Annotated in this window: 51 protein-coding genes and 1 pseudogene (2 of these 52 running past the window's edge); 33 read left to right on the forward strand and 19 right to left on the reverse strand. The window is 25.8% G+C overall.

What is annotated here, in order from left to right; genetic code table 11:
* The 5 genes in view from pheT to yajC are tightly spaced (at most 45 nt apart) and all read left to right on the forward strand, a layout consistent with a single transcriptional unit that may run on beyond the window.
* Positions 1-874, forward strand: the 3' portion of a protein-coding gene (gene pheT, locus HU701_RS00860; protein ID WP_178919004.1) for a phenylalanine--tRNA ligase subunit beta. It extends 1538 nt beyond the left edge of the window; the window shows 874 of its 2412 coding nt (coding positions 1539-2412); its start codon lies off the left edge, out of view; the stop codon is at positions 872-874.
* A gap of 4 nt (positions 875-878) precedes the next feature.
* The gene (locus tag HU701_RS00865) at positions 879-1181 is read left to right on the forward strand and encodes an integration host factor subunit alpha (RefSeq protein WP_158346063.1); all 303 of its coding nucleotides are present in this window, start codon (positions 879-881) and stop codon (positions 1179-1181) included.
* Between the two features lie 30 nt (positions 1182-1211).
* Complete coding sequence (gene queA / locus HU701_RS00870; RefSeq protein WP_178919006.1) at positions 1212-2279, forward strand: tRNA preQ1(34) S-adenosylmethionine ribosyltransferase-isomerase QueA; 1068 nt, start codon at positions 1212-1214, stop codon at positions 2277-2279.
* A gap of 45 nt (positions 2280-2324) precedes the next feature.
* Positions 2325-3443 (forward strand): tRNA guanosine(34) transglycosylase Tgt, encoded by a 1119-nt coding sequence (gene tgt / locus HU701_RS00875; RefSeq protein ID WP_178919008.1) that lies wholly within the window; start codon positions 2325-2327, stop codon positions 3441-3443.
* Positions 3444-3465: 22 nt separating this feature from the next.
* A complete protein-coding gene (gene yajC / locus HU701_RS00880; RefSeq protein WP_158346069.1) occupies positions 3466-3804 on the forward strand; it encodes a preprotein translocase subunit YajC in 339 nt (112 codons plus the stop codon).
* A gap of 27 nt (positions 3805-3831) precedes the next feature.
* Here the strand turns inward: yajC and glyS are convergent, their stop codons facing one another.
* Positions 3832-5898, reverse strand: a complete 2067-nt coding sequence (gene glyS / locus HU701_RS00885; protein WP_178919010.1) for a glycine--tRNA ligase subunit beta — start codon at positions 5896-5898, stop codon at positions 3832-3834.
* Positions 5876-6805, reverse strand: a complete 930-nt coding sequence (glyQ, locus tag HU701_RS00890) for a glycine--tRNA ligase subunit alpha (RefSeq protein WP_158346073.1) — start codon at positions 6803-6805, stop codon at positions 5876-5878. The genes glyS and glyQ overlap by 23 nt, the downstream gene beginning before the upstream one ends.
* Positions 6806-6928: 123 nt before the next feature.
* Here glyQ and folE point away from each other — a divergent pair, with 123 nt between their 5' ends.
* The 3 genes from folE (at position 6929) to rplY (ending at position 8917) form a co-directional block, all read left to right on the forward strand.
* Positions 6929-7591, forward strand: a complete 663-nt coding sequence (folE, locus tag HU701_RS00895; RefSeq protein ID WP_178919012.1) for a GTP cyclohydrolase I FolE — start codon at positions 6929-6931, stop codon at positions 7589-7591.
* 148 nt (positions 7592-7739) lie between these two features.
* Complete coding sequence (nfo, locus tag HU701_RS00900; RefSeq protein WP_178919014.1) at positions 7740-8600, forward strand: deoxyribonuclease IV; 861 nt, start codon at positions 7740-7742, stop codon at positions 8598-8600.
* 32 nt (positions 8601-8632) lie between these two features.
* The gene (gene rplY / locus HU701_RS00905; protein WP_178919024.1) at positions 8633-8917 is read left to right on the forward strand and encodes a 50S ribosomal protein L25; all 285 of its coding nucleotides are present in this window, start codon (positions 8633-8635) and stop codon (positions 8915-8917) included.
* Positions 8918-8943: 26 nt separating this feature from the next.
* Here rplY and HU701_RS00910 read toward each other — a convergent pair whose 3' ends face one another.
* Positions 8944-9702, reverse strand: a complete 759-nt coding sequence (locus tag HU701_RS00910; RefSeq protein ID WP_158346858.1) for a DedA family protein — start codon at positions 9700-9702, stop codon at positions 8944-8946.
* 178 nt (positions 9703-9880) lie between these two features.
* Between HU701_RS00910 and HU701_RS00915 the strand changes: the two genes are divergently transcribed.
* From HU701_RS00915 to apaH, 3 genes are all read left to right on the forward strand, one after another.
* Positions 9881-11173 carry a peptidylprolyl isomerase gene (locus HU701_RS00915; protein WP_178919026.1) on the forward strand — a complete coding sequence of 431 codons (1293 nt, stop codon included), beginning with the start codon at positions 9881-9883 and terminating at the stop codon, positions 11171-11173.
* Between the two features lie 97 nt (positions 11174-11270).
* A complete protein-coding gene (gene rsmA / locus HU701_RS00920) occupies positions 11271-12086 on the forward strand; it encodes a 16S rRNA (adenine(1518)-N(6)/adenine(1519)-N(6))-dimethyltransferase RsmA (RefSeq protein ID WP_178919028.1) in 816 nt (271 codons plus the stop codon).
* A 32-nt stretch (positions 12087-12118) separates the two neighbouring features.
* Entirely contained in the window at positions 12119-12931 is an 813-nt protein-coding gene (apaH, locus tag HU701_RS00925; RefSeq protein WP_158346085.1) for a bis(5'-nucleosyl)-tetraphosphatase (symmetrical) ApaH, read from the forward strand.
* A gap of 58 nt (positions 12932-12989) precedes the next feature.
* Here apaH and folA read toward each other — a convergent pair whose 3' ends face one another.
* From folA to ribF, 8 genes are all read right to left on the reverse strand, one after another.
* The gene (folA, locus tag HU701_RS00930; RefSeq protein ID WP_158346087.1) at positions 12990-13487 is read right to left on the reverse strand and encodes a type 3 dihydrofolate reductase; all 498 of its coding nucleotides are present in this window, start codon (positions 13485-13487) and stop codon (positions 12990-12992) included.
* A gap of 75 nt (positions 13488-13562) precedes the next feature.
* The gene (gene carB / locus HU701_RS00935) at positions 13563-16793 is read right to left on the reverse strand and encodes a carbamoyl-phosphate synthase large subunit (RefSeq protein WP_178919038.1); all 3231 of its coding nucleotides are present in this window, start codon (positions 16791-16793) and stop codon (positions 13563-13565) included.
* 13 nt (positions 16794-16806) lie between these two features.
* On the reverse strand, positions 16807-17946 hold the full coding sequence (carA, locus tag HU701_RS00940; RefSeq protein ID WP_226856603.1) for a glutamine-hydrolyzing carbamoyl-phosphate synthase small subunit: 1140 nt from the start codon (positions 17944-17946) through the stop codon (positions 16807-16809).
* Positions 17947-18123: 177 nt separating this feature from the next.
* Entirely contained in the window at positions 18124-18951 is an 828-nt protein-coding gene (gene dapB / locus HU701_RS00945) for a 4-hydroxy-tetrahydrodipicolinate reductase (protein ID WP_178919040.1), read from the reverse strand.
* Between the two features lie 5 nt (positions 18952-18956).
* Positions 18957-19901, reverse strand: a complete 945-nt coding sequence (gene ispH / locus HU701_RS00950; RefSeq protein WP_158346095.1) for a 4-hydroxy-3-methylbut-2-enyl diphosphate reductase — start codon at positions 19899-19901, stop codon at positions 18957-18959.
* Between the two features lie 76 nt (positions 19902-19977).
* Positions 19978-20442 carry a signal peptidase II gene (gene lspA / locus HU701_RS00955; RefSeq protein ID WP_178919042.1) on the reverse strand — a complete coding sequence of 155 codons (465 nt, stop codon included), beginning with the start codon at positions 20440-20442 and terminating at the stop codon, positions 19978-19980.
* Positions 20439-23249 carry an isoleucine--tRNA ligase gene (gene ileS, locus HU701_RS00960; protein WP_178919044.1) on the reverse strand — a complete coding sequence of 937 codons (2811 nt, stop codon included), beginning with the start codon at positions 23247-23249 and terminating at the stop codon, positions 20439-20441. Before ileS ends, lspA begins: the two co-directional genes overlap by 4 nt.
* A gap of 11 nt (positions 23250-23260) precedes the next feature.
* Positions 23261-24208: a bifunctional riboflavin kinase/FAD synthetase gene (gene ribF / locus HU701_RS00965; protein ID WP_178919046.1), complete on the reverse strand. Its 948-nt coding sequence runs from the start codon at positions 24206-24208 to the stop codon at positions 23261-23263.
* Positions 24209-24397: 189 nt separating this feature from the next.
* Between ribF and rpsT the strand changes: the two genes are divergently transcribed.
* Positions 24398-24667, forward strand: coding sequence for a 30S ribosomal protein S20 (rpsT, locus tag HU701_RS00970; RefSeq protein ID WP_178919048.1), 270 nt, complete (start codon positions 24398-24400; stop codon positions 24665-24667).
* Positions 24668-24723: 56 nt separating this feature from the next.
* Here rpsT and dnaJ read toward each other — a convergent pair whose 3' ends face one another.
* Both dnaJ and dnaK read right to left on the reverse strand, forming a co-directional pair.
* The gene (gene dnaJ / locus HU701_RS00975) at positions 24724-25860 is read right to left on the reverse strand and encodes a molecular chaperone DnaJ (RefSeq protein ID WP_178919051.1); all 1137 of its coding nucleotides are present in this window, start codon (positions 25858-25860) and stop codon (positions 24724-24726) included.
* A 79-nt stretch (positions 25861-25939) separates the two neighbouring features.
* Positions 25940-27856 carry a molecular chaperone DnaK gene (gene dnaK / locus HU701_RS00980; protein ID WP_178919060.1) on the reverse strand — a complete coding sequence of 639 codons (1917 nt, stop codon included), beginning with the start codon at positions 27854-27856 and terminating at the stop codon, positions 25940-25942.
* 298 nt (positions 27857-28154) lie between these two features.
* On the opposite strand from dnaK, the pseudogene ndhC reads away from it, so the two are divergent.
* The 16 genes and pseudogenes from ndhC to HU701_RS03120 form a co-directional block, all read left to right on the forward strand.
* A pseudogene (ndhC, locus tag HU701_RS00985) lies at positions 28155-28502 on the forward strand (NADH-quinone oxidoreductase subunit A); the annotation flags it as partial.
* Positions 28503-28550: 48 nt separating this feature from the next.
* Entirely contained in the window at positions 28551-29237 is a 687-nt protein-coding gene (locus HU701_RS00990) for a NuoB/complex I 20 kDa subunit family protein (protein ID WP_158346111.1), read from the forward strand.
* Between the two features lie 94 nt (positions 29238-29331).
* Positions 29332-31131, forward strand: a complete 1800-nt coding sequence (gene nuoC, locus HU701_RS00995; RefSeq protein ID WP_158346113.1) for an NADH-quinone oxidoreductase subunit C/D — start codon at positions 29332-29334, stop codon at positions 31129-31131.
* Positions 31132-31162: 31 nt separating this feature from the next.
* Positions 31163-31642 (forward strand): NADH-quinone oxidoreductase subunit NuoE, encoded by a 480-nt coding sequence (gene nuoE / locus HU701_RS01000; RefSeq protein WP_158346115.1) that lies wholly within the window; start codon positions 31163-31165, stop codon positions 31640-31642.
* Positions 31639-32988 carry an NADH-quinone oxidoreductase subunit NuoF gene (gene nuoF / locus HU701_RS01005; protein WP_178919062.1) on the forward strand — a complete coding sequence of 450 codons (1350 nt, stop codon included), beginning with the start codon at positions 31639-31641 and terminating at the stop codon, positions 32986-32988. Before nuoE ends, nuoF begins: the two co-directional genes overlap by 4 nt.
* A 47-nt stretch (positions 32989-33035) precedes the next feature.
* Positions 33036-35759, forward strand: a complete 2724-nt coding sequence (nuoG, locus tag HU701_RS01010; protein WP_178919481.1) for an NADH-quinone oxidoreductase subunit NuoG — start codon at positions 33036-33038, stop codon at positions 35757-35759.
* Positions 35756-36724 carry an NADH-quinone oxidoreductase subunit NuoH gene (gene nuoH / locus HU701_RS01015; protein ID WP_158346119.1) on the forward strand — a complete coding sequence of 323 codons (969 nt, stop codon included), beginning with the start codon at positions 35756-35758 and terminating at the stop codon, positions 36722-36724. The genes nuoG and nuoH overlap by 4 nt, the downstream gene beginning before the upstream one ends.
* Before the next feature lie 24 nt (positions 36725-36748).
* On the forward strand, positions 36749-37291 hold the full coding sequence (gene nuoI, locus HU701_RS01020; protein WP_158346121.1) for an NADH-quinone oxidoreductase subunit NuoI: 543 nt from the start codon (positions 36749-36751) through the stop codon (positions 37289-37291).
* 18 nt (positions 37292-37309) lie between these two features.
* Positions 37310-37813 (forward strand): NADH-quinone oxidoreductase subunit J, encoded by a 504-nt coding sequence (gene nuoJ / locus HU701_RS01025; RefSeq protein WP_158346123.1) that lies wholly within the window; start codon positions 37310-37312, stop codon positions 37811-37813.
* 35 nt (positions 37814-37848) lie between these two features.
* Positions 37849-38151 (forward strand): NADH-quinone oxidoreductase subunit NuoK, encoded by a 303-nt coding sequence (gene nuoK / locus HU701_RS01030; RefSeq protein WP_158346125.1) that lies wholly within the window; start codon positions 37849-37851, stop codon positions 38149-38151.
* Positions 38148-39980: an NADH-quinone oxidoreductase subunit L gene (gene nuoL, locus HU701_RS01035; protein WP_178919064.1), complete on the forward strand. Its 1833-nt coding sequence runs from the start codon at positions 38148-38150 to the stop codon at positions 39978-39980. The genes nuoK and nuoL overlap by 4 nt, the downstream gene beginning before the upstream one ends.
* A gap of 52 nt (positions 39981-40032) precedes the next feature.
* Entirely contained in the window at positions 40033-41562 is a 1530-nt protein-coding gene (locus tag HU701_RS01040; RefSeq protein WP_178919066.1) for a complex I subunit 4 family protein, read from the forward strand.
* A gap of 6 nt (positions 41563-41568) precedes the next feature.
* Entirely contained in the window at positions 41569-43026 is a 1458-nt protein-coding gene (locus HU701_RS01045; protein ID WP_178919067.1) for an NADH-quinone oxidoreductase subunit N, read from the forward strand.
* A gap of 95 nt (positions 43027-43121) precedes the next feature.
* Positions 43122-44057, forward strand: a complete 936-nt coding sequence (locus HU701_RS01050) for a TerC family protein (RefSeq protein WP_158346133.1) — start codon at positions 43122-43124, stop codon at positions 44055-44057.
* Between the two features lie 69 nt (positions 44058-44126).
* Positions 44127-45371 carry a bifunctional tetrahydrofolate synthase/dihydrofolate synthase gene (gene folC, locus HU701_RS01055; protein ID WP_178919068.1) on the forward strand — a complete coding sequence of 415 codons (1245 nt, stop codon included), beginning with the start codon at positions 44127-44129 and terminating at the stop codon, positions 45369-45371.
* A 37-nt stretch (positions 45372-45408) separates the two neighbouring features.
* A complete protein-coding gene (locus HU701_RS03120; RefSeq protein ID WP_158346137.1) occupies positions 45409-45855 on the forward strand; it encodes a CvpA family protein in 447 nt (148 codons plus the stop codon).
* 65 nt (positions 45856-45920) lie between these two features.
* Here HU701_RS03120 and HU701_RS01065 read toward each other — a convergent pair whose 3' ends face one another.
* Positions 45921-46868, reverse strand: a complete 948-nt coding sequence (locus tag HU701_RS01065; RefSeq protein ID WP_158346139.1) for a ribose-phosphate pyrophosphokinase — start codon at positions 46866-46868, stop codon at positions 45921-45923.
* Positions 46869-46906: 38 nt separating this feature from the next.
* Positions 46907-47785 carry a 4-(cytidine 5'-diphospho)-2-C-methyl-D-erythritol kinase gene (gene ispE / locus HU701_RS01070; RefSeq protein ID WP_158346141.1) on the reverse strand — a complete coding sequence of 293 codons (879 nt, stop codon included), beginning with the start codon at positions 47783-47785 and terminating at the stop codon, positions 46907-46909.
* A 199-nt stretch (positions 47786-47984) separates the two neighbouring features.
* On the opposite strand from ispE, the gene prfA reads away from it, so the two are divergent.
* From prfA to sirB1, 3 genes are all read left to right on the forward strand, one after another.
* Positions 47985-49070, forward strand: a complete 1086-nt coding sequence (gene prfA / locus HU701_RS01075; protein WP_158346143.1) for a peptide chain release factor 1 — start codon at positions 47985-47987, stop codon at positions 49068-49070.
* Positions 49067-49894 carry a peptide chain release factor N(5)-glutamine methyltransferase gene (gene prmC, locus HU701_RS01080; protein ID WP_178919069.1) on the forward strand — a complete coding sequence of 276 codons (828 nt, stop codon included), beginning with the start codon at positions 49067-49069 and terminating at the stop codon, positions 49892-49894. Before prfA ends, prmC begins: the two co-directional genes overlap by 4 nt.
* 124 nt (positions 49895-50018) lie before the next feature.
* Complete coding sequence (gene sirB1, locus HU701_RS01085; protein ID WP_158346147.1) at positions 50019-50828, forward strand: invasion regulator SirB1; 810 nt, start codon at positions 50019-50021, stop codon at positions 50826-50828.
* Between the two features lie 13 nt (positions 50829-50841).
* On the opposite strand, the gene nadE is transcribed toward sirB1, so the two are convergent.
* The gene (gene nadE / locus HU701_RS01090; RefSeq protein ID WP_158346149.1) at positions 50842-51648 is read right to left on the reverse strand and encodes an ammonia-dependent NAD(+) synthetase; all 807 of its coding nucleotides are present in this window, start codon (positions 51646-51648) and stop codon (positions 50842-50844) included.
* Positions 51649-51826: 178 nt separating this feature from the next.
* On the opposite strand from nadE, the gene HU701_RS01095 reads away from it, so the two are divergent.
* Entirely contained in the window at positions 51827-53032 is a 1206-nt protein-coding gene (locus tag HU701_RS01095; protein WP_372675467.1) for an acetate kinase, read from the forward strand.
* A 40-nt stretch (positions 53033-53072) separates the two neighbouring features.
* A complete protein-coding gene (pta, locus tag HU701_RS01100; protein WP_178919070.1) occupies positions 53073-55202 on the forward strand; it encodes a phosphate acetyltransferase in 2130 nt (709 codons plus the stop codon).
* A gap of 10 nt (positions 55203-55212) precedes the next feature.
* Here pta and yfaE read toward each other — a convergent pair whose 3' ends face one another.
* The 3 genes in view from yfaE to nrdA are tightly spaced (at most 42 nt apart) and all read right to left on the reverse strand, a layout consistent with a single transcriptional unit that may run on beyond the window.
* Positions 55213-55473, reverse strand: coding sequence for a class I ribonucleotide reductase maintenance protein YfaE (yfaE, locus tag HU701_RS01105; RefSeq protein ID WP_158346155.1), 261 nt, complete (start codon positions 55471-55473; stop codon positions 55213-55215).
* A 1-nt stretch (position 55474) separates the two neighbouring features.
* Positions 55475-56605: a class Ia ribonucleoside-diphosphate reductase subunit beta gene (nrdB, locus tag HU701_RS01110; protein ID WP_158346157.1), complete on the reverse strand. Its 1131-nt coding sequence runs from the start codon at positions 56603-56605 to the stop codon at positions 55475-55477.
* A gap of 42 nt (positions 56606-56647) precedes the next feature.
* Positions 56648-57671, reverse strand: the final stretch of a protein-coding gene (gene nrdA / locus HU701_RS01115; RefSeq protein ID WP_178919071.1) for a class 1a ribonucleoside-diphosphate reductase subunit alpha. The gene runs 1265 nt beyond the window's last position; the window shows 1024 of its 2289 coding nt (coding positions 1266-2289); its start codon lies off the right edge, out of view — the gene reads right to left on this strand; its stop codon occupies positions 56648-56650.

A 57671-nucleotide genomic window follows, 5' to 3' on the forward strand; every position in this document is an offset into this window, starting at 1 on the left:
TGAAGTAATTACCTATCCATTCGTTGATCCGATTTTACAAAAAAATATTTTATTAAATAATGAAAAAGAATTATTTATCTCAAATCCTATTTCTCAAGATTTTTCTTGTATGCGTAGATCATTATGGCCAGGCCTTATTAAGACTCTTTGTTATAATAAAAATCGCAAACAAGATAGTCTCCGTTTTTTTGAAAAAGGATTATGCTTTTTAATAGATGATCAAAGAGCTCTTGGAGTGCATCAACAAATTTTTTTAGGAGGGGTGATTAGTGGTTTTAATAAAAAAGAGAATTGGTGTTCTAAGAGAAGAAAAGTAGACTTTTATGATTTAAAAGGTGACTTAGAATCTATATTAGAATTAATATGTGGTTTGAATAATTATAAAATAAAAAAATGTAAAGTATTAGGATTACATCCAAATCAAAGTGCAAAAATTGTATTTAATGATAATTTGATTGGTAATTTTGGGAAAATAGATCCAATTTTAGAGGAAAAATTAGATTTAAATAGTGATACCTTTTTATTTGAGTTATTTATTGATAAAATTTTTGATTTGAAAATTTCTAATAATTTTAAAGTTAAAGATTATTCTAAATTTCCAAGCAGTCGTCGTGATATTTCAATATTAATATCCGATAGTATTTTGTATGCAGATATCATTAAAGTATGTAGAAATTGTTTTTTAGATCAAGAAGTAAAAATTAATTTATTTGATATCTATAAGTGTGAAAATACTCCTAATAAAAAAAGTTTAGGAATTAGTTTTATTTTTCAAAATCAAAGAAAAACTTTAAAAGAAAATGAAATTAATTTAATGCTTGATTATTGTATAAAAACATTAATAAATGAATTTCAAATTATTTTAAGGAAATAAATCTATGGTATTAACAAAAGCTAAAATTTCAGAAAATTTATTTGAAAAATTAAAATTAACTAAACGTGATGCAAAATCATTTGTAGATTTTTTTTTCGAAGAAGTTAGAAAATCTTTAGAAAAAGGAGAAAATGTTAAATTATCTGGTTTTGGAAATTTTGAATTAAAAAATAAAAAAGAACGTCCAGGTCGAAATCCAAAAACAGGAGAAAAAGTAATTATTTCAAAAAGACGAGTTGTTACTTTTAAAGCAGGTCAAAAATTAAAAAATCGTGTTGAATATTGTTTTATGAAATCTAAATATTAATATTGAGTGTGTTTTTAAAAGAAATGAAATATGAATCTTAGTAATTTTTCTTTAGATATACCAAAGTCATTAATAGCTTTTTATCCTTCTCCGATACGAAGTCAATGTCGTTTAATGATTGTCAATGGTAATACGGGTGAAATAACTCATAAATTTTTTTTCAATCTTATTAATGAGATTAATGCCGGTGATTTAGTTGTTTTTAACAATACAGAAGTTATCCCTGCGCGTTTATATGGTTTTAAAGAGAGTGGAGGAAAAATTGAAGTTTTACTTGAAAAAATATTAAGTAACAACAATATACTAGCATATCTTAAATCATCAAATTTAGTTAATATTAATTCTAAACTTTTTTTTGGAACATATAATGATATTGAAGGTTATGTAATTAGTTATAAAAAGCCATTCTATGAAATTAAATTTGATAATAATCAAATTTCATCTTTTGACATTTTTCATAAATATGGGCATATACCTTTACCTCCTTATATTAAAAGAAAGAATTTAAAATTAGATGAAAATTTATACCAAACTATATATAAAAAAAATTTAGGTTCTATTGCCGCACCGACTGCAGGTTTACATTTTGATGCGATTTTATTAGAAGCACTATTTAAAAAAGGGATAAATACAGATTTTGTCACTTTACATATAGGTAGCGGTACATTTCAACCGGTTAGAACCGTGCAAATAGAAAAACATATTATGCACGCGGAACACGCTTATGTTTCCGCTGATTTAATTGATAAAATTAAAGTATGCAAAAAAAATGGAGGACGTATAATAGCTGTTGGTACTACTACATTACGAGCTTTAGAGAGCGCATATAATTCTACTTTTTGGAATAATTCAAAAAACTACTCAAAAAGTACTAATATTTTCATATACCCTGGTTATAAACATCATGTTGTTGATGCGTTAATTACTAATTTTCATTTCCCTGAGTCAACGCTAATTATGTTGGTATCTTCTTTTTTAGGATATCGAAATACTATTCATGCCTATCGTGAAGCAATTAAAAAAAAATATCGTTTTTTTAGTTATGGAGATGCAATGTATATTACATATAATACACTCGCTCCTTATGAAAAAATATAAAATTAAAAAATTTTTGATTTAACATTTTATTTACCTGAGAAAAAAATGAAATTTCAAGTTATAAGTCAAGAAAAACAAGCAAGATATGGGGTTTTCCATTTTAATAAACAACGCATAGAAACTCCTATTTTTATGCCCGTAGGCACATATGGAACAGTAAAAAGTCTTAGTACTGAAGAAATTCAAAATACTGGTAGCAAAATAATTTTAGCTAATGCGCTGCATTTATATTTAAGACCAGGAAAAGATGTCATTAAATTACATGGAAATTTGAGAAATTTTATGAATTGGAATGGACCTATTCTTACAGATTCGGGTGGATTTCAAATTTTTAGTCTTTCAAAGTTTTGCAAAGTTAATGAAAAAGGAGTAATGTTTAAAAACCATATTAATGGTCAAAGTTTATTTTTAACACCTGAGCTTTCAATGGAAATTCAATTGAATTTAGGTTCAAATATCATCATGGTTTTTGATGAATGTATTTCATATACCAAAGATTGGGTAAAAACAAAAAATGCCATGGAAAAATCGTTAAATTGGTCGAAGAAATCTCGTGAATATTTTGATTTACATAAAAAAAATGATAATCTTTTATTTGGAATTATTCATGGAGGAATATATGAAAAGTTAAGAAAAATCTCTTTAAAAGAATTAATTAAAATGAATTTTGATGGATATGCTTTAGGTGGTTTAGCCGTTGGTGAATCTAAAACTGAAATGTATAATATTTTAAATTACATTGTTCCAAAAATGCCACAAAATAAACCAAGATATTTAATGGGGGTAGGAAAACCAGAAGATTTAATAGAAAGTGTATATCGTGGTATAGATATGTTTGATTGTGTTCTTCCAACACGAAACGCTAGGAATGGACATTTATTTGTAACTAATGGTATAATAAAAATTCGAAATAAAAAATATAAAAAAGATTTATCTGTTTTAGATAAAACATGCCTTTGTTACACTTGTAAAAACTATAGTAGATCATATTTACATCATTTAGATTCTTGTAATGAAATTTTAGGTGCTCGTTTAAATACCATACATAATTTACATTATTATCAAACATTAATGTGCAATATAAGAAATGCAATCAAAGAAAAAAGATTCGATAATTTTATAGAAAATTTTTATAACCAAAAAAAAATAAATTCGCATTTATAAACGTACTAAGGAATTTGATACAATGAATATTTTAATTGATAATGCCGTTGCTGCAGCGAAGCAACCAATAGAAGGAAGTTCTTATTCTTTAATTTTTATGTTATTAATTTTTTTGCTAATTTTTTATTTTATGCTTTTTCGTCCTCAACAAAAAAAAGAAAAAGAACGAAAAAATCTTATGAAGTTAATTACTTTAGGTGACGAAGTAATGACAACTAGTGGTTTTTTAGGTCGTGTAAAAAATATCACAGAGAATGGATATATTTTATTAGAACTAAATGATGCAAATGAAGTGTTTGTGAAAAAAGATTTTATAATTTCATTGCTTCCCAAAAATACTTTAGAATCTTTAAAAAAATAAAGAATTAAAAATTTATTAAATTAACTTCTAATATAAATAAGAAAAGTTTGCTATTTTAAAAAAAATAGTTTTTATTTTTTTTAATAAAATTAATCTATTATTTTTAATTTCAATATCGCAATGATTTATTTTTGCTCGATCAAAAAAATTATTTACAGGTTTTTCAAAATTTTTTAATTTTAATAAAATTATTTGATATTTTTTTTCTATCAACAATTGTTTTATATCATTGTTAAAATTATTTATTTCTTTAAACAAATTTTTTTCTTCTTCTATTTTTATTAAATTAATATTAATTTTAATATTATTTATATCTTGTTTATATACATTCAATATATTAGATATTCTTTTTATTATTAATAAAATTGGTTTTAATTGTTTTTCTTTCTCAAAATTTGATATTATTTTAACTCTTTCATTGATATCTAAAATATCTGTTATTTGACATGATAAAACCGATTGAACTACTTTAATATTATATCCTTTTTTTTCATAAAAAGATAACAATCTTAATTTAAAAAAATTTATAATTTTTTTAGATATTGATATATAATCTAGCTCTTTTTTATTATAAATTTTAAGACTATTAAAAATTAAAAATTTTAAATCTAAAGATATATTTTTATTGATAATAATACGTATTATTCCTAAAGCCGCTCTTCTTAAAGCAAATGGATCTTTATTGGATGATGGTACTTGATTAATTAAAAACATACCACATAAAGTGTCTATTTTATCAGCAATGGATAATATTGACCCCATTAAGCTAGATGGAAGTATATCTTCAGAAAAAGCTGGTAAATATTGTTCTTTAATGGAAAGAGCAATTTCATGTTTTTCTTGATTTTGAAGAGCATAATGCATTCCGATAACTCCTTGTAATTCTGGAAATTCAAATACCATTTCTGTAATGAGATCGCATTTAGACAAAACTGCTGATTTTATTAAATCAGTTTTTTTATGATTATTTGACATAAAATCTACTAGTGATTGTAATCGTATAGTTTTATCATATAACGTACCTAAATCTTTATAGAACAGCACTTTTTTTAACAAAGGGAGATAATCTAATAATTTCGTTTTTCTATCTTTTTTTAAAAAAAACATTACATCAGATAATCTAGCTTCCATGACTTTTTCATTGCCTAATATAATCTGATTGTCTTTTTTTGAATGTATATTGGTAATAAAAATAAAATATGGTAAAATTTTTTTTTCATTGTATATTGGAAAACATTTTTGCTGTTTTTCTATAATATAAACAAGAATTTCATTTGGTATGCATTTAATATATTTTTTTTTGAAAGTAGCTAAAACACCCTTAGGTGATTCTACTGTTGAATTTATTTCTTCTAAAAGTTTTAAGTTGATTTCCGTAGATCCATTTACTTTTTTTGCGATGTCTTTAATTTCTTTTTTAATTGTTTCTCTTCTAATATCATAATCAGCTATTATTTTACTATTTTTCAATAAAACAGACGGATATTCTTGAGCGTGTCTAAGATATATTTCTTCTTCTTTAAAGGAAATATGATTATGAATTTTATTTTTAGAATTAATATTAAAAATTTTTTTATTAATTATTTTATCATCTAACATCATCAAAATATTTCGAACAGGACGAAAAAACTTAATATTATTTATTTCCCATCGCATTAAATTTTTAATATTAATGTTTTTTAATGACATTTCTACTATTTTAGGAAGCAATATTTCAATTTTTTCTTGTTTTTGCTGTATATAATATACTAACCATGCACCTTTTTTATTTTTTAATTGATTTGCTTCGTGTATTTTAATTCCAATATGTTTAGCCCAAGAACATGCAGATTTTGTTGGTATTCCATTTTTATCAAAGGAATCTTTTAAAGAAGGTCCTTTTTTCAAAATTTTTTTTATTTTTTGGGAACTATCAATATCTAGAATTTTTAATGCTAATCTTCTAGGGGTAGCAAAATAATTAACTTTTTTATATTCAATATTATTTAAATTCAATGCATCAACGAAATTTTCATAAAATATAGTGATTACATTGTATAATATTCTGGAAGGGAGTTCTTCTGTTCCTATTTCAACTAAAAATGTTTTTTTCATTTTCTTCTCTTTTTATTTCTACATTAAAATTTTTATTTTTTAGTTTGAGATGTTCTTTCGCAATTTTTTTAGTAATACTTCTAATTTTTAAAATATAATTTTGACGTTCGCTAGAAGATATTGCTTTTCTCGCATCTAATAAATTAAATATATGATTTGCTTGTAATATTTTTTCATATGCTACTAAGAGTAATGGTTTTTTTAAACTTATTAAATTATTTGATTCCAACATATATTGTTCAAAATATTCAAATAATAAATCAATGTTTGAATATTCAAAATTATATTGTGATTGTTCTATTTCGTTTTTTTTGAAAATATCACCATAAGTAATCGTTTGAAATCGATTTGAGTTCCAAATTAAATCATATACATTTGATTGATTTTGCATATGCATTGCTATTCTTTCTAAACCATATGTAATTTCTACAGTTACAGGATTACACTCTATTCCACCTACTTGTTGAAAATAGGTGAATTGAGTAATTTCCATTCCATTAAGCCAAACTTCCCATCCGACGCCCCAAGCTCCTAAAGTAGGATTTTCCCAATTGTCTTCTATAAAACGTATATCGTTATTCTTTTCATCTATTTCAAGTAAGTTTAATGATTCTAAATACATACTTTGAATGTTTTTAACCGGAGGTTTAATAATTACTTGAAATTGATAGTAACTTTGCAAGCGATTTGGGTTTTTTCCATATCTCCCATCAGTTGGTCGTCTGCAGTATTGTACATAAGCAGCTTTAATAGGTTCAGGACCAATTGTTCCTAAAAATGTTATATTATGAAATGTTCCTGCACCCATTGGTAAATCTAATGGTTGAAAAATAGTGCATTCTTGTTTTATCCAGTATTTTTTCAAAATTTGAATTAATCTATAAAAAGTATTTTCACGATTTTTCATTGTATACCTTAAAGAACATCAGTATTTATTTTTTATATTATATATAATGATATTTATAATCTATATATTTTATATAGAAAATTATATAAAAAATAGTTTTTAGCTATCAGGAGAATTTTAAATATGATCAAAATTAGTCAAGAAGCTCAATTAGCTCATAATGCTTTGTTATCAAAAGGTTTAGAAAATCCTATTTTAAAAGAATACAATGGTATAGAAGAAAAAGAAAGAGAATTATTAATTGCTAAATATATATATAAAATTATGTATATTTTAAATTTAGATACAAAAAATGATAGTTTAAAAAATACCCCTGACCGTATATCGAAAATGTATAATAAAGAAATTTTTTTGGGTTTAGATTATAAAAATTTTCCGAAGATTACATTTATAGAAAATGTAATTAAGTCAAGTGATATAATTATTGTTCGTGATATTACATTGATGAGCACTTGTGAACATCATTTTATTACTATTTATGGAAAAGCAGATATTGCATATATTCCTAGAAAAAAAATTATTGGGTTATCCAAAATAAACAGAATTGCACAATTTTATTCAAAAAGACCTCAAATTCAAGAACGCTTGACTAAACAGATACGAGTAGTATTACAAACTTTACTTGGTACTAAAGATATCGCAATTGTTCTTAATATGAATCATTTTTGTGTTAAAACACGTGGTATTTGCGATGTCAATAGCACTGTTATTACTTCTTCTTTAAAAGGATTATTTAAAACTAGAAAAAGTATTCGTGATCAATTTCTTTTTAAAAACAATCTATAAAAATAAATATATTTACTTTATTTAATTGATTAAAACATGATTTCTCAGTATGATATCATTCTTAATTTATGAATATTTTTATATTTTAATTAATTTCAATAAAATAAATTAGTTTTATAAATATTTAAAAATTTCTTGGAAAGTTAAAATGAAATATATTGGTGCGCATGTTAGTTCTTCAGGTGGCTTAGAAAAAGCAGTATTTCGAGCGTTTCAGTTAAACGCTACAGCTTTTTCGTTTTTTACTAAAAATCAATTACAATGGTCCGCATCTCCTTTAAATGCAATCAATATAGATAATTTTAAAAAAGCCTGTATTAAATATAATTTCTTTTTTGAAAAAATTTTACCACATAGTAGTTATTTAATTAATTTAGGTCATCCTGATAATGATTTGTTAAAAAAATCTCGTATAGCATTTATTCAAGAAATAAAGCGTTGTGATGATTTAGGTTTGTATTATTTAAATTTTCATCCTGGTAGTCACTTAAATAAAATTTCAGAAACAGATTGTTTATTAAGAATTTCTGAATCAATTAATATAGCCTTAGAAAAAACTAATAATATAACAGCTGTAATTGAAAATACTGCAGGACAAGGAACGAATGTTGGATATTGTTTTGAACATTTATATGAAATTATAAATCAAGTAGATGACAAATCGCGCATTGGTGTTTGTCTAGATACGTGTCATTTGTTTTCTTCAGGATATGATCTACGAACAAAAGAAAATTGCCAAAATACATTTAATAAATTTTTTAATTTGATAGGATTAAAATATTTAAAAGGTTTACATTTAAATGATTCAAAAAGAGATTTTAATAGTCGCGTTGATCGACATGAAAATTTAGGGTTAGGTTATATTGGAACATTAGTTTTTGAATGGATCATTAAAAATAAGTCTTTTTCTAATATACCCATGATATTAGAAACAAGTGACTCATTAATGTGGGCAGAGGAAATATCTTGGTTAAAGTCATTACAAAGCAAAGATAATATTGTATTGTAATATATATATTTCGTTATAAGAGAGAGTTTATTATGTTGACTATAGATGCAAAGATAAGAGAAAAAAAAGGAAAAAGTTTTAGTAGAAAATTACGTATGCAAAATAAATTTCCAGCGATTTTATATGGGTTAAATAAAATTCCTATATCTTTAGTTTTAGATCATAATACTGTTTTTAATTTACAGAAAAAAACAGATTTTTATCAAAAAAAATTATTTTTACTGATTCAAGGAAAAGAATATATAGTCAAAGTTCAATCTGTACAAAGACATCCATTTAAATTGAAATTGTTACATATCGATTTTTTGTATGTTTAAAATTTTTGTTTTTTAAATTAAAAGATTTATAATATGCTCGATAATACTTTTCTAAAAATTATCATAGTTGGATGAAATTGTATTAATATTAATCCAAAAAATCCAAATATTAAAAATATCAGCGCAATAAATCCAATATTTTTTTGTATAATGTTTATATGATCTTTATTTTTTATTTTTTTTATTTTCCACCATTTTGATATTAACCATATTCCTATCCAAATTAAAATAGCAATAATGAATAAAAACCATTTGAAATAATTATTACTGGAATCTGTAGGTATATTAATAGTTATACCTGCAATAATTCCGGGAAAAAAATAAACCGGAGGCCATAATATGCATCCTATAAAACTAGGTAAAATAAATTTTTTTAATGGTAATTTCAACATTCCTGAAACCATAGGTATTAATGGTCTAGTTGGACCTATAAAACGACCTATTAATATTGTTAATATACTATGTTTATGTAGTAATATTTCAGTTTTTTCTAATATCTTATGATGTTTTTTTAAAAAAGATAGATTATGCAACCATTTTTTAAAGTATAATCCAATGCAGTATGATAACCAGTCTCCTAATAAACATCCAATAGTTCCTGCAATCCAAGAAGGATAAAAAAACAATTTTTTATTACCTATAAATGTACCTAATGTTGCCATTAATACTATTCCTGGAAGTAATAAACCAATTAATGCAAGAGATTCTAAAAAAGAAACTATACCTATTATGCATAGTGAATATATTAGAGAATGTGTTATTAAAGATGTTAACCAATATTCCATAGACATCCATTATATGTTTTTATTAATTTTGATATATCATGTAAAATTAAATATATTTTATACTTTATATTTTTTTTAAAAAAATCTCAAGTAAATATTTTATATTAGAATATCATTATAATACAAAAATCGTTATAATAAAAAATTTAAAACAAAGAGAATATCAAGAAGAATAAAAATGAGAGTTTATTTTATTGTAATTTTATATATATTTTCAAGTGTGTTTTCGAGTTGTTTCGCTAAGATTTTTGAAGTTGATAAGATTGTCGCTATTGTAAATAATCAAGTTATATTAGATAGTGATATTAATCAAGTACTTTTTTATTTAAAAAAAGAAAAAAATTCGGTCTTAGTTCCTTTAAAGATGAATTTTTTTAGAGACAAAATATTAGAAAAATTAATTATAGATTCTTTAATTTTAGAAGAAGCAAGTAAATTTAATATCATCGTTTCTGATGCTCAAGTGGATTCGGTACTCCGAAACATTGCTTTTGAAAAACATATCACTTTAAATGAATTAAAAAGTAATATTATATTAAATAATACTGATAATTTTTTTAATTACAATGATTATATCCAAAATATAAAGAATTCATTAAAAATTAAAATGTTACAAGATTATTTTTCAAACAAAAATATTAATATATCTGAAAAAGAAATATATTATTTGTTAAGTCAGAAAATAAAAAAACAAAATGAATTAAAAAAAATTAATTTAAAATTTATTATCTTACCTTTTTCAAAAAAAGAAGATAACAAGATAATTAAAAATAAAAAATTTTTAATTAATCATCTTTTTGAAATGATCAGTAATAACTCTAATTTTGATTATTTTTACAAAAGTTTTAAAAAAAACAAAAATATTTTTTTAGCAGAAAACATATCATTAAAACACTTAAAAGACTTAAAAAAAATTTTTTCTAGAAAACTAAATATTTTTAAAAATCACCAAATATTAGGCCCTGTTTTAGGGAAAAAAGGTTTTTATATTATTAAAGTAAATAATATTGAAAATAATAGCGTTAAAAAAATAATTACTGAATTCCATATTCAGCATTGTTTGATGCGTCCTTCTGTTATTTTAAATGATATACAAGCTAAAAAAGATATCTTTAAAATATATAATAATATAAAAATAAAAAATTATAGCTTTGATTACGCTATAGAAAATTTCTCATGTGATTTTTATTCATCTCATAAAAAAGGCGATTTAGGCTGGGTTTCAAGTAAATCTTTTGATGGTGCTTTTAAAAATGTTTTAAAAAATTTAAATAGTAACGAAATTAGTAAACCAATTAGATCCAAATTTGGATGGCATATAATCAAATTGTTAGAAAAACGTCAAATAGATGAAACATGGAAAATTGAAAAAGAAAAAATTTATCAAATTTTATTAGAATATAAAATTAAACAAGCAAAAAATAATTGGATTGAAAAAATGAAAAAATCATCTTATATAAATGTTTTTTAATATTAAGATAATATTTTAAAAATTTCAATAAGATAAAAATAAAATAATATGTTTTAAAATTAAAATTATGTAATATTATAAGTTGATAAAAAACTAAATGAAAAAGCACATTCCTATAAAAAAATTTAGTCAAAATTTTCTTACAGATTTTAATGTAATTAAAAAAATAGTTAAATTTATTAACCCTCAGTTAAATGATATTTTAGTTGAAATTGGACCGGGATTAGCCGCGATAACTCGACCTGTTTGTGATTTAATAAATAAGTTAATTGTCATTGAAATTGATAAATTTCTGTTAGAGAGGTTAAAAAAGTGTTCATTTTATCCGAAATTAATAATATATCATGAAGATGCTTTAGAATTTGATTATTTAAAATTATTTCATAAAAAAAATAAATTGATTCGAATTTTTGGTAATTTACCATATCATATTTCTACGTCTTTAATATTGCATTTATTTAAAAGAATTAATATTATTAAGGATATGAACTTTATGCTGCAAAAGGAATTTGCTGAGCGTTTAATTGCATCGCCAGGTAGCAAATTATATGGTCGTTTAAGTATTATTTCTCAATATTATTGTAACATCAAAGTTTTATTGCATGTTTCTTCAAAATGTTTCAAACCTGCTCCTAAAGTAGAATCAATATTTCTTAATTTGACACCTCATACTGATTGTTTTCCTTATTTTACTTACAATACAAATGTTCTTAGTTATATTACAAATTTAGCTTTTCAAAAAAGAAGAAAAATATTACGTCATAGTTTGGGTAAAATCTTTTCTGAAAAAGTTTTTATGAAATTAAACATTAACCCAAGATTAAGACCTGAAAATATTTCTATATTACAATATTGTCAATTATCTAATTATATGATAGAAAATAATATTTATCAAAAATATGTTTTTACTTAAATATATATTTTACATTTTAAAGTAGAAAAAAAATGAGCACTTATTTTATTAGTGATATTCATGGTTGTTATAGAGAATTTAAAATACTTTTAAAAAAATCAAATTTTGACGTTAAAAAAGATTATCTATGGATTGCAGGTGATTTAGTTGCCAGAGGGCCTAATTCACTAGAAGTAATTAGATATTTATATTCTATAAAAGATAGAACAAATATAGTACTTGGAAATCATGATTTAAATTTAATTGCAGTATATTCTGGTATCAAAGAAAATAAAAAAGAGAACTATTTTGACGATTTTTTATCTTCTAAAGACAGTGATAAATTAATCAATTGGTTACGTTCTCAATCTATTTTAAAAATTAATGAGCAACAAAAAATTATTATGATACATGCTGGGATTAGTTCGCAATGGGATTTTGAAACTATGAAAGCATGTGCTTTAGAAATTGAAGCATCTTTATTAAGTAATGATTATCCTTTATTTTTAAAGTCTGTTTTTAATAATAAAATAAATTATTGGAATTCTAGTTTAAGGAAAATTGATCGATTAAGATATAGTGTTAATGCTTTTACACGCATGAGATATTGCTATCCTAACGGAAAGTTAAATTTGATATGTAAAAAATCTCCTAATGTTGTTAAATATCCGTTATTACCATGGTTTATTATATCAAATAAATTTAAAGAAAAATATTCTGTTGTTTTTGGGCATTGGTCTACTTTAAAAGATACACGCGTTCCTAGTGCATTTTTCCCATTAGATAAAGGTTGCTGTTGGGGTGGACAATTGCTAATGTTAAGATGGGAAGACAAACAATATTTTTATCAATCTTATTTAGGATAAAATATATTATGTAAAATAAATATGTAAATAAATTTATTTGGAAATTAAAATATAAGTTTTATCTTATTAATATTTCGAAACAAAAATCATAATTATGTTTTCTATCTTTAAAAAAATTTTTTTTAAATATTGTTTTCCAATTTTTAAATAATTTATATTTCGGGAAATAAGTATCTCCAGAAATATCACAATTCACATGGGTGAGATATAGTTTATTAGCATAAAACAACATTTGTTGATATATTTGAGACCCTCCAATCACCATTATTTCTTCATGTCCGCTATGTTTCGAGCATACAGAAGAGATTATGGCACTATTGATTGAATCTGCCCATATAATATTTTTTTTAAAAATTTTCTTTTTACTAACTACTATGTTAGTTCGCATAGGTAAAAATTTTTCTATAGATTCCCATGTTACACGCCCCATAATAATATTTTTATTTATCGTATTTTTTTTAAACCACTTTAAATCTTCTGGAAGATACCAAGGTATTTTATTTTTATCTCCAATAACAAGATTGTTAGAAATAGCCGCAATTAAACTAATTTTCATATATAATTTTTTTAAGAGTTATAAATATTCTTTGTAACATGTTTATAAAAATAAGTTGATTTATTTAAATAAAATTTATTTTTTTGAATTCATTTTTTTATGTATTTCTTGCAAGGATATAATATTCTTTGTTGGATCTTCATTTAATGCCATAACTGTAGCAAATGCTCCATTAATAGTTGTGTCATAATGAACTTTATATTGCAAAGCGCTCCGACAAATTAATTTTGCGTCCTTTAGACCTTGATGACAAGATGTTGTGTTAACAATATATACGTATTCTCCATTTTTTAAACGATCTTGAACATGTGGTCTTCCTTCATATACTTTATTTACTAATCTAGAAATAATTCCAGATTTTTTTAAAGCTATAGATGTTCCTTTAGTAGCATCAATTTCAAAGCCAAATTTTTTTAATTTTACAGCTAAATTTACAATATTTTTTTTGTCATTATCTCTTACCGAGAGTAATACACGTCCTAGTTTTTTCATGTTTGTATGAGCACCGAGCATCGCTTTGGAAAATGCTTCTGAAAAATTTTTTCCAATACCCATCACTTCTCCTGTAGATCTCATTTCTGGTCCTAATATAGGATCTACACCTTGAAATTTATCAAAAGGTAAAACAGCTTCTTTTACTGAAAAAAACGATGGAATAATTTCTTTTATAAACCCTTGTTTTTTTAATGTTTCACCATGCATAACACGTACAGAGATTTTTGCTAGCGCTAATCCTGTTGCTTTAGATACAAATGGAACTGTTCGAGCTGCTCTTGGATTCACTTCAATAATGTATATTTCATTATTTTTAATTGCAAACTGCGCATTCATTAGTCCTCGTACAGATAATTCAAATGCTAGTTTTTTTACTTGTTTTCTAATGCTATCTTGAATTTTTTTAGTTAAAGTATAAGCTGGTAAAGAACATGCTGAGTCTCCAGAATGCACTCCTGCTTGTTCAATATGCTCCATGATTCCTCCAATTAAAACTGTTTTCCCATCACAGATTGCATCAACATCTACCTCTGTTGCATAATTTAAATATTGATCTAATAGAATTGGAGTGGTCTTGTTTGGTTTTAATGTTGTTTTAAAATAGTTATCTAATTCAGATGGTTCGTAAACAATCTCCATTGCTCTTCCACCTAGAACATAAGAAGGTCTAACCATGATAGGATAACCAATTTTTTTTGCGTGCTGATGTGCTTCCTCTAAAGTTAAAACTGTAGCATTTAACGGTTGCTTTAAATTTAATTTTTTTACAATTTTTTGAAAGCGATTCCTATCTTCTGATTTATCAATAGCATCTGGTTTTGTACCAATAATAGGTATCCCTTCTTTTTCAAACTCTTTTGCTAATTTTAGTGGTGTTTGCCCTCCATATTGAATAATAACTCCTTTCGGTTTTTCAATTTTAACTATTTCTAAAACGTTTTCTAATGTGATTGGTTCAAAATAAAGTCGATCAGATATATCGTAATCTGTAGACACTGTTTCTGGGTTACAATTAATCATAATTGCTTCAAAACCATCTTCTCTTAATGCTTGTGCAGCATGTACACAGCAATAATCGAATTCTATCCCTTGCCCTATCCTGTTTGGACCACCTCCTATAATAATAATTTTTTTATTATTTGTAGTAGGATTAGCTTCGCACTCATCTTCCCAGGTGGAATACATATATGCGGTTTCAGTGGAAAACTCAGCTGAGCATGTATCGATTCTTTTATAAACAGGGTGTAAGTTTAATTTATTGCGTAAATGACGTATATCACGTTCTTTTTTGTTTAGCAACATAGCTATACGTAAATCTGAAAAACCTTTTCTTTTAATAAAATATAAAAATTTATAATTTAATCCAATAAATCCATTTTGTTTAATTTTTTCTTCTAATAGAATGATTTCTTGAATTTGCATAAGAAACCAAGGATCAATAGATGTTAATTCAAACACATCGTTTATAGACATTCCTAATCTAAATGCATCACCAATATACCAAAGCCTATCTGAACCTGCTTCTTTTAACTCATGCCTAATTTTTATTAAACATTGAGTGTCTAATTTAGATATTTTAGAATTAAAACCGCACACTCCGATTTCTAATCCTCGAATTGCTTTTTGTATTGATTCTTGAAATGTTCTTCCTATAGCCATAACTTCACCGACAGATTTCATTTGAGTAGTTAATCTGTCGTTACATCCTGGAAACTTTTCAAAATTGAATCTTGGAATTTTAGTTACTATATAATCTATTGATGGTTCAAAAGATGCTGTTGTGTTAGTTCCTGTAATGTCGTTTGCTAGTTCATCTAACGTGTATCCTACTGCTAATTTTGCAGCTATTTTTGCAATTGGAAATCCTGTAGCTTTAGAGGCTAATGCAGAAGAACGAGAAACTCTTGGATTCATTTCAATCACTATCATTCGACCGTTTTTTGGGTTAATAGCAAATTGTACATTAGAACCTCCAGTTTCTACTCCAATCTCTTGTAAGATAGCCATAGATGCATTTCTCATAATCTGATATTCTTTATCAGTTAATGTTTGTGCTGGAGCTACAGTAATGGAGTCTCCTGTATGTATTCCCATAGGATCGAAATTTTCAATTGAACAAACAATGATACAATTATTATTTTTATCTCGTACAACTTCCATCTCGTACTCTTTCCAACCGATTAATGACTCATCGATTAATAACTCAGTAGTAGGAGATAATTTTAACCCCCTCTCACAAATATCTTCAAATTCTTCTTGGTTATAGGCAATTCCACCTCCACTCCCCCCCATAGTAAAAGAAGGTCTAATAATACATGGAAAACCTACGTTTTTTAATACTGATAATGCTTCTTTAATGCTGTGTGCAATACCGCATTTTGCAGTTTGTAAATTAAGTTTTTTCATTGAAAATTCAAATAATTTTCTATCCTCTGCTTTGTTTATCGCATCGATAGTAGCCCCTATGATTTTAACATTAAATTTTTTTAGTATCCCTCTTTTATTAAGTTCTAATGCACAATTTAATGCTGTTTGGCCACCCATAGTCGGAAGTAATGCATCTGGACGCTCTTTAATTATAATCCTTTTTACTACTTTCCAATGAATAGGTTCAACATATGTAGCATCTGCCATGTATGGATCAGTCATGATAGTTGCAGGATTAGAATTAACAAGAATAATTTTGTAACCTTCTTCATGTAATGCTTTGCATGCTTGTGCACCTGAATAATCAAATTCACATGCTTGCCCAATTACAATAGGACCTGCTCCAAGAATTAAAATAGATTTTATATCAGTAGATTTAGGCATTTTTTTTTCCTAATTAATTACTGAATTTTGCTTGATTAAGTAATTTTATAAAATGATCAAATAGATATGAACCATCATGCGGTCCTGGACTAGCTTCTGGATGCCCTTGAAAGCTAAAAGCTAATTTATCAGTCAAACATAAACCTTGTACTGTACCATCAAAAAGAGAAGTATGTGTTATAAAAATATTTTTTGGCATATTTTTTGTATCTACAGTAAAACTATGGTTTTGAGATGTGATAATTACACGATTAGTTTTTATTTCTCTTACTGGATGATTTCCACCATGATGACCAAATTTCATTTTAACGATATTAGCTCCACTAGCTAATGCAAGTAGTTGATGTCCTAAGCATATTCCAAATATTGGAATATTAATTTTTAAGAAATCTTGAATTGATTTGATAGCATAGTGACATGGTCTTGGGTCACCTGGTCCATTAGATAAAAAAATTCCATCAGGAGCTAAATTTAGTACTGTTTTTGAATCTGTTGTAGCAGGTACTATAGTTAAGTAGCATCCTCGATCCGCTAACATACGTAAAATATTTCGTTTCACACCGAAATCATATACAATAATATGAAATAAAAATTTTTTTTCAGAGTAAGACTGGTTTTCATTAATTATATAGCTTTTTTTATTCCAGTTGTAAATAACTTGAGTAGTTACTTTTTTAGCTAAATCTAATCCTTGTAAACTTAAGCAATTTTTTGCTCTTTTATGTGCTATAATATAGTTTTCTTTTTTATCTTCTATAATACATCCATTTTGTGACCCCTTTGTTCTTAAAATACGCGTTAATTTTCTTGTATCAATATCAGATATTGCAATAATATTATTTTCTTTTAGATAAGCAGAAAAACTTTTTGTACTGCGATAGTTACTAGATATTGGAGACATATCACGGATAATTAATCCTCTTGCATGAATTTTAGATGATTCTTCATCATTTTTATTAGTTCCAACATTTCCGATATGGGGATGTGTTAGTGTTACAATTTGGTTTGAATAAGAAGGATCGGTGATTATTTCTTGGTACCCAGTTATTGATGTATTAAAAACAACTTCTCCTACAGTTGTTCCTGTCGCTCCAACAGAACGTCCATGAAATTTAGTGCCATCTTCTAAAACTAATACTGCTGATTGGCCCAAAGCACCCTCCAAAAAATTTTTTAATATAGATTAGATTTTAAAAAAATAAGTAAAATATTGTGAAAAATTAAATATTTATTTTAACTAAAATTAATATTTTTGTCTATTATGATAATAAATATTTTATCTATCTTAATGTCTTAAAAATACTAAGTATATAATATATATATCTAATTTTTATAAATTTTGAAATATATTTTTTAAAAAATCTCTCATGTTAAATAGACCTTGTTTTTCTAAAGCGATCCAAGAAACTGATTGAACAGCGCCTTTAGCAAAAGATTCTCTATTAAAAGCAGTGTGAGTGATATTGATTTCTTCTTCAGAGTTCGTAAAAAAAACTGAGTGTTTTCCAATAATATCTCCTGATCTTACACTAGAAAATCCAATTTTTTTAAACTCTCTAACCTTCTTGAATCCTTTTTTATAATATAATGAATTTTCATTTAAATTCCATCTCATAACTTTTGATATACTCTCCCCAATAGTCAATGCTGTTCCTGAAGGTATATCCATTTTATTGCGATGATGAAATTCTATAATATCAATATCAGAATTATTTCCTAAAACTTGAGTAGTTTTTTCTACTAGATAGTACAGTAAATTTATTCCTATACTAAAATTTGATGCTATTAATATAGCAATTTTTTTGGAATAAGATTTAATAATTTGCATTTCTGAATCTGAAAATCCAGTTGTACCGATAATTATATTTTTTTGAAATTTATTACAATATTTTAAATATTTCAGTGTACTAATAGGATTTGTAAAATCAATTAAAATATCAAAATCATTTTTTTCAATATCTAAAGTATCTTGAATAAGCACTCCTATTTTACCTATACCAATTTCCTTTCCGATATCATGATTTATTAAAGGATGATTTTTTTTTACTATTGCTGCAGTTAAACAAGTTTTTTTGTTTTTTTCTACTTCCCTTACTAACATTTGACCCATTCTACCAAGAGCCCCGGTAATAGCAATGCGAGTTATTTTTTTATTCATAATGTTTAGTTTTTTGAAATTGTTAAGTATTTAGGTATTTTAAAACTTATTTTTTCTTTATTTCCTGAAATTTCTTTTATGTTTTGAGCGCCCATTTTTTTTAAATATTCAATGACTTGTTGTACTAAAAATTCTGGTGCAGACGCACCTGCTGTAATTCCAATATATTTTATATTTTTTATCCATTTTTTTTGGATATCTAAAAACGATTCAATTTGTTTAGTGTATACTCCAATTTCTTCCCCTAATTCAGTAAGACGTTTGGAATTAGAGGAATTTTTAGAGCCTATTACAAGTATTATATCACTGTTTTTTGATAATTTAATCATTGCATTTTGTCGGTTTGTTGTTGCATAACATATGTCTTCTTTTTTAGGTCCGGAGATATATGGAAATTTTTTTTTCAAAAATTTAATAATAGATCGAGTGTTATTAATAGATAATGTTGTTTGTGTGAAAAAATTTAATTTTTTGTGATTTAGATTAATTGGTAGTTTTTTTATATCTTCTATCGATTCAACTAGATGAATTTTACTATTTGTACTATTATATTGACCTATCGTGCCAATGACTTCAGGATGCCCCTTGTGGCCAATGAAAATAGTTTCTATATTTTTTTTGCTTGCTTGTGATACTTCTTTGTGTACTTTTGTGACTAATGGGCAAGTTGCATTTAAAATGATTAATCCTTTTTTTAAAGCTTTTTCTTTTGTTTTTTTTGAAACTCCATGAGCAGAAAAAACAATTATTGAATTATTTGGAATATCTGAGATTTTTTCAACGAACATAACTCCTTTGTTACGTAATTTTTCTATAACATGTTTATTGTGAACTAATTCGTGTTTGACATATATAGTTTTTTTATAAATCTTTAAAGCGTTTTCAACGATTAAAATAGCTCTTTTAACACCCGCGCAAAAACCTCTTGGATTAGCTAACAAAACATCCATTTTTACAAATCTCCAGATATGTATTTATATTAAATCATATATTATGCTATGAAATTTAAGAAGTAATACGTTTGTTTTATTTAAAATTTGTTTTTATGCGTTTTTTTATATAAATAATCATTCCAAGAAAAATACTACAATCAGATATATTAAATGTTGCAAAATGCCAGTTGTTGATATGTATATCAATGAAGTCTATAACAAATCCATAATGTATACGATCTATTAAATTTCCTATTGCTCCTGCTAGGATAAAACAAAAATCTGTTTTTTCTTTTTTTTCTATTTTTACAATTTCTTTAAATATAAATACTATAATAATTATGCTTAATATTGACAAGAAACATCTATTCCATAACGTTTCACTAGAGAATATACTAAAAGCTACGCCATAATTATGTACATGAAACAAATTTAGTACTGATAAAATTTCTGTTGTTTCATATAAATCGAAATATTTTAAAATCCAGAGCTTAGAAAGAATATCTATTATTAGAATAAGTATTATAATTAGAAAATATTTTTTATATATTTTTTTCATATGAAAATTCGTCTTTCACCATTCCCTTGAGTATTATCAATACATCTCATACAAATTTCATTATTATTATTTATAGGTATATCATAATGCCAACATCTTTGACATTTTTTTTCTTTACTTTTTTCTAAGGAAATTTTAAGTTTTGAAAATAAAAAACTTTTTTTTGTTTTAGTTGGAGCTTCTTTGTAATCTTTAACTAAAACCTGAGATGTTAAAAATAAAAATTTTAATTCATTTCCTAAAGTTTTTAATTTTTCTTTTATTTCAGGTGTGACGTATAATGTGATAGAAGCTTCTAATGAATTATTTATTTTTTTGTTTTTTATTGCTTTTTCTATGAATTTATTTATTTCATTTTTAATTTCAATTAATTCGCTCCAAAATTTATGATTAAATATCATATTAATTTTTAGTTCAAATAATTCATTAAACCATTCTTCTATAAATACATATTCTGATTTTTTTCCAGGCAAATAGCTCCATATTTCATGAGCAGTAAACGATAATATAGGTGATATCCATCTTACTAAAGCGTGAATGATATAATATATTGCTGTTTGGCAACTTCTTCTTTCTAAACTATTTTTTTTTAAAGTATATTGTCTATCTTTAATAATATCAAGATAAAAAGAACCCATTTCAACTGAACAAAAATGCATTAATTTCTTTATTACTCCATGAAAATTATATTTATTATAAAGCCGAATAACATCTTCTTGTACTATTTTAGCGCGAGAAACAGCCCATTGATCCAAGTAGATCATTTTTTCTTGAGAAATAATATTTGTATTTGGATCAAAATCGTTTATGTTGGCTAACATAAAACGTGCTGTATTTCTTATTCTTCGATAAATATCTGATGTACGCTTTAAAATTTCATCAGAAATAGAGATGTCATTAGAGTAATTTGAAGAAGCAACCCAAAGCCTTAAAACATCTGCTCCCAATGTTTTGATTATATCATTAGGGCTAATAGTATTTCCTATAGATTTAGACATTTTCTGTCCACTTCCATCAACTACAAATCCATGCGTTAAAACTTCTGAGTAAGGTGCTCTTTTATTGATTAACATCGATATCATTAATGATGACATAAACCAACCCCGATGTTGATCAGAACCCTCTAAAAACATATCTGCATAATTTTTTTTATTTTTTTTATTTTTATATTGTATAGTTGTATGCGTATTTCCTGATTCAAACCAAACATCTAATATATCAAAAATTTGATCATATAAATAATATTCTTCGCCTAATATTTCTTTTAAATCAATATTCCACCACGCTTGAATTCCTGATAGTTCTACTTTTTTAACTATTTCTTTCATTATAATAGAGTTTTGAGGGTGTATCTTACCTGTTTTTTTGTTTATAAAAATAGACATTGGCACGCCCCACTTTCTTTGTCTTGAAATGCACCAATCAGGTCTCTTTTTAATCATTTCTTCAATTCTAGATTTTCCCCATTGAGGAATCCATAAAACTTTTTTAATTTCCTCGACAGTATTAACGCGTAAATTGTTTTTATTAATATTGATAAACCATTGAGGGGTAGCTCGAAATATAATAGGAGTTTTATGTCTCCAGCAGTGCGGGTAGCTATGATTTAAAGACTCATGATGTAATAAACAATCATAGTCAATTAATAATTGTATAATAATATTATTAGATTGAAAAATATTAACACCATCTAATTTTGGGTGTATATTTTTTTTAAAATCACCTTTATAGTTAATTAAATTTACTGTATTTATATTGTATTTTTGACAGATAGAATAATCATCTTGTCCGTGATCTGGTGATGTATGTACTGCTCCTGTTCCTGCTTCAAGGGTAACATGTTTTCCCAATATTACAGGTAATAAGATGTTTTTTAAAAATGGATGTAAAAAATTTATACCTTCTAATTTTTGTCCTTTAATAGAAGTTACATATTTCCAATTTTTTATATTTAAAGTGTCAAGGGTACTTTTTACTAATCCTGCAGCTAAAATTAAATTATATTTTTCTGTTTCAACTACATCGTATTTAAAGTGTGGATGGACTGTAATAGCTTGGCTAGATGGAAGTGTCCATGGAGTAGTAGTCCAAATAGGTAAGCATATTTTTTTGTCTTTTAATATATCAGTGCTAAATATCTTGTTTAAATTTTTATCATTACTTTTCATCGCAACAAAAATTGCATCTGATTTTTTATCAAAGTATTCAATTTCTGCATCAGATAAAGATGATTGACATTTTAAACACCAATGCACAGGTTTAAAATCTCTATATAAGTATTTTTTTTCAATAATTTTAGAAAGTGTTGAAATTATATTTGCTTCGTTTTTATAATCCATTGTAAGATAAGGATTATCCCAGTCCCCAATAACCCCTAATTTAATAAAGTCTTTCTTTTGTTTTTCTACTTGATTATTTGCATATTTTCTACATTTTTTTTGAAATATTGAAGTATTTATTTTCTTGTTATATATTCCTATTTTTTCTTCAACTTTTTGTTCAATAGGTAATCCGTGACAATCCCAAGATGGTGTATATGGTGCATCAAAACCAGACAAATTTTTTGATTTAATAATTATGTCTTTCAAAATTTTGTTGACTGCATGTCCAATATGAATATTTCCATTGGCATATGGAGGTCCATCATGCAAAAGAAAAATTTTTTTGTTTTCTTTATTTTTCCTAATTATTTCATAAAGATTGTTTTCATACCAATTTTTTAAGATTTTAGGTTCTTTTTGAGTTAAATTAGCTCGCATAGAAAATTCTGTTTTAGGTAAGTTCAAAGTTTTTTTATAGTCATGCATAAGTATTTTCTTTATTTTTTCAGTGAATTATCAGAAATATTAAAATATTTTTTAGCAATTTGAACATCTTTGTGAATCTGATTTTTAAGTTTCTGTATAGATATAAAAAAATGCTCATTTCTTATTTTTTTATATATTAAAATTTCTATTTTTTTGTTGTATAAATTAATTTTTGCATTAAATAAATGAACTTCAAGTGTTTTGTTTTTGTGTTTATTAAGGGAACTAGGTTTAACTCCTATATTACATATTCCAAAATATGTTTTTTCATAATTTATTTTAACTGCGTATACTCCGTTATTTAAGGCAATATTTTGATGTAATTTTATATTAGCTGTTGGGTAACCTAATGTTCTTCCTATTTGATTGCCATAAACAACTCGACCAATAATATTAAATGGTCTGCCAAGTAATAATTTAGCTAATTTAATATTATTTTTTAATAAATATCTTCTAATATTAGTGCTACTGATTCTAATATTATTTTTATATAATGGTTTTATTTCAACAATAGTAAACTTATATTTTTCACTCATTTTTTTTAAGAGAAAAATATCTCCATTCCTTTTAGAACCAAACTTAAAATCTGTACCAATTATAATAAATTTTACGTTTAGTTTGTTAATTAATATTTTCGTAATAAATGTTTCAGCGCTAATACTTGAAAAAATACTGTTAAATTTAATACATAAAATAATATCAATTTTATATAATTGAATGTATTTTATTTTTTCTTGAAATGTTGTAATTCTCTTAGGAGATATTCGATTACTAAAAAATTCTAATGGTTGTGGTTCAAATAAAATTATTATTGTTGTTAAATTTTTTTCTTGACCTACTTTGTACACTGTAGAAATTAATTTTTGATGCCCTAAATGTACTCCATCAAAATTTCCAATGCTTATAACTGAGTTAGAATTTACTTTTTTAAGATTATGGATACCTCGTATAATCTTCATTATTAAATTAATCCGATTAAATAAAGTTATATGTGTTAGAATTTATCATGAAATTTATATTTAATAATAACTGTTTAATTATTTTTTAATATAAATTTATTAGATTTGTTATTAATTTTTATTATTTCTTGTATCATATTTTATATATAGTATAATTTTTAGTAAAATTTTTTATTTAGGGAGTTAAAATTGGCTAATATTAAATCATCTAAGAAAGATGCTATAGCATCGGAAAATCGTCGTAAAAAAAATATAAGTCAACGTTCAAAAATTCGCACTTTTATAAAAAAAGTTCGATTAGCTATTTTTTCCGGAGATAAAAAAAGAGCAGAAGACGCTTTTAAAAACATGCAGCCTGTAATTGATAAGTATTCAACTAAGGGTTTAATTCATAAAAATAAAGCAGCAAGACATAAATCTGTTTTATCATTGCAAATTAAAAAATTAAATTCAAAATAAATTTGTTATAACAGTATTGCCTCTCATTTTTTTAAGAAGCAATACTTTATAATATTTTATTTTGTTAAATCATCAAAAAATCTTTTTACTCCATCAAAAAATCTTTTTGATCGAGGAGTATTTTTTTCGCCTTTAAATCCATTAAAACTTTTTCCTAGTTCATTCAGAAGATATTTTTGTTGTTCATTGAGATTTACTGGTGTTTCTACTACTACTCGGCATAATAAGTCACCTTGATTTCTATTTTGTATTGACTTTACACCTCTTCCTCGGATACGAAAAAGTTTTCCTGATTGTGTTTCAGATGGTATTTTTAGTTTGACTCTTCCATCCAGTGTAGGAACTTCAATTTCCCCTCCTAAGGCAGCCATAGTAAAATTTATTGGTACTTCACAATAAAGATTATTTTCTTCACGCTCAAAAATAGGATGTTTATTTACTTTAATTTGAACATAAAGATCTCCTGATGGCGCGCCATTTGTACCAGCTTCTCCTTCATTATTTATTCTAATTCGATTATTAGTATCTACACCGGGTGGAATTTTTACTGATAATATTTTATTTTTTCTAACTCTTCCTTGACCTTGGCACGTGCGACATGGGTCTTTAATTACCGTGCCTTTTTCATTACATGTAGGACAGGATTGTTGAACTGTAAAAAATCCTTTTCTTATATGTATTTGACCTCTACCTTGACAAGTGGAACAGTTGCGAGGCTTAGTTCCTTTTTTAGCTCCAGTTCCATAACAAATTTGACATTTCTGAAACGTTGGAATTCTTATTTCTTTTGTTACACCTTTTACTGCTTCTTCTAAAGAAACATCCATGTTATAACACAAATCAGATCCTTTTTTTACTCTTTGATTTCTATTGCCCCCAAAAATATCACCAAAAACATCTCCAAAAATGTCACCGAAATCTGTAGAACTAGTAAAAGTGTTATAACTAGTATTTTGGTTATGACCGTTTTCAAAAGCTGCATGTCCATATTGATCATATGCATTTCTTTTTTCTTCATCTACTAAAATTTCGTAAGCTTCTTTTATTTCTTTAAATTTATTTTCAGCATTTTTATCACCTTGATTTCTATCAGGATGATATTTCATTGCTAATCGTTTATAAGCTTTTTTGATCTCACGTTCTTCAGCTGATTTTGAGACTCCTAAAATTTGATAGTAATCTTTTTTTCCCATTATTACTCTTCCTACTTTTAAAATAATTACACGGGCGTAGATTTTTTCTACGCCCGTGTTAGTTTTTAGATAGTTATAATTATTTTTTAGGATCTTTTATTTCTTCAAATTCTGCATCTACGATATTTTCATCTTTTTTTGATGCAGATGATTGATTCTCATTTTTTAGATTTTCTTCTGTTGTTTTTTGATGAGCTTCTGTTAATTTAGATGAAATTTTTAAGAGATTTTGTATGTTTTTTTCAATTTCAGATTTATTATCTCCTTTTAATGATTTTTCTAAATCATTTAAAGATGATTTTATTTTTTCTTGATCTTGAATTTCAATTTTTGTTTTATTTTCATCTAATTGTTTTTTTATACTATGAATTAACTGATCACCTTGATTACGTATTTGAATTAATTCTTCAAATTTGCGATCTGATTCAGAATTTGCTTCTGCATCATCTATCATTTTTTTAATTTCTGATTCATTTAGACCAGAAGAAGCTTGAATAGTAATTTTTTGCTCTTTACCAGTTTTTTTATCTTTTGCTGAAACATGTAAAATTCCATCAGAATCAATATCAAATGTAACTTCGATTTGAGCTGTTCCTCTAGGCGCGGGTTCAATACCATCTAGATTAAATTGTCCTAAAGATTTATTATCTGAAGCTCTTTTTCTTTCGCCTTGTAGTACATGTATTGTAACTGCTGATTGATTGTCTTCTGCTGTTGAAAAAACTTGACTATGTTTGGTAGGAATTGTAGTATTTTTGCTGATAAGTGAAGTCATTACACCACCCATAGTTTCAATTCCTAACGATAACGGGGTTACATCCAATAGTAAAACATCTTTAACATCTCCTGAAAGTACTCCTCCTTGAACTGCGGCTCCAACTGCAACTGCTTCGTCTGGATTAACATCTTTTCTTGGTTCTTTTCCAAAAAAGTCCGCAACTTTAGATTGAACCATAGGCATTCTTGTTTGACCACCTACTAGTATTACATCGTTAATATCAGATACAGATAATCCCGCATCTTTTAATGCTACTTTAAGCGGTTCAATAGATTTTGATACTAAGTCCTCAACTAAAGATTCAAGTTTTGAACGAGTCACTTTAATGTTTAAATGCTTCGGACCATTAGAATCTGCTGTAATATAAGGTAAATTTACATCTGTTTGTTGTGCTGATGAAAGTTCAATCTTAGCTTTTTCCGCTGATTCTTTTAATCTCTGCATTGCTAATGAATCGTTTCTTAAATCAATACCTTGTTCTTTTTTAAATTCTTTAACTAGATAATTGATTAATCTACTATCAAAGTCTTCTCCTCCAAGATGAGTATCTCCATTTGTAGAAAGCACTTCGAATGTTTTTTCTTTATCTACATCATCTATTTCAATAATTGATATATCAAAAGTTCCTCCTCCTAGATCATAAACAGCGATGGTTCGATTTCCTTGTCCTTTATCTAAACCATATGCAAGAGCAGCTGCTGTAGGTTCATTTATGATTCTTTTTACTTCTAAACCAGCAATTCTACCTGCATCTTTAGTTGCTTGTCGCTGAGCGTCATTAAAATAAGCAGGCACTGTGATAACAGCTTCTTTTATTGGCTCTCCTAAATAATCTTCTGCAGTTTTTTTCATTTTTTTTAAAACTTCAGCAGAAATTTGAGGAGGAGCCATTTTTTTTCTTTCTACATCAATCCAGGCATCTCCATTCTCAGAATTAATTATGCTGTATGGCATGATTTTTATATCTCGCTGAACTTCTTCATCTTTAAATTTTCTACCAATTAAACGTTTTATAGCAAATAAAGTATTTTTAGGATTGGTAATAGCTTGACGTTTAGCAGGCTGGCCGACTAAAACTTCGCCTTCTTTAGTATACGCAATAATTGAAGGTGTGGTACGATCTCCTTCTGCGTTTTCTAATACACGAGGTTTATTGCCATCCATAATGGCAACACAAGAGTTGGTTGTTCCCAAGTCGATACCAATAATTTTACCCATTGTATTTCTCCTATTTTGATAATTGGGTTTCAACCCTTATGCGGCCATTTTTTTGGCTTTTATTAGCGACATAGGATTGTATTTTATAATTATCTATCAGTGTTGTGATTATTAGATGGGGTCTTTTTTTTAGTCATCAAGGTCTAACTTCAAAAAAAATGAGTTTTTTCAATTAGTCTAAACAGAATAAAACTTTGTTTTATGAAACATAATTTATTATTTTATATTTTTCATGTATATTAAATTTTTTATTTATTAAAAAAGTTTTTGAGGTTTTCCTATGTTGATATCACTTGATATGAGAGAATATTTATACTTTTTTTGCTTTATTTTTTTTTCTGTTATTTTTTGTTGTTTTATGTTGTTTACAAGTTCAATCTTAGGGGGAAAGTCGTTATCTAGACACAAACATACACCATTTGAATCAGGTATTGTTTCAGTTGGAGATACATGTTTGCATTTTTCTGTTAAGTTTTATTTAGTTGCAATGTTTTTTGTAATATTTGATGTTGAAGCTCTTTATCTTTATATATGGTCTGTTAGTATAGTTGAAACTGGTTGGGCAGGATTTTTTGAAGCTTTTATTTTTATTATGTTGCTTTTATTATCATTATTTTATTTGATTCGCATCAAAGCATTAAATTGGGCATATAAATAAAATGTTTAAATTCATTGTATTTAAGGATATAATTTTATGAAATATAAAGCGAACTATATTTTGACTCGAGCAGAAAAAGACAATTCTCATAAAAAATATCCAAAAAAATCGAGTGATCTTGTTTCAGATCCTATAGAGAATTACTTAAAAAAAAATGTTTTTATAGGAAAAGTTCATCAATTACTTCATAAGTTAGTTAATTGGGGTCGAAAGAATTCTCTTTGGCCTTACAATTTCGGATTGTCTTGTTGTTATGTGGAAATGGTCACTGCTTTTACCTCTGTGCATGATGTAGCTCGTTTTGGATCTGAAGTTTTAAGAGCTTCTCCAAGACAAGCCGATGTTATGGTGATTGCAGGAACACCATTTATTAAAATGGCTCCTATTATTCAGAGATTATATGATCAAATGTTAGAACCAAAATGGGTTATTTCTATGGGTGCATGTGCTAATTCTGGCGGGATGTATGATATTTATTCTGTTGTTCAAGGAGTAGATAAATTTTTACCGGTAGACGTTTATATTCCTGGTTGTCCACCTAGGCCAGAAGCGTATATACATGCTTTAAAATTGCTTCAGAATTCTATTAGCGAGGAAAGAAGACCATTATCTTGGGTAGTAGGAGAGCAAGGAATATATCAAAAAAAAATGTTTCCGGAAAAAGAAAAAAGAGCAAATAAAAGAATTTCAATTGTTAATCTTCCAACACCAGATAAAGTTTAATTTTTTTAATTATGTAAATATCCTAGTTTAGAGATAATAATAATTTTAAAAATATCATAATTTTTTCAAAATTAATTATAATGAGAAATCTGTGATGGATGAAATTTCAAGAAAAAGTAATATTTTAAATAAAAATATTGATGAAACTGATACAACTAATTTAGTTTTTAATGAATTATTTCATGTTTTTGGAAAAGATTTTTGTATTATACAGGAATCTAAAACAGGTTTTCCAACAATTTGGTTAAATAAAAATTCTTTACTGCAGGTTATTAAATTTTTATTTGATTCACCTTACTCTTATAATATGCTTTTTGATTTGCATGGTGTAGATGAGCGTCTTCGATTGCACCGAGAAAACCTTCCTAAAGCTGATTTTTCGGTTTTTTATCATTTAATATCTATTAAACATAATATTGATTTTATGATAAAAGTTCCTTTATTTAAAAACGATTTAATTTTATCTACATGTACTAATGTATTTCCTAATGCTAATTGGTATGAGCGAGAAACATGGGAAATGTTTGGTATTGTTTTTAAAAATCATTCAAATTTAACACGCATTATTATGCCTAATACATGGAAAGGACATCCATTAAGAAAAGATTTTCCAGCTAGAGCTACCGAGTTTAAGGATTTTTTCTTAAATGAAGAAAGAGAAGATTTGGAAATGGAAAGTTTACGATTTAAACCTGAATTATGGGGTATGAAACGAAAAAATGATAATGTAGATTTTATGTTTTTAAATCTAGGTCCTAATCATCCTTCTGCACATGGTGCTTTTAGAATTGTTTTGCAACTAGATGGCGAAAATATTATTGATTGCGTTCCTGATATAGGGTATCACCATCGAGGAGCAGAAAAAATGGCTGAACGTCAATCATGGCATAGTTATATTCCATATACAGATCGAATTGAATATTTAGGTGGATGTGTTAATGAAATGCCTTATGTATTAGCAGTAGAAAAATTAGCTAATATTTCTGTTCCAGAAAAAGTCGAAGTAATTCGAGTAATGTTATCAGAATTATTTAGAATTAATAGTCATTTATTATACATTTCTACTTTTATTCAAGATGTAGGATGTATGACACCTGTTTTTTTTGCCTTTACTGATCGTCAAAAAATTTATGATTTAATTGAAGCAATAACTGGAGCAAGAATGCATCCTGCTTGGTTTCGTATTGGTGGGGTAGCTCACGATCTTCCAAAGGGATGGGATATTTTATTGAATAATTTTCTTAAATGGATGCCAAAAAGACTAAAATATTATATAGATGTAGCTTTAAAAAATACTATTTTAATTAATCGTTCAAAAGGTATTGCTCAATATTCACAAAAAGAAGCTTTGACTTGGGGAGTCACAGGTGCTGGTTTACGTGCTACAGGACTAGATTTTGATGTGAGAAAATGGAGACCGTACTCTGGGTATCAAAATTATGATTTTGAAATACCTATTGGTAGTGGAATAAGTGATTGTTATTCTAGAGTTATGATAAAAGTAGAAGAAATTTATCAAAGTTTGTCAATTTTAAAACAATGCTTAAAAAACATGCCAGAAGGCCCTTTTAAAGCAGATCACCCATTAACTACTCCACCTCCTAAAGAAAATACTTTAAAACATATTGATAGTTTAATTAATCATTTTTTACAAGTATCTTGGGGTCCTGTTATTCCGGCAAATGAAAGTTTTCAGATGATTGAAGCGACTAAAGGTATTAATAGTTATTATTTAATTAGTGATGGTGGTACTATGAGTTATAGAACGAGAATACGCACACCTAGTTTTGCGCATTTACAACAAATACCTTCGGTTATTCGTGGAAGTTTAATATCAGATTTAATTGTATACTTAGGAAGTATTGATTTTGTTATGTCAGACGTGGACAGATAATTATGAATAAAAAAAAAGAAAGTCAAGAGAAATTTCTACGCAATTTGTGTTAAGCACCCACGAAATTAATGAAATAGAAAATCAAAAAAAATATTATGAAAATTATAAAGCAGTTGCGATAGAAGCTTTAAAAATTGTTCAGAAACAACGTGGTTGGGTATCTGATCTAGCTATTATTGAAATTGCTAAAATACTTAATATCAATTCAAGTGATATAGAAAGTGTAGCTACTTTTTATAGTCAAATTTATCGTCAACCTGTAGGGCGAAATATAATTCGTTATTGTGATAGCGTAGTTTGTTATTTAACGGGTTATCAAAAAATTAAAAAAGCATTAGAAAATCATTTATCAATTAAAACAGGTTGCACTACTGTAGATAAACGATTTACTTTGTTGCCTATTTGTTGTTTAGGGAATTGCGATAAAAGTCCAACAATCATGATTAATGAAGATCTTTATTCTAAATTAACTCCAGAATCTGTATTAAATTTACTGGAATCATATAAATGAAAAATAAAATTACTCGATTAGAAGAAACACATCCGTTGACATGGAGAATACGAGATGATGAAAAAACTGTTTGGATAAAAGAATATTGCAATAAAAATGGTTATGTTGCTTTTAAAAAAACATTGCATCAACGAACATCTAAAGATGTAATTGATCTAGTAAAAGAATCCGATTTAAAAGGAAGAGGAGGAGCTGGTTTTTCTACAGGTTTAAAGTGGAGTTTAATGCCAGATTATATACATGATAAAAAAGAACATCGTTATTTATTATGTAATGCTGATGAAATGGAGCCAGGTACCTATAAGGATAGGTTGTTAATAGAACAGTTACCTCACCAATTAATTGAAGGGATATTGTTATCAGCTTTTGCTATTAAAGCTACTCGTGGTTATATTTTTTTAAGAGGGGAATATGTCAAAGGAGAGCATATTTTAAAAAGAGCTATACAGGAAGCAATTAATTTAGGCTATATTGGTAAAAATATTTTAAATAGCGGTTTTAATTTTGATTTGTTTTTGCATACTGGAGCCGGGCGTTATATTTGTGGTGAAGAAACAGCTTTGATTAACTCATTGGAAGGTCGAAGAGCAAATCCTAGATTCAAACCACCATTTCCTGCAATTTTTGGATTATGGGGAAAGCCTACTTGTGTTAACAATGTTGAAACTTTATCTAATGTTCCCTCTATTATCTTACATGGTTCTCATTGGTATAAAACATTATCTTATAGCTCTGATACTGGAACAAAGTTAATGGGTTTTTCAGGAAACGTTAACAACCCTGGTGTTTGGGAATTACCTTTCGGTATAAGTGCGCGCGAAATTTTAGAAGATTATGCATTTGGAATGAAACCAGGTTTATCTTTAAAAGCATGGCAGCCTGGAGGGGCAGGTACAGATTTTCTTACTCCAAAACATTTAGATTTATCTATGGATTTTAATACTATTTCAAAAGCAGGAAGCCGTTTGGGAACAGCTCTTTCTATGGCTGTGGATAATAAAACTAATATGGTTTCTCTTGTATATAATATAGAGAAATTTTTTGCTCGTGAATCATGTGGTTTATGTACACCTTGTAGAGACGGATTACCATGGATTGTAAAGATATTATATAGTTTAAAAAATAAAGAAGGACAAAGTCACGATATAAAAAATTTAGAACAATTATGCTTTTCTCTTGGCCCAGGAAAAACATTTTGCGCCCATGCTCCCGGAGCGATTGAACCATTGCAAAGCGCCATAAAATATTTTCGTTCAGAATTTGAAGATGGAATTAGTATAAAAAAATCAAATTTAAATAAAAATATTATTGGAATTCAGCCTAATCAATCTAATTTAAATATTTAATATTTAAATATGAAATTTATTTTTAAAGAGTTTTGGAATTTTCTATGATATCTAAAATTTATGTAAATAAAAAAAAATACTATGTAAATAAATCTCATAACTTATTGCAGGTATGCTTATCAATTGGATTAGATATTCCTTATTTTTGTTGGCATCCTAAATTGGGTAGTGTAGGATCTTGTCGTCAATGCGCAGTAACACAGTGTAATAGTTTATCAGATTCTCAAGGACGATTAGTCATGTCCTGTATGACTCCTGCGATAGATGGATCTATTATTTTAACTAATGATAAAATATCAAAAATATTTAGAAAAAATATAGTAGAACTTTTGTTAACAAATCATCCACATGATTGCCCTGTATGCGAAGAAGGCGGTAATTGCCATTTGCAGGATGTTACGGCTATGAATAAACACCATATTCGAAATTATCGGTTCTTGAAAAGAACCCATAAAAATCAATACTTAGGTTCTTTTATTAAACATGAAATGAATCGCTGTATCGGATGTTATCGTTGTGTTCGATATTATAAAGATTACGCAGATGGTCGAGATTTCAACGTTTACGGTGCTAATAGTAACATTTATTTTGGTCGTGTAGAAGATGGGATTTTAGAAAATGAGCATTCAGGAAATTTAGTTGAAATATGCCCTACTGGTGTTTTCACTGATAAGACGCATTCTCAACAATATAATCGTAAATGGGATATGCAATATGCTCCTAGTATTTGTCAAAGTTGTAGTGTGGGTTGTAATATTAGTATAGGCGAACGACATGGCGAAATACGTCGTATAGAAAATAGATATCATCAAAATATAAATCATTACTTTATTTGCGATTTAGGGCGTTTTGGTTATTCACATAATAATTTAAAAAACCGTCCTAAAAATCCTTCTTATATTATTAATGAAAAATTAACAACATTAAATTTAGACGAGGCAATAAAAGAAGGGGAAAATTTTTTTAAACGCTACAAAAATATAATTGGTGTTGGTTCGTCGCGAACGAGTATAGAAAACAATTTTGCATTAAAAGAATTAGTTGGAGAAAACAATTTTTCCCATGGAATGTCTTCTGAAGAAGAATCTTGTTTAAAATTAATTTTAAATGTTTTTAAAAACAATAATTTATATATTCCATCTTTAAAAGAAATTGAAAGTTATGATTCTATTCTCATTCTTGGCGAAGATTTGACGCAAACCTCACCTCGCCTTGCATTGGCAGTGCGACAAGCTATTAAAAACAAAGCTAAAGATATAGCTGAGTCAAATGGAATACCTAGATGGAATGCAACTGTTATATCTAATATTTCGGAGAACTATAAGAACTCTTTGTATATTACTTACACACATGAAACTAAATTAGATGATGTTTCTGACTGGTGTTATTTCGCATCAACCGATGATCAATCAAAATTTGGTTCTGCAATTGCACATAATTTAGATAATAATTTACCAATTATTAAAAATTTAAGCTCTTTTTTGCTTGAGAAAGCTACTTTTATTGCAAAAAAATTACTTAATGCAAAAAAAGCATTAATTATTTCTGGTACAAATTCATTTAATACATCTATTATAAAAACAGCTATTAATATAGCTATATCTATAAAAAAACATAAAAAAAATCATGTTGCTCTGACTTTTTTAACATCTTCTGCAAATGCATTAGGATTAGGATTAATTGGTGGAATTTCTATAGATGAAGTATACCAAAGATGGAATCAAAAAAAAGCAGACGCTATTATATTTATGGAATATGATTTATACCGTTATTTTTCTCAACATGATTGTGATGATTTTTTTAAAAAAAGAAATAATATTTTAGTAATAGATCACCAATATACTAAAACTTATAAAAATTCTACACTTAGTTTACCTTGTTTAAATTTTTCAGAAAGCTCTGGTACTATAATTAATTTTGAAGGTAGAGCACAGCGTTTTTTTCAAGTGTATGATCCGATGTTCATTGATCAAAAAAACTGTCTTTATGAAAGTTGGAAATGGTTACATTTTATTCAGTGCAAATTTTTAAATAAAAAAATATCTTGGTTGAAATTAGATGATGTAATTGCTTCATATAGCAATAAGTACCCTATTTTTAAAAAAATAAAAATCTCTCTGCCAAATGCTGATTTTCGAATAAAAAATCAAAAAATTGCTCGATCTCCTAATCGTTGTAGTGGCCGGACTGCTTTAAAATCTAATATTGATATTCATGAGCACTCTCAACCTCAGGATATTAATACTATGTTTTCTTTTTCTATGGAAGGTTTTAACCAGCCTAATAAATCTTTTTCATATATTCCATTTGCTTGGTTTCCTGGTTGGAATTCTCCACAAGCATGGAACAAATTTCAAGAAGAAGTTGGTGAAGAATTAATTTCTGGAGATTCAGGTGTTCATTTATTTAAAGAAAATACAAAAATTAGCGATATTTATTTAAATTTCGAAATTAACATTGAAAAAAAATATTGGTATATAATTCCATATTATCATATTTTCGGGCATGAAGAACTAACACAGTATTCGTCTATTATTAAAGAAAATATAGTTGCTCCATATGCATTGATAAGTAAATTAGATGCACTAAAAATAGGTTTAAAAAAAGATTCTGTAATAGAATTTCATTGTGTAAATAAAAATTTTCGTTTAAATATAAGAATATCTAAGAATTTACATACAAAACAGATTGGACTGCCTATAGGAAGAAAGGATTTTCCTATTGATTTAGTTGGAAAAAAAATTAAATATATAAGAGAATTTATTAAATGAAATGCCTTGAAACAGAGATATTAGAAATATTTTTAGGATTTTTTAAAATAATATCATTCGTTGTTTTATTTATATTTTTTTCAGCGATGTTAAGTATTTTTGAACGTAGATTACTAGCATTTTTTCAAAATAGACATGGACCTAATCGAGTTGGTTATTTTGGTAGTTTGCAACTATGCGCAGATATGATTAAAATTTTATTTAAAGAAGATTGGGTTCCAAAATTTAGTAAAAAATTTATTTTTATCTTATCTCCAATTATATCTTTTATTTCTTTATTATTCGTTATCCCAACAATCCCCTTTATTCCAAATAGCCCTATAATTAATTTAAATATAGGAATTTTATTTTTTTTGATGATGGCTGGTTTATCTGTTTATGCAATATTGTTTGCAGGATGGTCTAGTAATAATAAGTATTCTTTATTAGGAGCTATTAGAGCTGCTGCACAAACCTTAAGTTACGAAGTATTTTTAGGTTTGTCTTTAATGGGTGTCGTTGCTAAATCAGGATCATTTAGGATTTTAGATATTATAAATAATCAAAAATACATGTGGAATATTATACCTCAATTTTTAGGGTTTTTATGTTTTTTTATAGCCGGACTAGCTATTTGTCATAGGCACCCTTTTGATCAGCCTGAGTCTGAACAAGAATTAGCTGATGGTTATCATATTGAGTATTCTGGAATGAAATTTGGTTTTTTTTTCATTGGGGAATATATTTCAATTGTTACAATTTCATCATTAATTACAGTAATGTTTTTAGGTGGATGCTCTGGTTTTGGAGAACCTAGATTTTTTTGGTTTTTTTTAAAAATGATGTTTTTTATTGTCTTATTTATTTTAATTCGAGCTTCTTTACCCAGACCTAGATATGATCAAATATTATCTTTCGGATGGAAAGTATGTTTACCTATGACATTATTAAATTTGCTTTTAACAGCTTTTTTTATATTAATTTAAACTTCGCTCAAAGAGATTTTATTTATGAACTTAAAAAAAATTATTATTGGGTTTTTTACGCAAATAAGAAGTATTTGGATGATTTTCATAAATATATTTTCTAAATCTGAAACTAAAATGTATCCAGAAGAAAAAGTTTATTTACCCCCTAGATATCGTGGGCGTATTATATTAACAAGAAATTCAAATGGAGATGAGCGTTGTGTCGCATGTAATTTATGCTCAGCAGTGTGCCCAGTAGATTGTATTTCTCTTCAAAAATCTGAAAAAATAGGTGGTCGTTGGTATCCTGAATTTTTTCGAATTAATTTTTCTCGTTGTATTTTTTGTGGTTTATGTGAAGAAGCTTGTCCTACTGCCGCTATTCAATTAACTTCTGATTTTGAATTATCAGATTTTAAAAGGTATAATTTAGTTTATGAAAAACAAGATTTATTAATTTCTGGCCCTGGAAAATATCCTGACTATAATTTTTATCATTTTTCCGGTGCTCTGATTAGCGGGAAAAAGACAGGTGAATTAGATATAGAATCATCACCTGTAAATGTTAAGACTTTATTACCATAACAGAGAGAGAATCAATAAATGAATTTTGTTTTTTATATATGCGCTTTTGTATCTATCATTTCTACATTTTTAGTTATCATTCAAAAAAATGCAGTTTATGCCTTACTATATTTAATAATTTCAATTTTATCGATATCAGGTATTTTTTTTACAATTGGCGCATTTTTTGCAGGTGCTCTTGAAGTTATTATATACGCAGGTGCAATTTTAGTGTTGTTTATTTTTGTTGTTATGATGCTAAATCTTGGGAAAAAAGATGATATAAAAGAGAAAAAAAATTTACATCCTGTTTTTTGGATAACACCAAGTTTTTTAACATTAATTTTATTTTTATTAATGACATATGTGATTTTTTTTCTCAAAGAAAAAAAAATTGAATTTTTTTTGATGAATACTAAAATGATAGGTGTTAATTTATTTGGTCCGTATTTATTACTAGTTGAACTTGCTTCTTTTCTTTTGTTGTCCGCTTTAGTTGTAGTTTTTCATATTGGAACTGAAAAAAATAAATCAAAAAAATAATCATAACCTATTAATTTTTATAAGGATAACGATTTATGATTTCTTTATTTCATGGTTTATGTTTGTCGTTAATACTATTTGTGCTAGGTTTAACATCTCTGATAGTTCGTCGTAATATATTATTTATATTAATTAGTTTGGAAATAATGATAAATTCAGCTGCATTAGCATTAGTAATGGTTAGTACATATTGGAAACAAGCAGATGGTCAAATAGTATATATTCTTGCTATTACATTGGCTGCGTCTGAAGCTAGCATAGCATTGGCGTTATTACTTCAATTATATAGAAATAAAAAAACATTAAATATCAATTTATTAAGTGAGATGAGTGGATGAATATTATTTTTTTGATAATTTTATTTCCATTATTTAGTTTTTTTATTTTGTCTTTTACACAAGGAACTATTTCTAATAGAAGTAAAGCTTATATAGGAGTTGGTTCAGTATTTTTTTCGTTTCTTGTCACTTTTTTTTATAGCATAATTTTTATTAATCATTCTTATCAATTTTGGGTTCAAAAATTATGGTGTTGGATTGATATTGGTACATTTAGAATAGATTGCAATTTAATTTTAGATGGTTTGTCTTTAAGTATGTTATGGGTGATTACAGGAGTAGGTTTATTAATACATATTTTTTCTATTTGGTACATGCAAAATAAAGAAGGTTATTCTCGTTTTTTTGCTTACACTAATTTATTTATAGCAAGTATGTCTTTATTGGTTTTAGCAGATAATTTAATACTTATGTACGCTGGGTGGGAAGGTATAAGTATTTGTTCTTATTTATTAATTGGATTTTATTATAAAGATATTAATAATAACAAGTGTGCTTTAAAAGCTTTTATTTTAACGCGTATCTCAGATATATTTTTGATAATTTCAATTTTTCTGATATATCAAAAATACGGAACTTTTGATTTTCAAAAAATAAAATTTTTATCAAATTTTATTCATGTAAATAATTCAATTATAAATTTAATAACATTTTTTTTATTAATAGGCGTCCTTGGTAAATCCGCGCAATTACCTTTGCAAACTTGGCTTGCAGATGCTATGGTCGGACCAACTCCTGTTTCAGCTTTAATTCATGCTGCAACTATGGTCACAGCAGGTGTATATTTAATAGGAAGAACATATTTTTTATTTGTATTAACACCAAATATATTGTTTATTTTAAGTTTGATCGGTATTTTAACGATATTACTTTCTAGTTTTTCTGCATTAGTTCAAACAGATATAAAACGTATTCTTGCATATTCGACTATGAGTCAAATAGGATATATGTTTTTATCATTAGGCGTGCAAGCATGGTCTGCTGCAATTATTCACTTAATTATACATGCTGTTTTTAAAGCATTATTATTTTTGTCTGCTGGTTCTTTGATCATTTTTTGTAATAATGAAAAAAATATATTTAAAATGTCTAAAACCGTTATAAAATGTCCTCTTTTATTTATCAGTTTTATTTTTGGGGGAGCATCTTTAATTTCGTTTCCGTTAATTACATCAGGTTTTTATAGCAAAGGTAATATTTTATTTAGCGTATTGCAAAGTGGTCATATTAACTTGTGTGCATTTGGTTTATTTGGTGCTTTATTAACATCAATTTACACTAGCAGAATGATTTTTATTTTATTTCGAAAATATAGTTTTTCTCAATTTATATACCAGAAAAAATTAGTTCATAACTTTCCTTTGTTTGTTTTATTAATATTTTCTAGCGCGTTTAGTATTTACATTATACCTTCACTATCTTTTGTATTTCCTATATTTAAATATTCTATAAATGAAAAATTTTTCTTTGAAATAATATCTAGTTCTATATCTTTTTTAGGTATTTGGATTTCATATTACTTATGGGTTAAAAATACAGATTTTATTGCTAAATTTTTAAAATTAAAAATCTTTCGATCTATACATAATTTTTTATTAAATGGATGGTATTTTGACTCATTATATAATTTATTTTTTGTTAATTCATATTTATCTATTTCTAATATTTTATTTTCTGATCCGTTTAATAAAATTAATATTTTTTTGATTAATATGATAAAAAATTTTAATTCAATTCTATTAAAAACTGTGAATGGAAACATAAAATGGTATATAGAATCCATGATATTAGGTGTGAATTTAATTTTTATATTGATTTTATTTTTTTAAAAAATTTAATTAACTATGTTGAATGTTTATAAATTATAGGAATATATCTCTGATGTTGCTTTCTTTATTAGTTATCATTCCACTTTTTGGTAGTATTATTTCATTTTTTTCTTCTAAATTAAAACAATGCGCGCCTCGTTATGTTGCTATACTAAGTATAATATTGACGTTTTTGATTTCTATTAAATTATGGTTTTTTGGAAATTTATATACTTATCAAATAAATAGTTATCCTAATTGGAATTATGAATTAATACTTAGCTGGATTCCAAGATTTGGGATTGAATTTCATTTAGCTATTGATAGTTTCTCGATTGTTATGTTATTTTTAACTTTTTTCTTAGGAATTATTGCTATTTTATCTGCATGGAATGAAGTGAAAGAAAACGAAGGGTTTTTTTATTTTAATTTAATGCTGGCTTTGACTGGAATTATAGGTACTTTTATTGCTTGCGATTTGTTTTTGTTTTTCTTTTTTTGGGAAATTGTATCAATTCCAATTTATTTTTTAATTGCACTATGGGGGAATAATAAAAAAGATAAAACCCACGCAATAAATGCTGCAAATAAATTTTTTATATATTCTCAAATATCTGGTTTATTAGTACTAATATCAACTTTGTTTTTAGTTTTTAGCTATTATCAAAAAACTAATATTTTTACATTTAATTATAACTTATTGCTATTTAATTCTATTAGTCCGAACGTAGAATATATTATCATGCTAGCTTTTTTTATTGCTTTTATTATTAAGATGCCTATTGTTCCATTGCATAGTTGGTTGCCGGATTTTTACGCAGAGTCTTCATATTGTGGCGCTATAGACATAATTGGAGCTTTATTAAAAACGGCGCCTTATGCACTTTTTCGTTATAATCTAACGCTTTTTCCTAGTGTAATGCAAAAATTTTCTCCTATTGCAATTTTTTTAGGTTTATTTAGCATTTTTTATGGATCCTTTCTTGCTTTTTCTCAAACGAATATTAAACGTTTAATTGCATATGCTTCTATCTCTCATATGGGGCTAATTTTAATTGCTATTTATAGTAATAGTGAAATTGCTTTTCAGGGAATAGTTATACAAATCATATCTAGTAGTTTATCTACAGCGGCTTTATGTGTTTTATCAGGTCAAATTTATAAATATTTTAAAACTCAAAATATTCTCGAAATGGGTGGATTTTGGTCCAATTTTTATTGGATACCTGCTTTTTCTTTATTTTTTTCTTTAGCAAATTTAGGGCTCCCAGGAACAGGAAATTTTATTGGTGAATTTTTAATTTTATTTGGAATTTTTAAAACATACTCGATTGTATCTATTATTGCTATAATAAGTATTGTTTTTTCTTCTATTTATTCCTTATATATGATGCAGAGAATTTATTATGGACCGTCTAAACAAAAAAATTCCATAATATTTCCTAACATAAAAGAATTTGGAATTTCAATAATATTAATTTTTACGTTACTTTTCGTAGGGTTAACACCGAAAAAAATATTAAATATTTCAAAAGATACTATATCTTCTATATATTGTTTTCAAGAAAAATTTATGAATTCTATTTCAAAGACAAGGTTGTAATAAACAATGATAATAAATCTACGAGAATTAACTGCTTTATTGCCTTTGTTGATTTTAATAGCAGGTTTGGTAATACTCATATTTTCTATTTCTTGTAATCGAAATCATTTTTTGGTTGCTGTATTAAGTGCATCTTTTTTAATTATAACGTTATTTTCATTATATTTTTTAATTTCAATTGTTCCTATAAATATTAGTATTTTATTTTATATTAATAAATATTCTATTTTTTATATTGCTATTATTTTAATATCTAGCATTGCTACTTGTGTTTTTTCATACTCATGGTTGTTAAATTACCCTTTTAATAAAGAAGAATTTTATTTACTTCTTCTTCTTTCAACGTTAGGTTCAATTCTTTTAACTATTTCAAATAACATGTCATCAATATTTATTAGTATTGAATTGATGTCATTACCTATTTTTGGTTTAATTGCATATTCAAACTATGTAAATTATGCTTTAGAGGCATCTTTTAAATATCTAATTTTATCTGCAATATCTTCTTCATTTTTATTACTCGGAATTTCTTGGATATATGCTATTTCTGGGGATTTAAGTATTTTTTCAATTAATCATGCTTTATTATTAGCATCTGATCATGAAAAGTTAGTTTTATTGTTTGGAATAGTAATGGTATTATTTTCTTTTCTATTTAAGTTGTCCTTAGTTCCGTTTCATTTATGGACATCTGATGTTTATCAGGGAACACCATCTTCAATTTTATCGTTTTTTTCTGTTTCTGGAAAAGTAGCTCTTTTTAGTGTTTTATTAAATATATTTTCATATAATTTTATAGAAAATAATAAAATGTTATATGTAATATTATTATTAATAAGTATTTTTTCTATATTTTTTGGTAATTTAATGGCTATTTTTCAAGTAAATATTAAAAGATTTTTTGGATATTCATCAATTTCGCAACTAGGTTATTTATTAATTATTTTGCTTGTGTTAAAAAATAATTATGTTCTTTCTTTAGAAACCGTTGTAATTTATCTTTTTAATTATTTATTTGTTAATATAGGATATTTTGGTATTATTCATTTGTTTTCCCATTCAGATAATGATGTAGATTTAATTGATTTTTATAGAGGTTTGTTTTGGTCAAAACCTGCTTTAAGCTTTATTATGACAATTGTTTTGCTTTCTCTAGCGGGCATTCCTATAACTTTAGGTTTTATTGGAAAATTTTATATTTTATCTATTATAATACAAAATCATTTATGGTTAATTGGAACAAGTTTTTTATTTGGAACTATATTAGGTTTATACGGTTATTTTAGATTAATTATTAATCTTTATTTAAAACCATCGAATCAATTATTAATTGATAATAAATTTAAACCTAATATTTGCATGAATATTCCGTCTAAAATTTTAGTATTATTTTCTGGAATGATGCTATTAATATTAGGATTATTTCCAAGTCCAATAATATATTTTTTACATTTAACTACATAGTTCATATTCAATTAATGGTATCTATTTTTTTAATTAATTTATAAATAGTAAACAATTTTTTTTAAATAAATTTTAATTAAACAAAGAGAGATTTAATGATTATTTTTTTTCTCGCTCCATTATTATTTTTCGGTTTTTTTTTAATTTTAATTATTTTTTTTTTAAAAAAATCTAGTTTTTTAAATAAAATAAAAAATTTTTTTCATTTATATCGTGGAATTTTTATTTATTTTTTTTCTTTTTTTTTGTTTGTTTCTGTACTATGGTTTGTAATATATAAAAATAGTAGCGTTAATATTGCAGATAAAAACATTATTTGTTTTTTAACAAGTTATCTATTGGAAATTATACTTTCCTTAGATAATGTTTTTATTTGGTTTTTAGTTTTTAAATCATTTAAAGTACCAGTTTCTTGTCAAAAAAAAATTTTATTCTATGGGTTATTAGTAGGTTTAATATTACGTGTTATATTTTCTTTTTTAGGTGTTTTTTTACTTTCTAAATATCATTGGATTTTATATTTTTTTGGCATTTTTTTTGTATGGATAAGTTTAAAAATATTGTTTACATCAAACAAAAAAGAAAATAAAAAAAATGTAAGTTTTCTTTGGATTTATAAAATATTTCCAATAATCTATGAAGCTGAGTGTAAAAATTTTTTTTTAAAAATAAATAATAAAACATTTTTTACGCCTTTATTTGTATCTTTAATTTTTATAGAATTTAGTGATATCGTATTTTCAATAGATAGTATACCTGCTATTTTTTCTATAACTCAAAATTTATTTATTGTTTTGTCATCCAATCTTTTTGCAGTTTTAGCTTTAAGATCTATGTATTTATTTATAGCTCCAATGATTAATCAATTTCCTATGATAGAATATGCTTTATCATTTATTTTAATGTTAATAGGATTAAAAATAATATTTGAAAAATTTATAACTATTTCAACTTTTCTTACATTTATTGTTATATTAATAATTTTAATTACTGCATTTATAATTAATGTTACTTTTATTAAAAACAAATAGTATCGTAATAATTATTAATATTTTTATAATGCATATAAAATACCAAGTTTTTTAAAATAAGCTGGAAATATGTGTAAAAAAAATTTTTCTTTTTCTATGTGGATTAAATATTTAGAAAAATTAGAAAAAAAAAATCAAACTAACTTAACAGAGATTAAAAATATTGCAAAAAAATTGAATTTATTAAATTTAAAATCCTTTTTTTTTACTGTAGGTGGAACCAATGGAAAGGGAACAACTTGTGCTATGTTAGAGAGGCTATTATTAGATTCAGGATATCAAGTGGGTTTATATACTTCTCCACATCTTTTAAATTTTACAGAACGTGTTAGAGTTAACGGATTATATGTTAGTGAGATACAATATGTTTCCGCTTTTTTTGCTGTATATTCTGTTAAATCAAATCATTCTTTAAGTTATTTTGAATTTGTTACGCTTGCAGCTTTATTTTTATTCAAAAAGTACCCCTTAGATGTTATTATATTGGAGGTTGGTTTAGGAGGAAGACTAGATGCAACTAATATTATAGATTCAAATATATCTATTATTACTAATATCAACATAGACCATACTTCTATTTTAGGTTCAAATCGATTTAGTATAGCCCGTGAAAAAGCAGGGATTTTTAGGAAAAATAAAATTTCTGTAATTGGAGAAAAAAATCTTCCAATTTCTATATATCAAGCAGCTAAAACAAGCCAGACAATATTAAAAATAATTAATAGAGATTGGCGTTGGAAAGAGCATAGTAACAATTGGGATTTAATTCATTCAAATATACAATTATATAACTTACCAATACCACAAATACCATTATCAAATGCTGCGATTGCTTTATCAGCATTATTTTATTCTAATCTTACAATTAATAGAAAAATATTAAGAAATTCAATATCTAAAGTACAATTACAGGGAAGATTTCAAATTATCTCTTATTTTCCAGTTATTATTCTTGATGTTGCACATAATTTTCATGCTGCTTCATATCTTGCTAAAAAAATTAATCAAATAGATATACAAGGAAAATTATACGTCATATTTGGTGTATTAAAAGATAAAGATATTTTATCAATTATTTCTCCGCTAAAAGATAAAGTTTATTATTGGTATGCCTCTCTTTTACCTATAAATCGAAGTGCTACTATGAATCAGCTAAAAAAAAATTTACCTGCTCAGAATACATTTTTTTTTCATAGCATTGATCATGCTTGGAAGAGTTTAAAAAAAGCAATAAATAAAAAAGATGTAGTATTAGTCTTTGGATCTTTTATAACTGTTTCAGAATTTATTTCTATCAAAAATAAAGAAATATAATGATAAAATAAAAATATTATTTTTTTTTTGGAAAACTATGATTTTAATAGATTTTATCATTCTTATTTTTGTTTCTTTTTCTTTTTTTTTAGGAATATTTAAAGGTTTTTTAAAAAATTTAATATCTACTTTATTTTGGGTATTTTTTGTTTATTTTTTTGCTAATTATATGTATTTTAGTAAATTTTATTCTAATGTTTTTTTAAAAAATGAAAACTATTTAGTAATTTCAACTATTATTATTTTTTTTTTTACTGTTAAAATACTGTTAAATTTTATTTCTAATAAAATAATTAAAACATGTAAATTGTTATATATCAATATGATTTTAGGGGGTATATTTGGTTTGCTTCGGGGTATAACATTTGTTTTTTTTATACTATTTTTTATTTATAAATGCAACAGTACTATCTATTTAAATTTATCAAAAAAATCTTTTTTTATTCATTTATTTTTTATAGTGATTTTAAATCATAAGTTTTAATATTTTTATTCTATACAATACTAAGCACATTATGTTATTACAATATAGTGTGCTTAGGAATATTTTTAATGTTCGAACATTGCAGAGATAGATTCTTCATTACTAATTCGTCTTATAGCTTCTGCTAACATTCCAGCTAATGTGAGTGTTCGTACATTTGGTAATAATTTAATTCTTTCTTGCAATGGAATAGTATCACAAACAACTACTTCATCGATAACAGAATGTTTTAAATTTTCCGATGCCTTGCCTGAAAAAATGGGATGTGTAGCATATGCAAAAACCCTTTTTGCTCCTCTTTCTTTAAGAGCTTCTGCAGCCTTACAAAGTGTCCCTCCAGTATCGATCATATCATCAACTAAAATACAATCTCGGTTTGCAACATCTCCAATAATATTCATAACTTGAGAAATATTAGGACGGGGTCTTCTTTTGTCTATAATCGCCATATCAGTATCATAAAGAAGTTTTGCAATTGCTCGGGCTCTGACAACTCCGCCAATATCAGGTGATACAACAATCGGATTTTTTAATTCTCTCTGCAACATATCTTCTAAAAGAATTAAGCTACCGAATACATTATCTACAGGTACATCAAAAAAACCTTGAATTTGCTCAGCATGTAAATCTACTGTTAATACACGATCTACTCCTATACTAGATAAAAAATCAGCTACAACTTTAGCTGTAATTGGGACTCGAGCAGATCGTACGCGCCTATCTTGACGTGAATATCCAAAATATGGAATTACCGCAGTAATTCTACCAGCTGAAGCTCTTCTTAAAGCATCTATCATTACAACAAGTTCCATAATATTATCATTTGTTGGAGAACAAGTTGATTGAATGATAAAGACATCACTTCCTCTAACATTTTCATTAATTTGAACACTAATTTCGCCATCGCTAAATCGTCCTACAGATGCATTTCCTAAATTTATATAAAGTCGATGAGCAATAAATTTTGCTAGTTTTGGAATAGAGTTTCCAGCAAATAATTTCATATCTGGCATAAAAAACCTTGTTTTTTATTTTTATTTTAATATTGATTTTAATTAAAAACATGAGTCTTTCTTTTATAAAAAACACGATGTAATGACGAAGTATTCATACCTTTAGCAATAAATCCTTTGACATTTTGAGGAAGTAAAGAAAATGTTTTTTGTGCAGATATTTTATCATCAAATTCTGCAAAAACACAGGATCCTGTTCCAGTCATTCGAGCAGGTGCATAAAGAGATAGTATAGAAATTAATTTTTTTATTTTTTTAAATTTATTGCTTACTATATTTTCAAAATCGTTACTAAATGGAGATTGCAAAAGTAATTTTATTGATTTTTTTTGAGCTTCACTTTTAATTAAAGAACTAGAAAATATATTTTTTGTTAAAATATGAATTTTAGGATAAACAACTAAATACCATTTTTCTTTTCTTTGAATAGGATGTAATATTTCACCTATTCCTTCAATAACAGATGTTTTACCCATGATAAACGCTGGAACATCTGATCCTATTTTAATACTAAATTTAGCTAATTCTGCCAATGTAAATTTTGTTTTCCATAGCTTATTTAATACAATTAAAACTGTCGCAGCGTTAGATGATCCCCCCCCTAATCCACTGCCCATAGGTATTTTTTTATTTAAGAATATTTTTGCTCCAAGAGTATGGCAATTAGTTTTTTCATAATATAATGCTTTTGATTTTAACAATTTTGCCGCTCTAATAATAGTATTTTCTTTTTTTAAAATTGTTTTTTTCTCAGTAAATAATTCAATATTCCCAGTGTTATTTTCAATTATTTTTAATGTGTCGCCATAATTAAGAAATTGAAATAAACTTTGGATATAATGATAACCATCTGAACGCATACCTGTAACGTATAAAAATAAGTTAATTTTTGCAGGAGAAGGCCATATATATGTCATTTTGTTTGTATTTTTAAAAAATTATTTTTATGTTAATATTTATTGAAATTATACTTAAAATTATCAAAAATGATATAATCATTTTAATTAGAAGATTTTAATTTTTTTTATTATTAAAAAGATATTATTTGTTTTTATTTAAAGTATATAAATATTTTTTTTAAGTTGTTTTATTGTATTTTAAAAAGGATAATATTATATGAACTTGTCTATTGTTAATAAATTAAAATCTTTAAAATATCGCTTTCAAGAAATTGAGTTGCTGCTTACTCAAAAAGATATTATATCTGATCAAAATAAGTTACGAACTTTATCTAAAGAATATTTAAAACTTTCTGAAGTTGTTCAATATTTTATTAAATGGGAAAAAATAGAGCATGATATAAAAAATGTTAATTCTTTGTTTGATGATAAAGAAGTTCATGATGCGGCAAAAGAAGAATATTATATACTTAAACAACAAAAAAAAAAAATAGAGAAAAAAATTCAAATATTACTATTACCTAAAGATCCTAATGATCAGCATAGTTGTTTAATAGAAATTCGAGCGGCTACAGGTGGAGATGAATCTTCTATTTTTGCAGGTCAATTATGTAGAATGTACATAAGATATGCTGAAAGTTATATGTGGAAAACAAAAATAATAAGTTCCAGTGAAAATGAAAAAGGAGGATTTAAAGAAATAATTGTTAAAATTACCGGAAAAGGTGCTTCAGGTCAATTAAAATTTGAATCAGGGGGGCATCGTGTGCAACGAGTTCCGGAAACTGAGTCACAAGGCAGAATTCATACTTCTACTTGTACTGTTGCGGTAATGCCTGTTCTACCTAAAACAAAAAAAGAAGAAATTATTTCATCTGATTTAAAAATTGATACATTTCGTTCTTCCGGAGCTGGTGGTCAGCACGTTAATACTACTGATTCAGCTATCAGAATTACTCATCTTCCTACTGGACATGTAGTAGAATGCCAAGACGAACGATCACAACATAAAAATAAAGCAAAAGCTTTATCTATTTTGTCTGCTCGTTTATACGCTGAAAAATTAGAAAAAAGTAAACGAGAAAATTCTTCTACAAGACGAATTTTATTGGGTAGTGGTTCAAGATCAGATAGAAACAGAACATATAATTTTTCTCAAAATAGAATTACAGATCATAGAATTAACCTAACTATATATAAATTAGATGAAGTTTTGGAAGGAAAATTAGATTTTCTTATTAAACCAATAACTCAAGAATATCAAGCAGATATGCTATCTACTTTATCTAAGTTTAAATTATGAAAATATATCAATGGTTAAAACAAACAATTAAAATTTTTTCTAATTTTGAATATCCTCGATTTGAAGCAGAAATATTATTAAGTCATGTATTAAAGCGTTCACGTTCTTGGATTATAGTTTTTGATCAAATAGAATTAAATAAATTTAATCAAAAAATATTAAAGAATTTCGTTGATCGAAGATCAAAAGGAGAACCTATGGCTTATATATTAGGAAAAAAAGACTTTTGGTCTTTATCTTTGAAAGTATCTCCAGATACTTTAATTCCTAGACCTGATACAGAAATTTTAATTGAAAAAGTGTTATCTAAGATCGATAGTGATCAAACACACATTCTTGATTTAGGAACTGGTTGCGGGGCTATTGCATTAGCTCTAGCAAGTGTTTGTTCAAGTTTTCAGATTGAAGCTGTTGACAATTCACATAAAGCCATTAAAATAGCTAAAACAAATGCATTAGAATTAAGTTTAAACAATGTTGTTTTCTTTTATAGCGATTGGTTTTCACATATAGATAAAAAATTTAATATTATTGTAAGCAATCCTCCATATATTAGTTTAAAAGAAATGAAAATTTTTAAAAAAAATCTTGCTTTTGAACCAGTTAATGCGTTATTGTCAAAAAACAATGGATTAAAAGATATTGAATTAATTATAAAAAAATCCAAAAATTACTTATTTTGTAAAGGTTGGCTTTTTATTGAACATGGATGGAAACAAAAATTACAAGTTCAATATTTATTTAAAAAATATAATTTTTTTAGCATACAATCTTACAAAGATTATGGGGGCAATGATCGTGTCACTATTGGACAAAAAAAATAGTAATATTTTTAAAATATTGCATAAAAATGTTAAATTTAAAAAATAAGAATCAAATATCTTTTTGTTGAAATATTATAAAATATATTTTAATTTTTTTATTTCTTATAAATATTAGTATAATAATATGAAATCTTTTTCAAAAAATAATTTATCTAAGTTGTCATTATTTGACTCTATTATATCTGCATCTCGTTTTATTCGAGAAGATTTTCCTATAGATTCTGTAGTTTTAGATATGTGCAATAAAATTAAGGAAGCAAAATTTTATATTTCATCTGAAATTGAGCCAAATAAAAAATTAAAAAAGTTATTAAATTTGTTTTATAAAAAGTGGAGTTTTGGCGGAGCAAGTGGTATTTATAAAATTTCAGATGTATTATGGATTGATAATGTATTAAAAACTAAACATGGTACTGCTGTATCTTTAGGTGTTCTTTTGTTGCATATTGCAAAAGAATTACAATTGCCATTAAATCCTGTAGCGTTTCCTACGCAACTCATATTAAGAGCTGATTGGTCAGATAAAAAAAAGTGGCTTATTAATCCATTTAATGGTGAAATATTAGATCAGCATACACTAGAAGTATGGTTAAAAGGGAATATTAGTCCGACAGCTGAGTTATATGAAAATGATCTATATCAAGCAGAATCTATTACTATTTTTAGAAAAATGTTAAATACTTTAAAATCAGCTTTAATGGAAGAAAAAAATATGGAATTAGCATTAAATGTAAGTAATGTTCTTTTACAAATAGATCCTAATGATCCATACGAAATCCGTGATAGGGGGTTAATTTATGCTAATTTAGACTGCAATCATGTTGCTTTAAAAGATTTGCTTTATTTTGTTGAAAATTGTCCAGAAGATCCTATCAGTGAAATCATCAAAGTTCAAATACATGCAATTGAACAAAAAAAAATGATCTTACATTAATTATAACTAAAATTTATCCAATGTTAAATATAGTTCTTTTGTGTTGTGTATTAAAATAAAGTTTTTCAATTATATTCTTTTCTAATATATTTATTTTTTTTCCTTCTAAATATGCATCTATTGTATTATATTTAACACCTAAAGAAATTTCATCTGGTTGCTGTGGGTTATTATCTTCAAGGTCTGCTGTCGGTGTTTTAAGATATAAACATTTAGGACAATTTAACTCTTTTAATAATAATTGAACTTGTTTTTTATTGAGTTGAGATATAAGATTAACATCTACTCCATGATCTCCATGTTTAGTAAAAAACCCTGTGATTATTTCTGCTGCATTTCCTGTTCCTACAACTATTCCATTTTGCATTGCAGCGATGCTATATTGCACTTTCATTCTTTCCCTTGCTTTTTCATTTCCTTTAACATAATCTGAAATTTTTATTCCTGCTATGTTTAACGATAATTCGCTGCTTAAAACAGCTTTTTTTATATTAATTGTAAAAGTTTGGTCTGGATTAATAAAATTTATAACTTTTTTACAATCCTCTTCGTCTTTTTGAGTGCCATATGGTAATCTTAATGCAATAAATTTATATAGTTTATTTTTTCGTTCTTTACGTAATTGCTCTATAGCAATTTGACATAATTTGCCTGTTAATGTTGAATCTTGGCCTCCACTAATAGCTACAATTAAAGATTTTAAATGAATATTTTGAAGTAAATATTTTTTTAAGTTTATAATACGATTTTCAATTTCTATTTTTGGTATAATATTTGGCTTCACATTGGTTAGTTTAATAATTTTTTTTTGTAATGTCATATTTTGTTTTGTTTATAAATTAGTTGAGATATGATAAAAATATTTATTTTGTATTAGGTTATTTTGTTTAAAATTAGTTATTATGTATATTATATATTAAAGTTAATAATTTTTAAAATATCATATAAAAAAAATTATTTTTACTTTTTTAAATTTAATAACAAATTGGTAAAAAATATTGAATAATTTAATTTTTGTACTAAATTGTGGAAGTTCTTCTATCAAATTTTCTATATTAAATCCACAAACTAAAAAAAAGTACTTATCTGGTTTAGTAGAATGCCTATTTTTAGAAAAAACATATATTAAATGGAAATATTTAGGAGTGAAATATAAAAAATATATAGGCGCTTATATATCTCATGAAAATGCTTTAAATTTTATTTTTAATCAAGTCTTATTTAAAAAACAGGATATATATAATAGTATTATTGGAATAGGGCATAGAGTTGTTCATGGTGGCAACAAAATAAATCAATCTGTTTTGATTAATGATGAAATTATTAATTGTATTAAAGAATCTGCTCATTTTGCACCATTACATAATCCTTTAAATTTAATAGGAATTAAAATAGCAATAGAAAAATTTCCTGCTTTATCAAAAAAAAATGTAGCAGTTTTTGATACTTCTTTTTATCATAAAATGCCTAAAACTTCATTTTTATACGCTATTCCTTATGTTTTTTATAAGAAATATCATATACGCCGTTATGGTGCTCATGGGATTAGTCATGATTATGTTTCACATGAAGCGTCTGTCATGTTAAATAAAAATTTTACTTCACTTAATATTATAACATGTCATTTGGGAAATGGATGCTCTGTTTCTGCAATTCGAAATGGAGTGTGTGTGGATACTTCGATGGGTTTAACACCTCTAGAAGGTTTAGTAATGGGCACTCGAAGTGGTGATATAGATCCTTCTATTATTTTTTTTATGAATCAAAAAATTGGTATAAGTATTGAAAAAATTAACACAATTTTAAATAAAGAATCTGGTTTATTGGGATTAAGTGAAAAAAGTAGTGATTTTCGTTATCTTGAAAAAAATTACTCTACTAATGAGTTAGTAAAGCTGTCTGTAGATATCTTTTGCCATCGATTATCTAAATATATTGCTTCTTATATCTGTTTAATGGACAATTGTTTAGATGCAGTCGTATTCACTGGTGGTATTGGAGAAAATGTATCATTAATTAGACAAATCACTGTGTCAAAATTACATCTAATGGGTTTAGAAATTGATATAAAAAAAAATTTTTTAATTAAAAATGGCAAGAGTGGTTCAATTACTATAAAGAATTCTATTCCTGTTTTAGTCATTCCTACAGATGAAGAGTTATTAATAGCAAAAAAAACAATGAAAATAATTAGTTCAATGTAATTATTTATAAATTTTAACATTTCAAGATAGTAAGAATATTATGATTCGTATTATAATGTTAGTACCTTTAAGTGAAGATATTAGTTTAACAACTATAACTTTAAGTTTAATTAATTTAATTAGCAAAAAAACAAAAAACAATTTTTTTAAATCTTTTTTTTACTTTTCTCTCATAAATAGTTCAATAGATAAAACTAAACTTATTGTTAAAAAGTATTTTTTAGACGATATAATTACATTGAAAAATATAGATTTTTCAAATGAATGTTTTAACTCTAATCAATACCATATGCTTGTGAATGAAGTTATTGATCAATGTTATCAAAAAAAAGATATTAATGGATTTATTTTAATTCAAGGTATCAATAGAAATAAAAATCCTGATGCTGATAAGATAAATTATGAAGTTTCTCAAAATATCAATGCTGAAGTAATATTTTTAGATAATTTAAAAGATTACTCTTTAGAAGGTGTTCATCAAAAAAAAAATAAAATAAAAATATTTTTAAAATTTAATCAATATAGATATGTTTTAGGTTTTATTATTAATAATGTAAACTCTCCTTTTATACAAAAACAATATAATTTTGTAGAAAAGCTAAACGTTATATATAATTTAAAAAAAAATCAAATTTCTTTCGATATTAAACATGACATTTTTTTAAAAGATAAATTTCTTTCTATATTCCATTTTATTCCTTGGAATAAACACTTATTAAAATCATCTATAATAGAAATTTGTAATTTTTTAGATGCAAAAATCATTAATACAAAAAATATAAAAAATTCTATTGTAAAAAAAATAATAATATTTGATGAAAATTATACAAAAATAACAATAAAAGATTATAAAAATGCTTTATTTTTTGTGTGTTTAAGTCGCTTGGAAACATTTATTAAAGATTTATTACTCAAATTAAAAATAAATAAAATTAGTGGCGTCCTTTTGACAGGTAAATGTCAAGTTGTGAAAAAAATTTTGTATTTGATAAATGTTTTAAAAGATTTTAATATTCCTATTTTTTTTATCAACGCAAATACAATAACAACTCTTTCGAGATTACAAAAATTTAATTTTAATATTAATTTTTACGATAAAAAATATATTGATAAAATACTAAAACATACTTCTAGCTATCTAAAAAATATTAATTTAAATATTTTTTCATATGATTCAGTTAATCATCAAAAAAAATATTCACCTAAAGAATTTTGTTATCGTTTAAAAATCTTATCTAAAAAAAATATAAAAAAAATTATACTTCCAGAATCATATGAGCCTCGAATATTAAAAGCTGCTTTAATATCTAATAATTTAGGAATTGCAGAATGTGTATTGTTGGGCAATGAAAAAAAAATTTTTAAAATAGCTCGTGATAATGAAATTTATTTAAATAGAAATATTCAAATAATAGATCCTGATATAATACGAGAAAACTACGTTTCAAGATTATTAGAGTTAAGAAAGAATAAAGGTATAACTGAATCTTCTGCAACAAAGCAATTAGAAGATAATACTGTTTTAGCTACATTGTTATTAGAATGCAATAAAGTAGATGGATTAGTTTCTGGATCAATAAATACTACGGCTAATACTATACGCCCAGCATTACAAATTATTAAAACGAATCCTATTTATTCTTTGGTGTCTTCAATATTTTTTATGTTATTCCCTCAAGAAGTATATATTTATGGCGATTGCGCAATCAACGTAAACCCAACAGCAGAAGAATTAGCAGAAATTGCAATTCAATCTGCTAATTCAGCTAAAACCTTTGGGATAGAACCACGTGTAGCAATGTTATCTTATTCTAGTGGGTATTCTGGTTACGGTATGCAAGTAGAAAAAGTTAGAAGTGCGACTTCTATTATTAAATTAAAACAACCTAATTTAATTGTTGAAGGACCTATCCAATACGATGCAGCTATTTCAAGAAAAGTTGCTCAATTAAAAATTCCAAACTCATCAATTCTAGGATCTGCAAATATTTTTATATTTCCAGATTTAAACTCTGGTAATATAACTTATAAAGCAGTACAACGTTCTTCAGGATTAATTTGTATTGGACCTATGTTGCAAGGATTAAGAAAACCAGTAAATGATTTATCAAGAGGCGCATCAATTGAAGATATTGTTTATACTATTGCTTTAACTGCAATTCAGTCGTAATTTATTTTAATTATATTTTGATTGTAATATTTCCTTTTGGTTGACAACAACATGGAAAAATTTCATTTATTTTAAATAAAGCAGCTATAGGCTGTTTTATTGAGTAAATAATGCTCCCTTTTATTATTTCTATGCGACATGCTCCACAATACCCAGATTTACATTGATATGCTATATGTATATCATTTTTTTTTAGAGTAGATAATATAGAAACGTTTTCTTTATAAACAATAATTTTTTTATTTAATATTTCAATAGTAGAATAATTCATTTTATAATTTAAATTTTTTAAATTCTTGATTAGATACCTTGGAATCAATTTGACCTACTAAATAAGAGCTAATTTCAGTTTCTTGTGGGGCATTTTGTATATAATCTGAATTTAACCAAGAATCGATCCAGGGAATAGGATTTGATTTTTTTTCAAACTGCATTTTTAAACCTATTGCATCCATTCGAATATTAGTAATATATTCTATATACTGCCAAAGTATATCTTTGTTTAGACCCAACATAGAACCGTCTTGAAATAAATATTCCGCCCATTTTTTTTCTTGTTCTGCAGCTAATATAAAAATTTGAGTTGCCATTTCTTTGCATTCTTTAACAATGTTTTTCATATTTTCGTTGTTTTTTTTATTATTTAATAAATATAAAATATGTTGAGTTCCGGTCAAATGCAGCGCTTCATCTCTTGCAATTAATCTAATAATTTTTGCATTTCCTTCCATAATTTCTCTTTCTGCAAATGCAAATGAACAAGCGAAGCTAACATAAAACCTAATAGCTTCTAAAACGTTAACACTAATTAAACAAAGGTATAATTTTTTTTTTAATATATCTAAATTAATAAAAATTTTTTTTTCATTAACAGTGTGATTTCCTTCTCCTAATAAATGCCAATAACTAGTCATATTAATAAGCTCATCATAATAAGTAGAAATGTCTTTTGCTCTTTCATTAATATTCTTATTAGTTATGATATCATCAAAAATAATTGATGGATTATTTATTATATTTCTAATTATATGAGTATAAGAGCGGGAATGAATTGTTTCTGAAAACGACCATGTTTCAATCCATGTTTCTAATTCAGGAATAGAGATAATAGGTAAAAAAGCAATATTTGGACTGCGCCCTTGAATTGAGTCAAGTAATGTTTGATATTTTAAATTGCTGATAAAAATATGTTTTTCATGTGAAGGAAGATTTTGAAAATCTATTCGATCTTGTGACAAATCTATTTCTTCTGGTCTCCAGAAAAACGAAAGTTGTTTTTCAATTAACTTTTCAAAAATGTTATATTTTTGTTGATCATATCGAGCTATATTAACAGGTTGCCCAAAAAACATAGGTTCTATTAGTTGATTATTTTTTTTCTTTGAAAATGTTGTATAAGACACTTTTTTACGCCTAAAATAAATTTTTATAATTTATACAATTGATTATATAATACAAGAACCGCTTGGACAATTGTCTTCTTTGTTTTTTGTATGTTGATAGAACTTATAATTATCTTCAGCTCCATCTCTGGTATTTTGATAATATAAAGTTTTAATTCCTAATTTATATGCTATAAGTAAGTCGTATAATAGTTGTTTCATAGGTATTTTTTCATTTGTAAAGCGTTTTGGGTCATAATTAGTATTAGCAGAAATGGATTGATCAATAAATTTTTGCATAATAGCTACTAACTCTAAATAGCCAGTATTATTTGGTATATTCCAAAGTAATTCATATTGAAATTTTAATTTTTTATATTCTGGTACTACTTGCCTCAACATCCCGTCTTTTGATACTTTTATACTTATAAATCCTCTTGGAGGCTCAATACCATTAGTAGCATTAGAGATTTGAGAAGATGTTTCCGAAGGCATTAAAGCAGATAGAGTAGAATTTCTTAAGCCATACTTTTTAATGTTTTTTCGTAGTAAATCCCAATTTAAGTGCAATGGTTCATTACATATAATATCTATATCTTTTTTATATGTATCTATTGGTAGCTTACCTAAGTAATAATTTGTTTGATGAAATAATATACATGATCCTTTTTCTTTAGCTAACTCACAAGACGCTTGCAACAAATAATATTGTATTGCTTCAAAAGTTTTATGTGTTAAATTTTTTGCACTACCGTCAGAATAACGAACTTTGTTTTTAGCTAAATAATATGCAAAATTAATTACACCGATACCTAAAGAACGTCTGGAAAGAGAAGAATTTTTCGCTGAGACTATTGGATAATTTTGATATTCTAATATCTCATCTAATGCTCGTACAGATAAAATAGATAACTCTTCAAGTTCTTTTAAATCTTTAATCAAACCTAGATTTAAAGCTGACAATGTACAAAGTGCTATTTCTCCATTTTCATCATAAATATCATTTAATGGTTTTGTAGGTAATGTAATTTCTAAACATAAATTAGATTGTTTTATTGGAGCTAATTTAGGATTAAATGCGCTATGT

This window comes from Buchnera aphidicola (Aphis gossypii), from assembly GCF_013394915.1.
In the GTDB taxonomy this organism is placed as follows: Bacteria; Pseudomonadota; Gammaproteobacteria; order Enterobacterales; family Enterobacteriaceae; genus Buchnera; species Buchnera aphidicola_AZ.

Coding starts and splice junctions, on each gene's coding strand:
- yfaE (WP_158346155.1), bottom strand. CDS start 55,473: ATGAATTATTCTACTATTGAAATATTAAATAAAAAAATTATTGTTTAT.
- folA (WP_158346087.1), bottom strand. CDS start 13,487: ATGAAAATTAGTTTAATTGCGGCTATTTCTAACAATCTTGTTATTGGA.
- HU701_RS00910 (WP_158346858.1), bottom strand. CDS start 9,702: ATGGAATATTGGTTAACATCTTTAATAACACATTCTCTAATATATTCA.
- lspA (WP_178919042.1), bottom strand. CDS start 20,442: ATGAAAAAAATATATAAAAAATATTTTCTAATTATAATACTTATTCTA.
- HU701_RS01045 (WP_178919067.1), top strand. CDS start 41,569: ATGATAATAAATCTACGAGAATTAACTGCTTTATTGCCTTTGTTGATT.
- glyS (WP_178919010.1), bottom strand. CDS start 5,898: ATGAAAAAAACATTTTTAGTTGAAATAGGAACAGAAGAACTCCCTTCC.
- nuoH (WP_158346119.1), top strand. CDS start 35,756: ATGAAATGCCTTGAAACAGAGATATTAGAAATATTTTTAGGATTTTTT.
- prfA (WP_158346143.1), top strand. CDS start 47,985: ATGAACTTGTCTATTGTTAATAAATTAAAATCTTTAAAATATCGCTTT.
- nuoC (WP_158346113.1), top strand. CDS start 29,332: ATGGATGAAATTTCAAGAAAAAGTAATATTTTAAATAAAAATATTGAT.
- HU701_RS01040 (WP_178919066.1), top strand. CDS start 40,033: ATGTTGCTTTCTTTATTAGTTATCATTCCACTTTTTGGTAGTATTATT.
- rsmA (WP_178919028.1), top strand. CDS start 11,271: ATGAAAAAGCACATTCCTATAAAAAAATTTAGTCAAAATTTTCTTACA.
- nuoL (WP_178919064.1), top strand. CDS start 38,148: ATGAATATTATTTTTTTGATAATTTTATTTCCATTATTTAGTTTTTTT.
- nuoJ (WP_158346123.1), top strand. CDS start 37,310: ATGAATTTTGTTTTTTATATATGCGCTTTTGTATCTATCATTTCTACA.
- HU701_RS01065 (WP_158346139.1), bottom strand. CDS start 46,868: ATGCCAGATATGAAATTATTTGCTGGAAACTCTATTCCAAAACTAGCA.
- ribF (WP_178919046.1), bottom strand. CDS start 24,208: ATGAAGATTATACGAGGTATCCATAATCTTAAAAAAGTAAATTCTAAC.
- pta (WP_178919070.1), top strand. CDS start 53,073: ATGATTCGTATTATAATGTTAGTACCTTTAAGTGAAGATATTAGTTTA.
- nuoK (WP_158346125.1), top strand. CDS start 37,849: ATGATTTCTTTATTTCATGGTTTATGTTTGTCGTTAATACTATTTGTG.
- HU701_RS00865 (WP_158346063.1), top strand. CDS start 879: ATGGTATTAACAAAAGCTAAAATTTCAGAAAATTTATTTGAAAAATTA.
- tgt (WP_178919008.1), top strand. CDS start 2,325: ATGAAATTTCAAGTTATAAGTCAAGAAAAACAAGCAAGATATGGGGTT.
- apaH (WP_158346085.1), top strand. CDS start 12,119: ATGAGCACTTATTTTATTAGTGATATTCATGGTTGTTATAGAGAATTT.
- nadE (WP_158346149.1), bottom strand. CDS start 51,648: ATGACATTACAAAAAAAAATTATTAAACTAACCAATGTGAAGCCAAAT.
- prmC (WP_178919069.1), top strand. CDS start 49,067: ATGAAAATATATCAATGGTTAAAACAAACAATTAAAATTTTTTCTAAT.
- nuoF (WP_178919062.1), top strand. CDS start 31,639: ATGAAAAATAAAATTACTCGATTAGAAGAAACACATCCGTTGACATGG.
- nuoI (WP_158346121.1), top strand. CDS start 36,749: ATGAACTTAAAAAAAATTATTATTGGGTTTTTTACGCAAATAAGAAGT.
- queA (WP_178919006.1), top strand. CDS start 1,212: ATGAATCTTAGTAATTTTTCTTTAGATATACCAAAGTCATTAATAGCT.
- HU701_RS01050 (WP_158346133.1), top strand. CDS start 43,122: ATGATTATTTTTTTTCTCGCTCCATTATTATTTTTCGGTTTTTTTTTA.
- carB (WP_178919038.1), bottom strand. CDS start 16,793: ATGCCTAAATCTACTGATATAAAATCTATTTTAATTCTTGGAGCAGGT.
- sirB1 (WP_158346147.1), top strand. CDS start 50,019: ATGAAATCTTTTTCAAAAAATAATTTATCTAAGTTGTCATTATTTGAC.
- ileS (WP_178919044.1), bottom strand. CDS start 23,249: ATGCATGACTATAAAAAAACTTTGAACTTACCTAAAACAGAATTTTCT.
- folE (WP_178919012.1), top strand. CDS start 6,929: ATGATCAAAATTAGTCAAGAAGCTCAATTAGCTCATAATGCTTTGTTA.
- HU701_RS03120 (WP_158346137.1), top strand. CDS start 45,409: ATGATTTTAATAGATTTTATCATTCTTATTTTTGTTTCTTTTTCTTTT.
- folC (WP_178919068.1), top strand. CDS start 44,127: ATGTGTAAAAAAAATTTTTCTTTTTCTATGTGGATTAAATATTTAGAA.
- HU701_RS00990 (WP_158346111.1), top strand. CDS start 28,551: ATGAAATATAAAGCGAACTATATTTTGACTCGAGCAGAAAAAGACAAT.
- rplY (WP_178919024.1), top strand. CDS start 8,633: ATGTTGACTATAGATGCAAAGATAAGAGAAAAAAAAGGAAAAAGTTTT.
- dnaK (WP_178919060.1), bottom strand. CDS start 27,856: ATGGGTAAAATTATTGGTATCGACTTGGGAACAACCAACTCTTGTGTT.
- dnaJ (WP_178919051.1), bottom strand. CDS start 25,860: ATGGGAAAAAAAGATTACTATCAAATTTTAGGAGTCTCAAAATCAGCT.
- ispH (WP_158346095.1), bottom strand. CDS start 19,901: ATGGATGTTTTGTTAGCTAATCCAAGAGGTTTTTGCGCGGGTGTTAAA.
- dapB (WP_178919040.1), bottom strand. CDS start 18,951: ATGAATAAAAAAATAACTCGCATTGCTATTACCGGGGCTCTTGGTAGA.
- glyQ (WP_158346073.1), bottom strand. CDS start 6,805: ATGAAAAATCGTGAAAATACTTTTTATAGATTAATTCAAATTTTGAAA.
- yajC (WP_158346069.1), top strand. CDS start 3,466: ATGAATATTTTAATTGATAATGCCGTTGCTGCAGCGAAGCAACCAATA.
- nfo (WP_178919014.1), top strand. CDS start 7,740: ATGAAATATATTGGTGCGCATGTTAGTTCTTCAGGTGGCTTAGAAAAA.
- ispE (WP_158346141.1), bottom strand. CDS start 47,785: ATGACATATATATGGCCTTCTCCTGCAAAAATTAACTTATTTTTATAC.
- HU701_RS00915 (WP_178919026.1), top strand. CDS start 9,881: ATGAGAGTTTATTTTATTGTAATTTTATATATATTTTCAAGTGTGTTT.